Genomic DNA, 56,519 nt, shown 5'->3' on the forward strand with positions numbered 1-56,519 from the left:
CCCTGGCCTCCAACGTGCTCGCCACGCTCGTGGCCACCCCGCTGCTCGCGGTGGGGCACTACGCCTTGGTGGAAGCCCTCAGCGCGGCGATCTGCGCGGCCACGGCCGGGGCGGCGCTGTATCTGCCGGAGGCGCGCGATGCACGGCGCGGCCGTCCCGCCGCCGAGGGGCGCCCCGGCGCCGATGGCCGGGCAGTCACCGGCGGCCGTTCAGTCGAACCAGTCGAATCAGTCGAACCCGCCGTCGCGCGCTACCTCGCGATGCTCCGCGCAGGGCTGGCCGAGGTCCGCGGCGACCCGGCGGTGCGCCGGGCGGCCGCGGTGGCCGCCGTCCTCCCCGCGGTACTCGTCATCGACGAGTACCTCCCCCTGCTGGTGCGTTCGACGGGCATCTCCACGGCCTTCGTACCGCTGCTGGTGATCCTCGCCGTGGTGGGCAAGGCGCTGGGCGGCTGGCTCGCCGGACCGCTGGCCGGGCTGCGCGCCTCGCGCCTGGCCGCCGCCCTCGCGGCGGCCGCGGTGCTGCTCGCGGCGGGCTCCCTGGGGCGGCACCCGCTGGGCATCCTGCCCGTGGCCCTGTGCCTGGGAACCGTCCAGCTGGCCATCGTGCTGTCGCAGGCCCGCCTCCAGGACGCGGTCCGCTCCGGCGCGCGCGCCACGGTCACGTCGCTGGCGGGGCTGGGCACCGACGCCGTGGCCATCGCCTTCTACGTCGCCTACGGCGTGGGCTCGTTGTGGGGGAACGTCTCCGTGGTCATCGCCGGTTTCGCCGCCGTGCCGCTGCTCCTCGCCCTGGTCGTGCCGCGCTGGCTCCCCGGGCCGGGTACCGCCACGGGCCCGGGCCGGCGGTCTCCCGCCGCGGTGGGAGCGGGGGCGGAGGCAGAGGCGGGGGCGGCGGACCCGGGCTGAGCCGCCCGGGGCTTCCCAATGGTCTATTTAGACCATAGTCTTCGATCATGCCGCGCCGCGTCCTCGACAACCCGATCGTGCTCGCCGTGCTGGGACTCCTGCTGGAGCAGCCCTCGCACCCGTACCAGATGCTCGCCGAGCTGCGCACGCGCAGCGACAACCACGCTGCCGCGGTCAACCGGGGCTCGCTCTACAACGTCGTCGCCGCCCTGACCGAAGCCGGCTGGGCGACGGTGCAGGGGCAGCAACGGTCCGGCAACCGCCCGGAGAAGACCGTCTACGCCCTCACCCGGGCCGGCCACGAGGAACTCGTACGGCGCCTGGACTCCCACATCCGCCGCCCGGAACGGGAGTTCTCCCGGTTCCTGGGCGCGGTCGCCTACCTCGGCGCCCTCGGCCCGGCCGGCGCGGTGGACGCCCTCTCGGAGCGGGCCCGGCGCCTGCGCGAGCGCACGACGGCCGACGAGGAGCGTCTCGCGGAAGCCCGCAAGGCCGGCGTGCCCCGCCTGCACGTCATCGAAGCCGAATACGCGATCGGCCTCGCCCGCTCCGAGACGGCGTGGATCGAGGCCGTCATCGACGACATCCGCACCGGCGCCCTGACATGGCCCGCCCAGAGCGAAGGGAACCCCACCACCGATGCCCACGAAAACGCGTGACGGACTCGTCTTCGGGATCTACCCCGGCGGAGCCGCCGGTGACGACACCGGACACCTGGCCGACGGCCCGCCCGACGACCCGGCCCGCATAGCGACCGCACTCGACCTCCTCCAAGGCCGCCCCGACCGCCCCTTCCTGGTGCGCGCCTACACCGCCTTCGACGACACCACCCGCCCCGGCGGGCCGCACGCGACGGCGGCACCGGCCGCCGCCGAGCAGTACGCGGTACGCGGACGCCGCCTCGACCTGGTGGCGCAGTACCGGTCCGCAGCCGGAAACGTCGACGGCTACTGCGCGTTCCTGCGCGAACTGGTCGGCCAGTACGGCGCGATCACGGACACCCTGCAGGTGACGGAGGAGCCGAACGTCACCACGATCCCCACGCTCGACGGCTTCTACCCCCGGGTGAACGAGGCGATCGCCCGCGGAGTCTCCGCCGCCAAGGCGCGGGCACGGGAACTGGGCCACACCCACCTGCGCGTCGGCTTCAACACCACCCCCCTCTTCGGCCCCGCCGCCTCCTTCGTCACCGACCTGACCGACCACGGGAAGGCGGACTTCGTCGGCGACCTGGACTACGTGGGCCTGGACTTCTTCCCCGACGTCTTCCGGCCCGTCGCCGCCGCCGACCTCGCCGCCGCCACCGAGGGACTGCTGCGCCACCACCGGGACGCCGTCATGGCACCCGCCGGCCTGGCGCACCTGCCCCTGCACATCACCGAGCACGGCTGGCCCACCGGGCCCGACCGCCCCGGGCACCGTCAGGCCGACGTGGTCGAGACCGTCGTACGGACCGTCGCGGCCCACGCGGACGAGCTGCGGATCCGCGGCTACGCCCACTTCGCGCTGCGCGACGCCGACAGCGCCGAACCCGGCCTGTTCCATCAATTCGGCCTCACCGCCGACGACTACACCCCCAAGCCGGCCTTCGAAGCGATGCGGGCGCTCGTCGCCGAGCTGAGCGCACTTGCATAGGCATCGCACCTGGTCACGGGACGTATGACGGTTGTAGCCGCAATCGGATCAGCGTGCCATCGTGGGTCACATGGACGGGAACCGGCACCTTCACGGGCACGGGCACGGGCACCGACCTGGGCACGGGGAAGGCCACGGGGAGGGGCATGGGCATGGGCTCGGCCACTTCCTCACCCCGCACCGCCATGAGCCCGTGGACAAGGTCGACGCGGCGATGGAGGCCTCCCGGGAGGGCATGCGCACGCTGTGGCTGTCGCTCGGGATCCTGGGCGCGACGACGGTCGTCCAAGCGGTGATCACTGCGCTCTCCGGGTCGGTGGCGCTGCTCGGCGACACCCTTCACAACGCGGCCGACGCCCTGACCGCCGTACCGCTGGGCATCGCCTTCGTGCTCGGGCGGCGGGCCGCCAACCGCCGCTACACCTACGGGTACGGCCGCGCCGAGGACCTCGCAGGCGTGGCGGTCCTCGCGACCATGGCGGCCTCGTGCGCCCTCGCGGCGTACGAGGCCGTCGACCGGCTCCTGCACCCCCGCGACGTCACGCACCTGTGGGCCGTGGCTCTGGCCGCGCTGGCCGGCTTCGCCGGCAACGAGTGCGTGGCCCGCTACCGCATCCGCACCGGCCGGCGGATCGGCTCCGCGGCCCTGGTCGCCGACGGCCTGCACGCCCGCACCGACGGCTTCACCTCCCTGGCCGTCCTCCTCGGCGCAGGCGGCGCCGCCCTCGGCTGGCGCCTCGCCGACCCCGTCGTCGGCCTGCTCATCACCACCGCGATCCTCCTCGTCCTCAAGGACGCCGCCCGGGAGGTCGGCCGCCGTCTGATGGACTCCGTCGAGCCGGAACTCGTCGACAGCGCCGAGCGCGCCCTGCGCGGAGTGGACGGCGTGCGCGACCTCGGGCAGGTGCGCATCCGCTGGGTCGGCCACTCCCTGCGCGCCGAGGCCGACATCGTCGTCGACCCGCACCTGACCGTCGTCCAGGCCCACCGTCTGGCCGTCGCGGCCGAGCACGCCCTGATCCATGCCGTTCCCCGGCTGACCGCCGTGACCGTGCACACCGACCACACCCCCGTCGGCAGCGACCCGCACGCGCCGCTCGCCCACCACGGTGTCTGACAGGGACCACGGTGTCTGACAGGGTTTGTCGACAGGAGCGATGACCGACGGCGGCGGCGATCGACGGGCGATCCGTCACCGCCGGCATGGCAAGTGATTGCCGCTCACAAGGTGATCAGCCGGGTGACGTTCTCGTCGAGGATCGCCGTCACCTGGGCGTCCGGCAGGCCCGAGTGCCGGATGTAGCCGGTGGCGGCCAGGAACTGCTCGTCGGCCTGGTAGGGGAAATCGGTGCCCAGGACCAGCCGGTCGGCTCCCAGCGACTCCACGGCCGCCCACAGCGCCGGCACGTGTCCGTGCCCCACCGTGTCGTACCACATGCGGCGCGCCGCGAGGCTCGGCCTCTCCGGGGTGTCCGGTGCCTCCCAGAGGTACTGGTGGTCCGCCCGGGCCAGCACCATGGGAAGCGCTCCGCCCAGGTGCGAGATCACGATTTTCATCCGGGGGTAGCGGCTGGGGACGCCGGCCAGGATCAGGTGCATCGCCGCGACGGTGTCCTCGACGGGGGCGCCGATCGTCCACGTCAGACGGTGGCCTGCGATCAGCGGCGACTCGGCTCCTGTCCCCGCGGGGTGTACGTACAGGACGCTGCCGCGCCGGTCCAGTTCCGCGAAGACCGGCTCGAACGCCGGGTCCGCCACCGAGCGGCCCAGGACCGACGTCGTCGTGCACGCCCCCGCCATGTCCAGCTCGTCGAGCGCTCGCGCCAGCTCCTCCAGCGCGGCGTCCGTGTGCGGGAACGGCAGCGCGGCGAACGCTCGGAACCGGTCCGGCCAGCGCCGCACCACGTCCGCGTAGAGGTCGTTGGCCGTACGGGCGGCGCGTACCGCGTGCTCACGGTCGGTGAAGTGCGGTGACTGAGGCGTGACGGACAGCGCCTGGAGCGTGATGCCCGCCGCGTCCATCAGCTCGAAGCGCGCCTCCATGTCCGCGTCCGAGACGCCCGCACCGAGGCCCCGCTGCGTTGCGGTGTCGGTCTTGCCGTACCCCTGGAGCAGATCGAGGTAGGCATCCGTCCACGCGTGCGCGTGGATGTCGATCGCCATGGCGGCCCTCTCATGAAACTCAAGAAGCCCCTGGCCCCACCCGACCACCGTAGGCGCATTTCGCGTGAACGGCGATCGGTGGCGATCGGTCTCGATCGGGGGGAGAGAGCCGCGAGCCGGTGGCCGGGGTCGGCCACCGGCTCCGTCGTTCCGGGCGGTCGGCGTGCGGGGTTGGTTCTACTGGGCCTTGAAGGAACGGATCTGGTAGCTGCCCTGCAGGTTGCCGCCGGAGCCGGCATTCGTGGATCCGACGTGCTTGTTGTGGTTGGTGCCGGTGTAGTACTGCACCCGGTGCCCCGTTCCGTTCCATACGGAGCGCACGTTCTGGCCCCGCTGGATGAAGGAACAGTCGTCGGCGGTGTTCGCCTTGCTGCCCTGCGACCACTCGCAGCGGGTGCCCCCGCCGTTCCAGTCGCTGTAGATGCAGAAGTGTCCGGGGGTGCAGTTGAAGGCTGCGGCCAGCGGGGCGGGTGCAGCGGGGGCGGTGGCGGATGCGGTGGGTACGGCGCCGAAGGCGGCCACCAGGGCGGCCGCTGCGACGGCGAACGAGTGGATGCGACGCATGGCAGGAGCTCCTCTTCGTCGTCGGCTGTCCGGAACACCGAGCCGTACCGGACAGCCCCGAAAGAACGGGGATGAGTGAGTGGCCGGGCCACCGGTCAGTCCAACGAGGCATCCGTGGACGGGAAACGGGTCGGCCGGACGGCCGGCTTCCGGACCTGCCCCGGCATGCCGCCGTCGCGGGGCCGCAGCTTCCCCCGCAGGGCGAGCACGGCGCAGACGACGGCCATCGGCGCGGTCATCAGGAGGGTGACCGGTGTGACCTCCAGGCCCGCGCCCTCGGACAGGAGGATGCCCGAGACGAGGGAGAGGACCATGTTGTTCCCCGCGTGGGCGAGGCTGACGACCCAGACGCTCTCGCTGCGCACGTACAGCCAGACCAGGAGCGCCTCCTGGAACTGGAAGGAAACCGTCCAGGCCAGCAGGCCGACGAGGACGCCGGGGAATTCGATGTAGCCGGCGAACGCCAGCGGGTAGTGCCAGGACGCCCAGATGAGACCCGTGAGGACGGTCGCTTTCGCGGACCGGCCGGGGGAGAGGCGGGGGCGCAGATAACTGGTCCAGCCGAATTCCTCGCCGCCGTAGATCGGCGTCAGCAGCGGCAGGACGAGCATGAGCACCACGACGAATGCCCACGCGGGCATGCCGCCCGCGAAGTCCCGGAGCGGGGTGAAGTCCGGGGTCCACAGCCCCAGTGCCGCCGCCAGCCCCATGGTGGCGGCCGTCAGCACCAAGGGGCCGAGCCAGGCCACGAGGTAATAGGGCCAGGCGCTCCGCAGCCGCAGGCGCAGGCCGGAATCGGCGAAGCCTTCCTTGGTGACCCAGCGGCGCACCACGGTCGCCGCTATGGCCGGCATGAAGCCGAAAGGCAGCTGCACCAGCGGATTCTCCAGCGACAGGCCGCATGCGAAACGAACCGTGAAGACGTAGGCCCAGCTGGCCCCGAAGCAGATGACGAGGAACGCCGCCACCCCTTTCCTTCTCGTCCTGCCGTATTCCGGCAGCAACGCTTTCGATGCCATGAATGCACCCCCGCTTTCCCGATGTTGCGATGTCGTCCGCAGTGCCCGGCAACCTTCGCCGGACAGGGGCGGCCGGCACATCCCGGTAGCGGGGGAATCCGCATCTGGCTCCTGCGGGGGAGGTTTCCGGCGGGACGCCGGTGCGATACTCCGCGGCGTGCGCACGCTCATACCTCCGCGTTTCGCCGCGGATTCCCGAAAAGGCCGGCTCTCCAGCCGCCTCTCCAGCGGTCTCACCGGCTGCCTCACCGACTGGCTCCACGCGTTTCTCGGCGCCGCAGTCGTCGGCCTGCCGCCGCTCACGGTGGCGGCACCGGTGGTCGCGGCGACGCCGGCCGCCTGGCCGGGACCCGTACGCGCGGTTCTCCTCCTGGTGCTCTGGGCGGCGCTGTGCGCAGCCGCGGGCCGCTCGCGCCTCGCCCGGTCCGCGTCCGTCCGGCTCGCCAACCGCCTGCTGGGTACGGCTCTTCCGGCACCAGGCTCCGAAAGCTCCGGTCGGCCGCACCGCCTGCGTACGGGAGCGTGGCTCGTCCTGCACGCGCTGCTGGGCGGGGCGTCCGTCGCCGCCTCCGGCCTGCTCCTGATGGCGGCCGTCGCCCTGCCCGCCGTCTGGCTCGGGGGCGGGGACCGGATCATCTTGCTCCAGCCCGTGGACGTGGCCGGGGGCCGGGCAGGGGCGTGGACGCTGCCGGGCGCCGCCCTGCTCCTGGCCCTCGCCTGCTGCGTGGCCAAGGGCACGAGCGCCCTCTTCAAGCGCCTGGCCCCACCCCTGCTCGGTCCGCTTCCCGCCGAACGGCTCGCCGCGCTCGAAGGGCAGGTGCGCGTCCTGGCACAGCGGAACAGGCTCGCCCAGGAGTTGCACGACTCCATCGGTCACACCCTGACCGCCTCCACCATCCAGGCCGCGGTGGCAAAGGAGCTCGTGGACACCGACCCGGCCGCCGCCCGCCGCGCCCTCACCGGCCTGGAGGAGGCTTCCCGCGCGGCCATGGACGACCTCGACCACGTCCTCGGCATCCTGCGCGAGGGCCGGGCCCCGACGTCGCCGCCGTTCTCCCTGACCGACCTGCACGCGCTGGTGGACCGGGTGCGCCGGACCGGGACGGACGTCGACACCGACATCACCGGCGACCTGGCGGGCGTACCGGCGACCGTGTCCCGGGAGGCGTACCGGATCGTCCAGGAAGGCCTCACCAACGCGCTGCGCCACGGCGGGCGGTCGGCGCCGATCGGCCTGCGGGTGGCGGCCACGGGAGCGTGGCTGGAGATGGAGGTGGCCAACCGGATCAACCGGGCCGCCCGTCCGATGACCCACCCGCTCGCCGACCGCGCCCGCCGCCGCAGGAAGGGACAGGGCGTCACCGGCATCACCGACCGCGTGCACCTGCTCCGCGGGGAGGTCTCCGTAGGCCCCGACGCCTCCGGGACCGGCTGGCTGCTCGCAGTCCGCATCCCACTACGGTCGACGCCATGACTACGCCTCCGCCTGCAACTAAGGCCGCGACCACCGCCACCACCGCCGTCACCGTCCTCGTCGCCGACGACGAGGAACTCACCCGCACCGGCCTGCGTGCCCTGCTGTCCGCCCGGCCGGGCCTCGACGTGATCGGCGAGGCCGCCGACGGCACCCGGGCCGTGTCCCTCGCCACCGAACTCCGGCCCGACGTCGTGCTGATGGACGTACGCATGCCCGGCATCGACGGAATCGAGGCGACCCGCCGGCTGCAGGCCGCCCTCCCCGAGCCGCCCAAGGTCGTGGTGATCACCACCTTCGAGAACGACGAGTACGTCTACGACGCCCTGCGCGCCGGTGCGAGCGGCTTCGTCCTCAAGCGGGCGCCCTCGGAGCAGATCGCCCACGCCATACGCCTGGTCGCCACGACGGACTCCGTCCTCTTCCCGGACGCCGTCCGCAGACTCGTCGCGGCGCGGCCCGCGCCACCGGTCCGCCCCGCGCGCGGCGTCCCCGCGCTCACGGGCCGCGAGGTCGAGATTCTCCGCCTCATGGCGACCGGCCTGTCCAACCCGGACATCGCCGGCCGCCTCGTCGTCAGCCTGGAGACCGTCAAGACCCACGTGAGCAACCTGCTGGCCAAGCTGGGCGCACGCAACCGCACGCAGGCCGTGATCCTCGCCTACGAGTACGGGTTCGTGGTCCCCGGTGCGGGAATCCCCCTGGGCGTCACGGCCTGCTAGGGCTTGTCCGGCTCACACCAGCTCGGGCTGCGCTTGCGGTTCCGGTTCCGATTGCCGCGTCGGTGCGCCCTTCGGCTCCCGTTCCCACCGCCCGGTGGTCCGCACGTAGCCGTGGATCACCGAGGCCATCGCCAGAATGAGGAGCGGTCCGAACACCCACGGATGCCCGGCCATCTCCATCGGCAGACAGCGATAGGTCGCCAGGAGCGCGGCGAAGACCGTTGCGCCGTAGGCGACCAGCTGGATTCCCGACCGGTCCCAGCCGCGTTCCTGCGCGCGCAGCGCCGCCTCGATCGTGAGCGCGAACACCACGCCGGCAACGAGATCCACGCCGTAGTGGTAGCCGAATCCCAGCGTCGCGCTGAGCGTGGCGATCAGCCAGAACGCGCCTGCGCATCGCAGGATCAGCGGGCCCTTGCGGGAATGAATGAAGATCGCGGTAGCCCACGCCGTGTGGAGGCTGGGCATGCAGTTGCGAGGGGTGATCGCGTCGTACGGCACGGGGTGCGGCGTACTGATCGACACCGGCGTGTGCGGCCACAGGTCGGCCACCGCCCACTCCACGCCGCCGGTGCCGGAGGTGCCCGGGCCGTAGGCGAAGATCGGTCCGACCACCGGGAAGATCATGTAGATGGCGGGCCCGAGGAGGCCGATCACCAGAAAGGTGCGCACGAGGTGGTGGCGCGGGAAGCGGCGCTCGGCCGCCACGTTGCGCAGCTGGTACAGCGCGACGACGATCGCCGCCACCGCGAGCTGCGCGTAGACCAGGTCGAGGAGATGGGTGGGGATCGGGCCGATGGCCTCGAGGATCCGGCCCGCCACCCACGACGGGTTGCCCAGTGCGTGATCGGCGGTCGCCAGGTACGGGTCGAGCACTTCCTGGCGGGTCTTCGCGGTGATGAGCAGCCAGGTGTCGCCGGTCTTACGGCCGGCCACCAGCAGCAGGCCCAGGCCGACGGCCTGCAGCAGCAGGACGCGCTCCCGGCCGGTGCGGCGGGTGACGGCGATGACCGCACAGCCCAGCATCACCCACAATGCGCCGTTGCCGAAGAAGTGGCCCTCGGGCGTCTCGGCGTCGGCCGCCCACCGCGCCAGCACGAAGAGGATGTCGATGCCGATCGCGGCGCCGGCCGCGATGAACCGTTCCCGCCAGGTGAGCGCCACCATCATCAACGCCAGACCGCCGTACAGCGGCCCCGGTTTGGGGGCGAATATCACCTCTCTCGCCTGGGCGGTCAGCGGCCCCGGCCGGCCGGTGTAGTGACGCGCGGCGATCTCCAGCGTGATGAGGAATCCAAGGGTCACCACACCCGCCGTGGCCCACAGGATCGCCCGTGGCTGACGCCACGCGGCGAACGGAATTCTGCAGCTTATTCGCGAAAACACCCCGCGATACTATAGGTGTCGATCGTTTGAGTGATTTGGCGGGTTTTGCTAAAGAGGTCGCGTCACTCTTCGTGCCGGGTGGTGAAACTCGATTGCCGCTCCGAATCCGCCGTGGGTAGCGTCACCGCCCGTGACACGCATGCCGACGCCGCCACCGGCCACGACACCGACTCTGCGCACCGAGCGCCTCCTCCTGACCCCCTATACGCCCGAGGACGAAGAGGTTTTCCTCGCCCTCTTCCAGGACACGCGGGTGTCGCGCTGGATGGGTGACGGCCCCTCCAGCGAGGAGGACGACCGCGCCCTCTTCGGGCGGATTTTCACCAAGGTCTACGCCCGGAGCCTGTTCGACGTCTGGGCCGTGCGCCGTCCGGACGGCCGCTTGATCGGGCACGCGGAGATCAAGCCGACCGAAGCGGTCCGGGGCCACGAGATCATTTACGCCCTCGCGCCCGAGGCCTGGGGTTCCGGCCTCGGGACCGAGCTGGCGGAGGCGATCGTCGCCTACGGCTTCGGCATGCTCGGGCTGACCGAGGTCCATGCCACGGTCGCCGAACCGAACAGGGCCTCGCTGGCCGTACTGGAGCGGCTCGGCTTCGAACACGTCCGGGACATCGCGGAGGACGACGGCAGCACCACGTGCGTGCTGACGCGGTGCTCCAGCGGGGCGACGATGCGCGCCGGACGGTGATCGTCGGCCGACCCTGACCAGCGCGTTGCCGACCCGGGTCCCCTGCACGGTGGTGTCCAAGGCCGGGGGCGGGGCGGGCCCGCCGGGCTCGGCCGTTGCCCGTTACTCGACGACGAGCTCGACGGGGATGTTGCCGCGGGTGGCCTTGGAGTACGGGCAGACCTGGTGGGCCTGCTCGACCAGGCGGGTGCCCGTCTCGCCGGCGAGGCTGTCCGGGAGCTCGACGCGGAGGACGACGGAGAGGCCGAAGCCGGAGTCGTCCTTGCCGATGGAGACCTCGGCGGCGACCGAGACGTCCTTCGTGTCGACCTTCGCCTCGCGGCCGACCAGGCCGAGGGCGCTGGAGAAGCAGGCCGCGTAGCCGGCGGCGAAGAGCTGCTCGGGGTTGGTGCCGTTGCCGTTGCCGCCGAGCGGGGCCGGCATGGCCAGCGCGAGGTCGAGCTGCCCGTCCGAGCTCACGGCACGGCCTTCGCGGCCGTTGGCGGTGGCGACGGCGGTGTACAGCGCATTCATGAAAGGTCCCCTCGATCGGTTCGGACGGCGGGGCGGTGCCGGGTTCCGGCTGCCGCACACGAGTAATGGTTGCACACGATTAAGTTGTGCGCAATTTAATGAGGGTGCGGGATACCCTGAGGTCATGACCACTCCGCCGCCCTTCCCCCTCCCGGACGACGCGGAGCTGCTCCGCCTCGATCACCAGATCTGCTTCTCGCTGAACGCCGCGGCGCGCGCCTTCGGCGGCGTCTACCGCGACGCCCTCAAGGACCTCGGCCTGACCTATCCGCAGTACCTGGCCATGCTCGTCCTCTGGGAGGAGCCCGACGCCCAGCCGGTCAAGGCCATCGGCGAGCGGCTGCGGCTCGACTCCGGCACGCTCTCCCCGCTGCTCAAGCGGCTGGAGGCGGCCGGCCTGGTGGCGCGCGAGCGCAGCGCGGAGGACGAGCGCTCGGTCGTGGTCCGGCTCACGGAGGCGGGCGAAGCGCTACGCGAGCGCGCGCTGCCCGTGCCCCGCCGGATCGTCACCGCGACGGGGCTGTCGCTGGAGGAGGCCCTCACCCTGCGGGCGCTGCTGGAACGGCTCACGGGGAACCTCGACGCGGCGCAGGGCGGGGGCCGGTAGCGCGGGGCCGGCGACGAGTGGGCCGGCTCAGCTCGTGTAGAAGCGCTTCACCGCCTTCAGGAACTCCTTGGGGCTGAGCCGCCCGCTGCCGTCGGCGTCGAGCTCTGCGAAGTACCCGCGGGCCTCCGCTTCCGACATGCACAGGAAGTCCGCGGCCCGGAGGAACTCGTCCTCGTCCAGCGAGCCGTCGTCGTCGCGATCGAGCAGGTCGAAGAGCGTCCGGCACACGTCCCCCTTGCCGGGGCGGTCCGCGGAGCGGAAGCCGGGGGAGGTGCGCGCGGCGATGTACTCGTCGGCCGTCAGGACGCCGTCACCGTCGGCGTCACCGAGGGACAGCAGGAACTTCCACTGGGTCTCGTTGGCGTCCAGGAGAGCCCGCCCCTTTGCTGACTCCTCCGGGATGCCGAGCTCGGCGAGCAGCCTGTGAGGCGCCCGCAGGAAGTCGCTCCGGTCGACGGCTCCGTCGCCGTCCGCGTCCATGCGCTGGAACTCCTGGGCGGGGGCGAGCTGGGCGTTCTTGATGATGTCGGTCATGCTCCGAGAGCGTGCCAGTGCGGCCTGCACGGACCGGCGAGCCTGAGGCGGCGTTCCCTCTCACGGGTGAAAGCGTCCGCCGACTGCGGCCGTCCGCCTTCCCATCAGCGCGGCATGAATCCAGGGGGTGACCGCTCCTCACATCACAGGCATCCGTCAGGAGGCCGTAGCTCCAGGCAGGATGAGGGCATGGGCCGCGCTGGGAGGTCTGCTGTTCAACGCATGGGACTGATGGGCGGCGGCGACGCGCCGTCTGCCCCCGGTGCGCCGGGCGGCAAAGGCTCGACGCCCTTCACGCGGTGAATGCGGGACGGCTCGATCAGGACGACGACGCGCTGTTCGCCCGGGACGCCCCACTCGAATCGCTCGGTGCCCGCATAACGACGCGCCAGCCGGTCCATGTTCCGGTCCGCTTCCGGGCCCTCCACGAAGCGGACGGCGCGGCCGCGGATCTGTACGCGGTCGTAGGGGTCCGCCGGGTCCGCGTGGGAGAGGCACACGCGCGGCTCGCGGCGGAGGTTGCGTTCCTTGATGCGCCCGATGGACGTGTTGAACAGCAGCAAGTCCCCTTCGAGCCCCAGCCACATGGGGCTCACGTGCGGCGAGCCGTCGGGGTTGACCGTGGCGACGTACCAGATGTGCGGCGCTTCGATCCTCGTGCGGATGTCGTGCGGTATCGCGACCATGGGGTGGTAGTGCCCCTGCGTGAGGCAGGTGATGCTGCCCCGGCGACGATATCGGGGCGGCTCAGGCGTAAATCCTCGCGACGAGATACACAAGAAGGATCAGGACGGCCAGGATCAGCGACGGGACGGCGATGAATTTGGCCGTCCGCGTGAGCACCCTGGTGGCGTGGGCCGGGCCTTCCGCGTAGTTCGTCTGCGACGCTGCCGACGAGCCGAGGCTGTTCCGGGCGATCGATACGACGACCAGCGCCAGTATTGCCGTGATCAGGGAGATGATGAGCGGTTTCATCATCCCGGCACGGACGACTCCCTCCTCAAGGGACGCCCCGGGGATGTACACCCGGGTCTCCACGGCATCGATCGCCGCCACCGCGCCCAGGAGGAGCGTGATCAGCGAGGCGACGGACAGGCCCAGGGAGGCGGCCGCCAGGGCGGGGGCGCGTTGGGGGCGGGCGGGGGTCGGAGGAGGGTGGTGTGAGCGCGGTGGTGGTGCGTGGGTTGTTCGTGGGGCGGGGCGCTGCGTGGGGCGTTGTGTTGCTCGTGGGGCGGGGCCTGCAGCGGCGGCTGCTGTTGCTGCGGGTCCGGCCGCGGGGGGCGGCTTGCGGGTCGGCGCGGGCGTGCTCGGTTTGTGCGTGCTGGGTTTGTGGGCGACCGGCTCCTGACTGCTCGGCTCCCGCCTGTCCGGCTTCTGTGCGACCGGAGTGCGCGTCGGTACCGGCCGGTGGGCCGCAGGCGGTGGCGGGGCCGGCGGCCGCGCGTGGGCGGGTGGCGGCTTGCCCGCCGCCGGTACCACCGCTGTCGGGCCGTCCGGGGGCACCGGCGCCCGCCCCTCGGCCGCCGGCGTCGGCAGCACCTCCGCCTCCACGTGGACCAGCCCTTCCCCGACGGCGCCCTTCAGCACGATGTCACCGCTGAGGCGTCCCGGCCCCGCGGAGGTGTCGACGCTGATGTCGAGCCCGTCGGGGGTCTCCGCGGCCCGTAGCCAGTCCGCCTTGGGGTGCGCGGCGCAACTACGGGCCAGCGGCGGGCCGAGGAGCCGCACCTGCTGGTGCGGCGGCGGCGCGCCCTGCGGCACCGGGCCGAAGTCCAGCCGGGTCGGGTACGGGTTGACGGCAACCTCGCTCAGGGCGCGGCCGGCCTCGTCGGCCACGGCCCGGATGTCCTTGCGCGCCATCTCGGCCAGGGCCTCGCGTGCGCCCACGGCGACGGACAGGTCGGCGTTCTCCATACGGGCCCGCAGTTCGGCGATGGCTCCGCGGCGGGTGTAGATGTCGGGGCTGCGCATCGCCGCGCGCAGGTCGTCCGGAACGGGGGAGGGGGCGATCCGCCGCCGGGGGCTGCGCGCCAGGTACAGGTCACCCTGCATGTCGACGCTGCGGCTCGGGGTCTGGTTCGGGTTCTCCTGCCGTACGCGGTCGAAGACGTACTCGTACAGCTCGTCGAGGGAGATCCGGCCGTCCTCGTCCAGGTCGGCCTCTCCGGTGGCGAGGCCGGAGACGAGCGCGCTGGTGAACACCGAGGGCCGCGGGCCCGCTGCAGTCCGCGTGAGCTCGGAGCCCTCGAAGGCGTACTCCATGGAGTTGGAGGCGGTGATGACGGCCCAGCCGCGCCCGCCGCCGAGCTTCTCGCCCACGAAGGACTCCAGGACGTTGACGTCGCCGGCGGCGCGGGCGACCGCGCCCTGGGGGAAGGCGCCGCCGTAGCAGCAGTCCAGGAAGAGGGCGATGCTGCGGGCGCGGGTGCAGGACATGCAGCGGCGTACGAAGTCGGCCGGTACGGCGGTGGAGGCCAGGCGCCGGGGCAGCGTGTTGCTGGCGGCGAAGTACAGTTCGCCGGACTCGCTCTTGAGTCCGTGGCAGGAGAAGTGGACCACGAGGGTGTCGCCCGGCCGCCGGTCGGCGAAGAAGTCGTCGAGCCGCATGCTGATGGCGTGCGAGGGCTCGTTCCGCACGATCTGGACGTCGAATCCGCCGATCTGCGGGTCGCCCAGGACGCCCGCGAGCGCCTCGGCGTCCTGCGCCGGCGACATCAGCTGTCGGAGTCCTCGGTCCTGGTAGCTGTCGTTGGCGATGATCAGCGCGTACCGGGACTCGGTCATGGCGGCACCTCACCGGGCGACGCTTTCCCGGGCGGCACCGCACCGGGGGAGTGCCGACGGACGAAGAGGTCGAAGGCCTCGGTGACCTGCTCGGGTGTCGCCTCGGAGATCTCCAGGACGTCGTCGCCGAGCGTCAGCCGCATCGACGGCCGGGAATCCCGGCAGCGGCCCCACCACTCCCTCACGGCGCCGACGACCTCGCGCAGCGCCGTGGCGGACGTTCCCAAAGTCACCAGCAGGGCTCCCACCTGGGCGACGTCCACCGCCCGGGCGCCCGGCGGCACCTCTGCGTCAGCCGGGAGGGACGTCACGTCGTCCACGTCGAGCTGGAGCAACTCCTGGCGGAGGTAGCCGGTCAGCTTCTCGACGTGCTCGGCTTCCGTCGCTTCCGGCCCCTCCTCGGACAGGAGGATTTGCAGTCGGTTTTCCACCGTATTCGCCCCTTCGCGCCCGCCCGGTCACGACCAGTCACGTCCGGTCACGCTTCCTCGCGCTCACGGCTCACAGGGGCGACGCGGAGTCGGACCGCGGTGGCTCCACGTGCCTCACTCCCAGTCTGTGATCCCTCCTACCCCGCCGCAACCAGGGTCCGTGTCCGTGGCCGGGGCACACGACGAGCGCCGGCGTAGCCCTCACGCGCTGATCCGTGGCCCCATTTCCCGTGCCAGCGCCCGTGCCAGCGCGCGGAAGATCTGCACCTCGGGGTTGCGGTCCCGGGCCCGGACGGCCAGGTAGCTGCTCTCGTGCGGAGCGTCGAGCACCGGGACGAAGACCGCGCCCGGCCACGCGTAATAGCGGGCGAACGACTTCAGGCCGGAGCCGGCCGCGCGCCCGGTGACCACGCCGGTGAGGACTTCCTGCGGCGTCAGCGCCACGTGCGGGCTGCGGCGCCGGGCCGCGCAGTCGAAGTACAGGTAGTCGGTGAAGGTGCGGGGCGTGTGCCCGGGGACCGTGAAGAACGGCAGGTCGGCGACGTCCGCGAGCAGGGCGCCGGTGTCGCGGGCGTCCGCCAGCGGCGACGACTCCGGTACCGCCACGATGCGCTGCTCGGTCGTCATGGCGTCCGCGGTGATCCGTTCGTCCGCCGGGGTGGGCCGGACGAAGGCGACGTCCACGCGGTCCTCGACGAGTGCGGAGACGTGTTCGGTGAAGTCGAGCTGGCGCAGCTCGACGGGCACGTGGGGACGGGCCCGCCGGAAGGCGTTGACCGACGCGGGGGTCAGCTCCGCCGAGCCGTGGCCCATGATGCCTACGCGGAGCGGCCGTTCGGCGGAGGGCGGGGCCTGGGCGGCCCCGGCCACGTCGTCGAGTGCGGCGTTCGCGGCGGCGAGCAGCGTACGGGCGTGGCCGGCCAGCCGCTCGCCGGCGGGCGTGGGGGAGACGGGGTTGCGGTGGAGCAGGCGGGTGCCGAGGTCGCTCTCCAGCCGCCGGACGTGCTGGGTCACGGCGGGCGGGGAGAGGAAGAGCCGTGCGGCTGCCCGCGCGAAGTGTCCTTCCTCGACCACCGCCAGGAAGGACGCCAGCAGACGGAGATCCATGACGGCCACGATAGACACCTCGGCCGTCCGGTTCGCATGTGCATTCACAAATCGTGAATGCGGGCGGCGGGGGTGGGGCGGAGGCCCGTAGGACTGGCGGACGTGAGTATTCCTGTCAAGCACACCGCCCCTGGTACCTCCGGCACCTCCGGCGACCCCGGTGGGACGCGCACCGGCCGGATGCGGTCCGGTTGGATGCGGACGGGCTGGATGATGACGGCCTCCGGCTGGAGCGCCAACCAGTTCTCCGCCCTGCTGGGCGCCTACCGCTCCGAGCTCGGGCTGTCCGAGTCCACGGTCACCGGCCTGTTCGCGCTGTACGTCGTCGGCCTGGTCCCGGGCCTGCTGATCGGCGGACCGCTGGCCGACCGGCGCGGCCGCCGGCCGGTGGCGCTGACCGCCCTCGCCGTCAACCTGCTCTCCACCTGCCTCCTGATGGCCGGCTCGGCCACCACGGCGTGGCTGCTGCCCGGCCGCTTCCTGACCGGCGTCAGCGCCGGTGCCCTGCTGGCCGCCGGCAGCGCCTGGGTCAAGGAGCTCTCCTGCCCGCCCCACGCTCCGGACGGGGCACCTGGGGCGGCGGCCCGCCGCCCGGGCCTGTTCGTCTCGGCGGGCTTCGCCTCGGGCGGCCTGGTGGCCGCGCTGATCGCCCAGTGGCTGCCGCACCCGATGGCGACGGCCTACGTTCCCCATGTCATCCTGGTGGCACTCGCTTGGGTGGTCGCGTACCGGGCCCCGGAGACCCGGCGCCCGGCCGCGCGGGAGGGGCGGGATGCACGGGCTGCGGCGGGCGGTGACGGGGCTGCTGTTGCAGCTGCTGGTGCCGCCGATGCCGCGGGGACCGCGGTCGGCGCCGCCGCTGACGCCGCCGTCGACTGGTCCCGCTTCCGCCGCGCCGTACTGCCCCTGGCCCCCTGGGTCTTCGCCGCCCCGGCCATCGGCTTCGCCACCCTGCCCGGGCTGGTCGACGGCGGATTGACGGGCTGGCGCACCGTTTTCGCGGGCATCGCGACCGCCGTGGTCCCCGGCTGCGGCCTGCTCGTCCAGCCCTTGGCCCGCCGGCTGGCCGCACGGCACCGCTTCGCCAACGCGTCGGCCGGCCTCGGCGCGATCACCGTGGGGCTCGCCCTCGCCGTCCCCGCCGCGGCGGCAGCGCAGCCGGCGCTCGCCCTCGTCGCGGCGGCCGTCCTGGGAGCCGGTTACGGCTTCGCGCTGTCCTTCGGCCTGACCGAGGCGGCCGCGTCCGCACCGCCGGCGCGGCTGGCCATGGTGACCTCGCTGTTCTGGACGGCGGCCTACCTCGGCATGTTCGTGCCGTACGCCCTCGCCCTGGTCTCCCGCTGGTGGAGCATGCCCGTACTCCTCGCTGCGGCAGCCGTACTGGCGGCGCTGACCTGTGGCGGGTTCGCCGCCCTCGGCGGGCGCCGCAACGTGCCTGCCGCACTCCACCGCACGGCGGAGCCGGACCGTCCTCGCGCATGATCCTTACGCGGCGAGCAGCCGCAAGAGTGATCGCATGGCAACGAGCGCGAGCGCAACTCCCCCAAAGGGCACAGCACATGCAAGGACGGTGGACACGGGGACCGAGCGGCCCGTGCCGCTGTGGGCGGAGCGGGTCGTCCGCCTGCTCCCCCTGCTCGCCCTCCCGGTGTGTCTGTGGCGGCTGCCCATCGGCTTCGACCACCTGATGGGCATGGACGCCGAGCCCATGTCGTGGACGCGCTGGGCCAACGTGGCGTACGTCTGTGCACTCAGCTTGCTGACCGAGTCGGCCGCATTGCTGTGCCGCGGCCTGGTCCGGCCCTGGGGCGAGGTCGTGCCCCGGTGGGTGCCGGGGATCGGCGGCCGGCGCATCCCGCCCCTGGTGGCGGTCGTCCCTGCCGCTCTCGGCGGTCTGGTCCTCACGGGGCTGCTCATCGACTGGGTGCTGCGCGTCTTCCACATCGCCGGCTTCGCCGAGGCCCCGTACACGAGCGTGTGGTGGAAGGTGCTGGGAGACGTGGTCAGCGGCCTGTTCGTCCTGTGGGGGCCGTTGGTGCTGGCCGTGACGTACGCCTACCACCGGCGCCGCAGGACCGCCTCCTGAGCGGCGCCCCGGCCTGCCCGGCGTCAAGCCAAGGTGACGTGCATCCCGCCCCCGGCCAGGGAGTTCAGGACTTCGGCGAACAGGTCGTAGGGCCGGCCGTCCGGCGAGAGGGCGTGGGACAGGTGCTCGCGCGCGGTCGCGGCGTCGCGCCAGAGCAGGGTCGCGGGGGCCGTGTGGCCGAAGGTGCCGCGGAGGCAGTCGTCGAGGGCGCCCAGGCAGCCGCCGAAGCAGCCGCCCGGCCCGTTCACCGCCTCGCCCAGCGCGAGGTGGAGGCCCGGGACGTCGGTGACGTGCCGGCCGTCGAGCTCGTAGGCGTGGTGGGCCGGCCGGTCCCGGCGCTCGAGCCGGCAGCCCCGCTCCCGGACGATGTCCAGCCACGCAAGCCGGTGCCGGCTGTCGAGGCCGACCCAGAGGCCGGGCCTGTCCGGCGGCCCGGCGAGCCATCTCTCCAGGAGCGGCCGGGCGTATTCCCGGACGGCCGGGTAGAGGTTGCTGCCGTCCAGCTCCAGGTCGATCAGATCCGTTCCGGGGGGCGGACGGCTGCCAAGCGCGGACGGTGGTCCACAGCAGCCGGTCGGGCTTCGCCGCCGACCGCGGCCCACCCCTGCCGGCGAGCGTGTCGCGGTGCCGTCAACCCCGCCCCACTACCCCCGTCACCCCCGCCGCCGCGGACGCGTCCGCCGGGTGGACGGTCTCGGCGGGCGGGTCGGCGGTGTGCCGGGCCCAGGGAAGGTAGACGGCCGCGGTGAAGACCAGTCCGACGATCCAGGAGATGTCCGCACCGCCGAGCCGGTCCGTCAGCGGACCGGTGTAGAGGTTCTGGGCCAGGAAGGGGATCTGGGCGAGTATGCCGAGGACGTAGCTGCTCAGCGCGGGGACGTTCCACCGCCCGTAGCGGCCGTCCGGGTCGTACAGCGCGGGAATGTCGACGCGCTCGCGCGAAACCAGGTAGTAGTCGGTCAGGTTGATGGCGCTCCAGGGCGTGAACACCATGAGCAGCAGCAGGACGAAGTTCTTGAAGTTGTCGAGGAAGTCCGCGCTGGCCGCGACCGCCACGACGGTGGCCGCCGCCGTGAACGCGGTGATGTACAGCGCTCGGGCGGCCGGCGTGATCCTGGTCCGGCCGTCGAATGCGGTCACCGTCGTCAGGATCGACATGAAACCGCCGTACGCGTTGAGGCAGTTGACGGTGAGCTTGCCCACCAGCACCACCAGGTGGATCAGGAAGCCGACGGCCGCCGGTCCCGCCAGCTCGCCGACGAACCCGACCTGGTCGGACAGGAAGGACCCACCGGCCACGGCGGCGATCAGGGCTCCCAGGCTCATGGCCCACTGCGCTCCGAGGACGCTGCCCGAGAAGGTTGACCAGAAGGCCGCGCGGGCGCTGGTGCTACGGGGCAGGTAGCGCGAATAGTCGGCCACGTAGGGACCGAAGGTGAGCTGCCAGCCGGCGCCGAGGGAGACGGCGAGCAGAAACGTCGCCGCGTCGAAGGGCTGCCGGCCGACGTGCGCGCCGACGTCGTACCGGGCGAACACGGCGACGAGGAGATAGCCGAGGCCGATGCTGCCGACGACGGTCGCCACCCGGCCCGCCAGGTGGATGAGGCGGTATCCGGCCAGGGCGACGACGGCGGTCAGCACGCCGAAGACGAGTATCCCGGGGGTCGTGCCGGGCAGGTGCAGGATCCTGCGGACGGCCTGCCCGGCCAGTACGGAGCCCGTCGCCGCGAAGCCCAGGTACATGAGGATCACCATCACGAGCGGGACCACCGCGCCGAAGACGCCGAACTGTGCGCGGCTCGAAACCATCTGGGGAACCCCGAGCCGCGGACCCTGGGCCGAGTGCAGGGCCATCACCGCCCCGCCGAGGAGGTTGCCCACGAGCAGCGCCGGGATCGCCCACAGTGCGTCGGCGCCGAAGACGACCGCCAGAGCGCCGTCGACGACGGCGGTGATCTGCATGCTCGCGCCGAACCAGAGGGTGAACTGGTTGTGCGGGGCGCCGTGCCGCTCGGCGTCCGGGATCACCTCGATCGTCCGTCGTTCCAGGGCGAGGGGGGACCGGGACGGGGACGGGGCCGGGGGTCGGGACGACGGCTGCTCGGACGACGTCATGGGCGCCACACCCCCGGCTCGGCTCGGTTCGGCTCCTGCTCGCGCGATGGTGCGCCGAATCTGGCACGGGGCGAAAACAGGAGTCAACGGGTCGGTCGCCGTCGTGTAATATTGCCGATGTCGCCGGGGAAACCGGGCGAAAGCGGAACAGCAAGACAGGTAGTGCAGCAGGACAGGCAGTACAGCGGAACAGCTGAACAAGGGGCTATAGCTCAGTTGGTAGAGCGCCTGCATGGCATGCAGGAGGTCAGGAGTTCAATTCTCCTTAGCTCCACAGTGAACGAGATGGAGGCCACCCGGGTCGGGTGGCCTCCATCTCGTTGTGCGCTCCCCGATGGGGGGAGTTTGCGCACCCGTCCGGGTGACGGGCGTTTCTCGGATCATCGGACGGCGAAGATCCTTCATGACAGCGGCACGCTGCCCTTGCCCAGTCCTACCAGCCGCGGACTGGGCAAGGGCGAGGACGGCCGGCCGGGGCGACGGACGTGAAATCTCCTGCAAATGGGACATCGTCGCCAATCTGCGAAGCTTTCCGTATGAACTCTCGGCTCCACTTCCTCGCTGCGCGCTGGCCGGCCCTCGTGCCGGCGCTCGCCGCCGTCGTCCTGGCCCTGACCTGGGGGCGGTCACTGTCCGCCGGAGCGGTGGCCCTGGTGAGCTGCTGCCTGGCCGGCGCCGTGCTCTCCGCCGTGCACCACGCGGAGGTGATCGCGCACCGGGTCGGCGAACCCTTCGGATCGCTCGTCCTCGCCGTCGCGGTGACGGTCATCGAAGTGGCCCTCATCGTCACGCTCATGGCCGACGGCGGCGACAAGAGCGCCTCCCTGGCCCGCGACACCGTCTTCGCCGCCGTCATGATCACCTGTAACGGCATCGTCGGGCTGTCCCTCCTCGTGGGCGCCCTCCGGCGCCGCGTGGCCGTCTTCAACGCGGAAGGCACCGGCGCCGCCTTCGCCACCGTGGCGACGCTCGCCGGGCTGAGCCTGGCCCTGCCGACCTTCACCACCAGCACCCCCGGCCCGCAGTTCTCCCCGGCCCAGCTCGTCTTCGCCGCCGTCGCCTCGCTCCTCCTCTACGGCCTGTTCGTGGCGACCCAGACCGTACGGCACCGCGACTACTTCCTCCCGGTGACCGCCCAGGGCGAAGTCATCGACACCGACGACCACGCCGACCCGCCCACGGCCCGGACCGCCCTGACCAGTCTCGGCCTGCTCGCCGTCGCCCTGGTCTCGGTCGTCGGCCTGGCCAAGGGGGTCTCCCCGGCCATCGAGTCCGGCGTGGCCGCCGCCGGCCTCCCCGCCTCCGTCGTCGGCGTCGTCATCGCCCTGCTGGTACTGCTCCCCGAGACCATCGCCGCCCTGCGCGCCGCCCGCCGCGACCGCGTCCAGACCAGCCTCAACCTCGGCCTCGGCTCGGCCATGGCCAGCATCGGCCTCACCATCCCCGCCGTCGCCGTGGCCTCGATCTGGCTGGACGGCCCCCTCCTCCTCGGCCTCGGCGCGACGCACATGGTGCTGCTCGCCCTCACCGTCGCCGTCGGCACCCTGACGGTGATCCCGGGCCGCGCCACCCCGCTCCAGGGCGGCGTACACCTCTCACTCCTGGCGGCTTATGTGGTGCTGGCGGTGAGTCCCTGAGGGACGCGGGCGGGAACGGGGACGGGGGCGGGGATACGGGCGGGGACGCGGTGCGCATCGGCCATCCAGGCGGCGGTGTGCCGGCTGGCAGGCCGGGGACGCTCCTCGTAGCGCGGCGAGATGAGGTGGTACTCGATGTTGCCGCTCAGCCAGGAGCGCAGCCCGCGGGTCAGGTGACCGATGCACTCGCGTTCTTCGGGGGTGACGTCGAGGTGGGCGCAGAGGTCGGGCAGCGCGCGCTCGAGGGCCAGGAAGGAGTGCATGCGCTGGTCGGCCATCGTGACGGCCCGGGCGATGGCCTCCCCCTGGGTGCACCGGTACTGGCGCTGGATGAGGGGAACGACGTTGATGTGGTCGTTCCAGGAGGCCTCGCGGTGGACGCCGGTGATGTCGTTGACGAGGGCGATGTGGTCGCCCGTGGCGCGCTGCATGGCGTGGAGGACGGGGTGCATGACGATGTCGTCGCTGAGCTCGCAGCGGTGTTCGAGGTCGTTGAAGCACATGTTGGCCAGGGAAGCGGTCGACCAGATCCGGTCGTCCAGGTAGTGCTCGACCGTGGGCCATACGTCGTCACGGCGGTAGACCGCGTCGCGGAGGTACGAATCCAGGAAGCGGCTGAACCGGTTCGCGGTGCGGCGCTGCCAGCGCACTGACATGCCGTGGGCCTGGGTGCGCCGCCACAGGTCGGACAGGGCCACGGTGAACGGCCCGGCGCCGGCACCCGGCGCGTCGGGGTCATTGGTGTCGAAGATCTGCTTCATTTCGTCGACGGTGTCGCGGATGAGCTCGGGATCGTGGACCTCCAGGACGTCGTCGAGCATGACGCCCCACGTCCCCCAGTCGGTGACGAGATCCAGCAGGTCGCCGGTGCAGTACCACCAGACGCACGAGCCCCAGAGGTCCAGCCGGTAGGCGTCCCAGAGGGCTGCCGCTTCCGGAGAGGCCGCCATGCCCGTCTCCTGGCACCATTCCCAGGTATGGGCGCGGGCGCGCTCGGCATCGGGGCTGATCCGCAGGGGAAGCGGGCAGAAGAACAGATTCCGTCGTCGCATCTCCGTGCCTCCGTTCCGGGCGATCGATCAGGGGCTCGGCTCGCTGTAGAACTGACCGGCCCAGCGGCGGTATTCCATGATGGGGCCGTCCCCCTTGGTCAGTTTGGGATGGGCTACGTACGCCTTGTTCTGCCACACGGGGAAGTCCTTCGCCATATCGAGACCGATCAGCGGGGCGAGCACTTTGCCGATCAACCGGGTCGCGCGGCCCGGGGAGGTGAGTCCCAGGCATTCCTCCACGTTCACCGCGAGCCTGATCTCCACGTGCAGCGGATCGACGGGAACCGGCAGGACCCAGAAATGGACGTGGGTGCGGAGCCGCGGAACGCGAGCGTCGACGAACAGCCAGCCGAGCCCCTGAAGACGCAGACTGTAGTGGACTTGATGAGATACCAGGAATCCCCCGGAAGAGCCATCGGCCGGAGTCGTGGCCAGATCGGCTTCCATCACGGTCCCCGAAAAGCGGATGCCCTTGATGTCGATGGCCATGCCGTGAATGGGAGGGCCGTGTGCGGTGTCGACGGAGTTCTCCATGACGTCCTGCGGGTGGTCGACCAGCGTGTAGGAGACGTGTCCCGCCGGGCAGAACTCCGCGGGCTTGGAGGAGTGCACTTCCCATGCGGCCGGGTGGCCGCGGGAATGGTGCCAGACCAGCACGATGCCGTCCACTTCGCGCACCTCCAGCAGCCTGAGACGGGCTTTGGGCGGCGGTGAGCCGCACCCCGTTCGGACGCAGTCGCCGGAGGGCGAGAAGGCGAAATGGTGAAACGGGCAGACGATGTCCTCCCCGTCCACCCGTCCGCCGTGGCCGAGATGGGCCCCCAGGTGCGGGCAGAACGGGCGCGCCGCTCGTACCAGGCCGGACCGGGTCCGGTACAGCACGACGTCCTCGCCGGTGAGGCGCCGGGTCAGCACCCGGCCGGCAGGCAATTCGTCGCGGAATGCCACGGCGTACCAGCCGTCGGGATAGGGAAGCCGGGGAGTTGCCCTGTTACCCGTCACCAATGGGGTTTCACCCGTGCTGCGCGCGAGGTGAAACCTGAAGGCGGAGGGTATTTTCATGAGCGATACCGTCCTCGTCGACAGGGGTCAACTGCCGTTGGTCGATCTACCGCACCATGGTGGGACCTGCAGGATGACGTTCCGCGCCGAAGCCGGCAACCTTTCGGTTCGCCCAGCGGACCACTCTCTTGAGCGGAAGGCAGGATGCCGCGTAAAAGAGGGGGCCATGTGCTCCGATCAGCCGGGCGAGAACTCTCCTGTGCCAACCGGTATGACGACCGGATCGACGACCGGATCGACGACTGATGCAATGACCCGTGCAACCACCCGGGCGACGGACGGTGGAGCGAGTGGCCCGGGACGGCCGACCGCGCGCCGTATCCGGGAGGCGGTGGGCCGGCTCATGGCCGGGCTCGGGGACGCGGGGACCTGTTCGGACAGTTACAACACGGCATTCGTCTCCCGGGTCCGTGACCCCGACGGATCCCCGCGCTACCCCCGCGCGCTCCAATGGCTGCGGGAGCGCCAGCACCCGGACGGTTCCTGGGGAGGCCGGATAGCCCTGCCCGCCGACCGGCTCACGTCCACACTGGCGGCCGTGCGCGCACTCGTGGACTACGCGGAGACCACGCCGCCCGGGCCGTACGACTGGGTGGCCGGAGCGCTGAGGAGGGGAACCGACCACCTGAAGTCACTGGCCCGCGAATGGCGGGCCGGGCCGCACGAGCCGATCGGATTCGAATTCGTCGTGCCGGAGCTGACCCGCCGGCTCCGTGCCCATGGCGTGGACCTCCCACCGCAGGCATGGCCGGACATCCACGCCCTGCGCCGGGACAAGCTCGCCAGGATGGCAGCCGCTTCGGCGGGCTCGCCCTCCCCCTCGCTCTCCCCTTCACTGCGGTACTGCATGGAGGTCGCTCCGGACGAGGCCTTCGTGGGCGCGGCACCGACACTGCAGTCACCCGGAGGGTCGGTGGGCTGCTCCCCTGCGGCTACGGCTGCCCTGTGGCAGAGCACGGGTGATGCGCGGGCACTCGCCTACCTCGACCACCTCGCCCACCGCTCGCGCGACGGCGGGGCGCCCGAGGTGCACCCGGTGGAGGCCTTCGAGACCGGCTGGTCCCTCTACCACCTCGGACGTGCGGGCCTGTTGCCTCCCGGTGGCGCGCAGCACCTCGATGCGCTGGCGGGTGAGCTCGACCGCCGCGGCTGGGTCGGTTTCAGCAGGGAGTTCCCCGCGCCCGAGGCCGACACCACTGCGATGACCATCAACCTGCTGTCCCACCTCGGTGTGGATGCCGCATCCCGGCTCGGCCTCCTCCTGCGCTACGAAGCAGACGATCACTTCTTCCACTACCCGGGCGAGCGGGGCGCGTCGGTGAGTGTGAACGCCCGGCTCCTGGAAGCCTTCAACCACGCGCCCGGCACGTACGGCCCGCAGCGCCGTAAGATCGTCCGCTTCCTTCTCGAGAGCCGTGCGGCGGACGGCTCCTGGCTGGACAAGTGGCACATGTCGCCCTACTACGCGACTGCCCACGTCTGCTTCGCGCTCGGCCGGTCCGCATCCGCTGAGGGCCACGGGAGCCACGAGGATCGTGTGGGTTGCGGGGGCCATGAGGGCCTCTTGACCCGCACCCACGAGTGGCTCCTCGACACCCAGCATCCGAACGGCTCTTGGGGAGCGGGCGGCGGACAGCCGGAGGAGACCGCCTACGCGATCCTGGCGCTGGACGCACTCGCCGGAAGCGATCTCCCCCTCCCGGCTCGTACGTCACACCTGGCGCACCGCTACCTCGTGCCCTATCTCGATGCCGGGCCCGACGCCTTCGCCGAACTGTGGCTCGGCAAGTCCCTCTACACGCCGACCGCGGTCGTGCAGTCAGCCGTCATCGCCGCCGCCCATCTCACGCGGCCCCGCCTCACCACGCCGTGGGCGCGCGGCGACTGACTCCGCCGGCGACGGCAGGGAGTCGGTGTTCAGCCGGCGCAGGGCGATGGTGAGGGCGAACGCCGTGCGCCGGAGCTCACCGACGGCCCGCTTCAGCGCGGTGCGGCCCGTGGTGTCACCGATGACCACACCGGCCAGGACGCGACGGTCCGGCCCCAGGACGGGCGCGGCCACCGTCAGCATCCCGGACGCGTACTCCTGACGCTCGACGGCGATGCCGGTGTGGCGGATGACCGCGAGTTCGTCCTCCAGTTCCTCGTGGGGCGGCCAGTCCGCTGCCTGCGCATCGTGTTCGAAGGCGAGCAGCAGCTTGCCGATGGCGGTCGAGGACGCCGGCACCGTTTCGCCGGTGCGGGAGAGCAGAGGCTGCAGGCGCCGGCCGTGGATGCGTTCCACGTAGCGGACCTGCCGGCCTTCGTGGACTCCCAGGCCCACGAAGCCGCCCAGGGAGTTGTACAGGTCGAGGAGGAACGGCATCGCCGTGGCTCTCAGGACGCCGAGCTGGTTGCGGCGGGTGACGCGTTTCGACGCCAGCTCGGCCAGCCGCTCGCCCGCCACGTACTTGTCGTCCCAGCGGCCGATCATTCCGTGTGCGCAGAGCGCCGTCAGGATCCGGTACGTCGTGGCCTTCGGCACGCCCGTCTCCCGGGCGATCTCACTGAGCCCGCGCGGCCTGGCGTCCTGGCAGACCATCTCCAGCACGCGCAGCGCGCGGCCGACCGCGCCGCGTTCGAGAATCGCCTCCGGGACCGTCCTGACCTCCGCGGGGGTTTGCGGGTCCCCCCTTGTCTGCGTCATTCCGGATAACCCCTGCTGGTCAGGCACGGCGGGCGATGACGCGCATCCGTAGTCCCCGGGGGCCCAGGGTGACTTTGACGGAGGGCCGTACGGGGCGGCCGGAGAGCGGGACGAGACGCCAGCGGGAGTTGATGGCGGTGAGGGCCAAGGTGGCCTCGGCCACGGCGAAGCGGGCGCCGATGCACTTGCGGGCACCGGCTCCGAAAGGGAGGTAGACGGTGCGGTCGGGCTGCGGCCCGCGCCACCGGTCGGGGTCGAAGCGGTCGGGGTCCTCGTACAGGTCGGGCCGGCGGTGGATGAGGTAGGGGCTGAAGGCGATCAGGGTTCCGGCCGGGAGCGTGACCCCGCCGAGCTCGGTGTCCTCCACCACCGTGCGCGTGAGCAGCCACGCGGGCGGATACAGCCGGAGGGCCTCGTGGACGACGTGCCCCGCCTCCTGCAGGGCGGACAGGTCGGCGAAGGCCGGCGAGGCGCCGCCCAGGACCCTGTCGGACTCCGCGTGCAGGCGTTCTCCCACCTCCGGGTGTTCGGCGAGCAGATACAGGGCCCAGGCCATCGCGTTGGAGGTCGTCTCCGCTCCGGCGAGGAAGAACGTGAGGACCTGGTCGGCCAGTTCGGCATCGGTCAGCGCCCGGGCGCCGTCGGCTAGGCCGTCGGGGTCGGTGGCCCTCTGCAGGGACGACAGGAGGTCCCGGTGGTCGGTGGAATCGGCGCGGCGGCGGCCGGCGACGCCGCAGGCGGTGTGCTGCAGCCGGTCGCGTGCCCGGAGGTAGCGCCGGTTGCCCGGACTCGGCAGCCGGTTGAGGAGCGCAGGCCTGATCATCCGCCGGAACGCGCCGTTCACCACGGTGTTGATGTCGCCGACCGTCTGCTGCGCGGCCCCGGGCGGCAGGGCGGCGGTGAACATCGTCTCCACCGCGACCCGCGTGGCCAGCTTCGCCATCTCGGTCGTCACGTCGACGACCTGGCCGTCGTGCCAGGAGCGCGCCACATCCTCGGCCGCGGCGACGAACACCGCGGAATAGTGGGGGAACCTCTCGGGGTGGAAGGACGGCTGGCACAGCCGCCGCTGGCGCCTGTGCCGGCTGTGCGGGCACGAGATGAGGCCGTCGCCGACCACCTCGCGCACCCGCTCGTACATGGGCCCTCCCTTGTCGAACGCGTGGTCGTCCAGGAGGACCTGCCGGGTCAGGACCGGGTCGCACACCATCACGACCGAACGCGGCCCCATGCGGATCCGCACCAGGTCTCCGCGGGCGGGCAGGGACGACAGGAACGCCAGCGGATCGCGGACGAGGGGCAGCACGTGCCCCAGGAGCGGCACGGCATTCGGTGCCAGTGGAATCGACGCAGCCGTATCCATGCCCACCCCTTCCGGGACGAGTCGCCGGGACGCCGGGACGCGTAGGGACGCCACCAGCATGTTGTCCACCCTGCACGGCTCGTCAATCCCCGGTCGTGCGGTGCACGGGAGCACATCCGGCGGACTGAAAAGGCGGAGGTGCGCCGCGCACTTCATGTGCGCGGCGCCGTAGCGAAACGAAGGAGGAAACGGGGCGGTGGTGACAACCGGCAGCGTTCAGGCCCTGGGTTTGGTCCAGACCTATTGACGGTTCAACGGGGCGGTTCTAGCGTTCGACACCTTCAGTGACCGGTGGCGGCAGCCGCGGCCCGAAGGGAGCCGAGCATGATCGGTCGGACGGCGCGTCTGATGGCGGGGGCGGCCGGGGTCTGCCTGGGGATGGTCCTTGCGGGGCCTGTGCCCCTGCAGGCGGAGGCCCGGGCGGTGTACGGGACCGCTGCCGTGGCGAGCGGGCCGGGAGCGGACACCTGTCCCGTGCAGTCGAAGCCGCCCGGCAAGGTGCTCCAGGGCTACTGGGAGAACTGGGACGGTGCGGCGAACGGCGTGCACCCTCCGTTCGGGTGGGTGCCGATCACCGACGCGCGCATCGGTGAGCACGGCTACAACGTGATCAACGCGGCGTTCCCCGTCATCCGCTCGGACGGCACGGTCCTGTGGGAGGACGGGATGGACGCGACCGTGAAGGTCGCGACGCCGGCCGAGATGTGCCGGGCCAAGGCGGCCGGGGCCACGATCCTGATGTCGATCGGTGGCGCGGCGGCGGGCATCGACCTCAGCTCCAGCACGGTCGCCGACCGGTTCGTCGAGACGGTCGTGCCGATCCTCAAGACGTACAACTTCGACGGTATGGACATCGACATCGAGACCGGCCTCACCGGCAGCGGCAACATCAACACGCTGTCCGCCTCGCAGTCCAACCTCATCCGCATCATCGACGGCGTGCTCGCCCGGATGCCCTCGAACTTCGGCCTCACGATGGCGCCCGAGACGGCCTACGTCACGGGCGGCAGCGTCACGTACGGCTCGATCTGGGGCGCGTACCTGCCGATCGTGAAGAAGTACGCCGACAATGGCCGGCTGTGGTGGCTGAACATGCAGTACTACAACGGGAACATGTACGGCTGCTCCGGGGACTCGTACTCCGCGGGGACGGTGAAGGGGTTCACCGCGCAGACGGACTGCCTGAACAAGGGGCTCGTCGTCCAGGGCACGACCATCCGCGTCCCCTACGACAAGCAGGTGCCGGGGCTGCCGGCGCAGCCGGGTGCCGGTGGCGGCTACATGTCGCCCGGGCTCGTGGCGCAGGCGTGGAACACCTACGGCGGTGGGCTCAAGGGCCTCATGACCTGGTCCCTCAACTGGGACGGGTCGAAGGGGTGGACCTTCGGGAACAACGTGAAGGCACTGCAAGGGCGTTGAGCCGGCGCGCGACCTGCCCGCGGCCCTGCCGGGTGAGTCTGCCTCCTGGCGCCGCGGTCTCCATAGCGTTCACCTTCAATTCATTGCAACGGGTGGCTGACCTTTGTTGCGTTAACCGCTAGAGACGTTGCAACGATTTCCTTGCTCTGACCTGCAGTGATATTGATTTCGCGCAACGAACCCGTTGATGACTCCTTGAATGCAACGTAGCGTTTGCGTCATCGGAAACAACGAGTTGCAGGAGAACGCAATGCGGAAGTTCACCGCCCCCGCCCCCGTCGCCGCCGTCCTCGACATCCCCGCCACCACCGCCTACAGCAACATCACCGCCCGCAGCCACTGACCCCCGCACCCGCCAACCCGCACGACAACACCGATGAAGGACAAGAAAAATGAGCACCACTCAGGACTACCAGGCCGCCGAACAGCTCCTCCGTCGTCCCGCCCGCCCCGGCGAGCTCGTCATCGGCGACAAGGTCAGGCCGCAGTGGATCGACGGAGGCGCGCGCTTCCGGTACGCGGTGAGCAATGGTGTCGGCAGGCGGTTCGTGCTGGTCGACCCGGTGGCGGGCACCCGTGAGCCGGCCTTCGACCACGCCCTGCTCGCCGCCGGGCTGGCCGCCGCCTCCGGGCAGCGGGTCGACCCCGAGGCGCTGCCGTTCATAGCCGTCGAAATGGCCGGGAACGCAGTGGAGTTCCACGCGTTCGGCGAGTACTGGCGCTGCCGCCTGGACGGCTACGTCTGCGAGCGGGCCGACTTCACGTCGCCGGGCAACCCGCTGGACGTGCCGTCACCCGACAAGAAGGTCGCGGTGTCCCAGCGGGGGCACGACCTGTGGGCGCGCTCGCTGTCCGACGGCCGCGAGTGGGCGCTGACCACCGACGGTGAGCCCGACCACCGGTACGGCTCCGGCCCGGACTCCACGAGCAACGGCACCCTGCTGCGCAAGTTCGGCCTGCCGCACCTGCCGCCCGCGGTGGCCTGGTCGCCCGACTCGACGAAGGTGCTGGCGCACCGGACCGACGAGCGCGGCGTCCGGCGGACCCACCTCGTGGAGGCCGGGCCCGCCGACGGTGGCGCGCCCCGCCTGCACACCCAGCGGTACGCGTACCCCGGGGACGAGAAGGTGCCCCACGCCGAGCTGGTCGTGCTGGACGTGCAGGCGGGCACCGTGGTCCGCGCGCAGGCCGAGCCGCTGCTCATGCCGCAGCTGTCGCCGATCGCGACCAAGTGGGCGTGGTGGGCTCCGGACGGCTCGGCGGTGTACTACCTCGGCCGGCCGCGCGACCTGCGCACGCTCACCCTGCACCGGATGGATCCGGCCACCGGCGAGGTCACCACCGTGCTCAGCGAGACCGGGTCCACCCGTGTGGAGCCCAACCAGTGGATGTACGAGGCGCCGATCGTGCGTGTGCTGGCCGGCGAGGTGCTGTGGTACTCGCAGCGGGACGGCTGGGGCCACCTGTACCGGTACGACCTGCGCACCGGCGCGCTGCTCGGGCAGGTCACCTCCGGGCCGTGGACGGTGCGGCAGATCCTGCACGTCGACGAGGCCGAGCGGGTGGTGTACTTCACCGCCACCGGGCTGGTCGACGAGGATCCGTACCGGCGTACGGTGTGCCGCGCCGGCCTGGACGGCTCCGGCTTCGCGAAGGTCACGGACGACGAGCTGGACCACGTCGTCACCGTGCCGGACCACCCGGACTACTTCATCGACTCCGCGTCCACGGTCGGCACCCCGCCGGTGACGACGGTCCGTGACTGGACCGGGCGGGTCCTGGTCGAGCTGGAGCGCGCCGACATCAGCAAGCTCGCGGCCACCGGCTGGACGCCGCCGGAGCGGTTCCGCGTCAAGGCGGCCGACGGGGTGACGGACATCTACGGGGTGCTGTACCGGCCGCGGGGGTTCGACCCCGCCCGGCGCTACCCGGTGGTGGACAACCTCTACCCCGGCCCGCAGGTCAACCGGGTCGCCCCGTGCTTCGACCCCGGCGGGATGGGCCTCGACGCGGAACCCCTCGCGGCGCTGGGCTTCGTGGTGGTGGCGCTGGACGGGCGGGGCACCCCGGGGCGGAGCAAGTCCTTCCACGACGCCTCCTACGGGCGCTTGGCCGACGCGGGCTGCCTGGCCGACCACGTCGCGGCGCTGCGGCAGCTGGCCGGGACGCGGCCATGGATGGACCTGGACCGGGTGGGCGCGTTCGGCCACTCCGGAGGCGGGTTCGCGGCAGCGCGGGCGATGCTGGACTTCCCCGAGGTGTACAAGGCCGGAGTCGCCCTCTCCGGATCGCACGACGCCCGCTGCTTCAACGTGGGCTTCGTGGAGACCTACGACGGCGCGGACGACCCCGGGGCGTGGGCCCGTTCCTCCAACGTGGAGCTCGCGGACCGGCTGGCGGGCAAGCTGCTGCTCGTCCACGGCGAAATGGACGACCAGGTCCACCCCGGCCACACGCTGCGGCTGGCCGACCGGCTCGTCGCCGCCGACAAGGACTTCGAGCTGCTCATCGTGCCCGGCGCCGAGCACACGTTCATCGACTGCCTGGCCTACGTCCGCAAGCGCTGCTGGGACTTCCTGGTGCGCGAGCTGATGGGCACGCAGCCGCCCGCCTACCGCCCCGCCGCCATCGCCATCGGCCCCGAGCTGCTCAGTGAGCTGTTCGCCTGAGCGCGACACCCGCCGGGCGTGGCGTGCCCGAGGTCTCCCACCGGGTGGTCCCAGAATTTCGGTGTTCGTCCTCCGGGGCCCGGGGCCCGGGACTGAATCTCATGAGTCCACCATGGTCCTGTTAAGGGGTGAGTACGTGATGAGCACGGCAGGCGAGGGCGTTCTGGCCCGGGCGCACGTGGCGACACGGCTTCCGGCCCAGGACCTGGACCGGGCGCGGCGCTTCTACTCCGAGCAACTCGGGCTGGAGCCCGTCGACGAGCGGCCCGGTGGGCTGCTGTACCGGTGCGGAGGCGTGGACTTCGCCGTGTTCCTGTCGACGGGGGCCTCGTCCGGCACGTTCACCCAGATGGCCTGGGAGGTCGACGACATCGAGGAAGCCGTGGCGGAGCTGAAGCGGCGCGGCGTGGTGTTCGAAGACGTCGGCCTGCCGGGGCTGCCAGGGCGGCCGGCCGGCGGGCGGACGGCGGACGACATCGTCGAGATCGACGGGAACTACCCGAGCAAGGGCGCGCGGGGCGAGCGCGGGGCCTGGTTCCGCGACAGTGAAGGGAACATGCTGGGCATCGGCCAGCCGGTCGTCTGAGGAGGACGGCCGCCCCCGCCGACGGCGGCCCGCCCCCCGCCGTGGCGCGAAACCGTAAGCGGAAGATCTCACCCCGCGCAGCGCCTATGGTTGTCGGATTCGCCGATGTTCGAATCTTGCACAGCTGAAGGGCGGTCATGCGGTGGTGCTCGCGCGTGTCGAGTTCAAGGTGCTGGGGCCTCTCGCAGCCGTCGCCGACGGCCGCGTTCTCCCGCTCGGGGGGCCGAAGCAGCGGACCCTGCTCGCCATGCTGCTCGTCAACGCCAACACCGCCGTCTCCGCGGACCGGCTGTGCGACGCCGTCTGGGGCGAGGCCCCTCCCGCCTCGGCCCAGGCCAACCTCCGCAGCTACGCCGCCGTCCTGCGCAAGGTGCTCAGCCCCGCCTCCGGACCGGAGAACGGCCGGGACCCCGGCGGCCCCGCGCCCGGCGGCGGCGAGGACCGGCTGAGCCAGGGCAACGGCGGCTACTGCCTGCGCGTGTTCCCCGGCGAGGTGGACCTGCACCGGTTCGAGGTCCTCGTCGCCCGCGGCCGCGCCGCCCTCGGAGCGGACGAGCACCGGCCGGCGGCCGACGCCCTGCAGGAGGCGCTGGACCTGTGGCGCGGCAGTCCCTTCGAAGGGGTGGCGCACCACGACGTCCTGCTCGGCGAGGTCGCCCGGCTCGAGGAGTCGCGGCTGGCCGCCTTCGAGGACTACGCCGAAGCCCGCCTCGCACTGGGCGAGCCCCGCGAGGTGGTCGGCCTCCTGAAGGCGGAGACGGCCCGTCACCCGCTGCGCGAGTCGCTGTGGGCCAAGCTGATGACCGCGCAGTACCGCTCCCAGCACCCGGGCGACGCGCTGCAGTCCTACGCCCTCGCCCGCTCCGCCCTGCGCGACGAACTCGGCATCGAACCCGGCGACGAACTCCGCAGACTGCACCACGCGGTCCTCACCAGGGACCCGCAACTGGGCGCGCCCCGGCCCCCCGCCGCCCCCGCGCAGCCCGCCCGCCCCGCGGACCTCTGGCAGCCGACCGTCCAAGTACCCTCCGACGACTCCGACTTCGTAGGACGGAGCCGGCTGGTCGACCACGTGGCGGGGCTGCTCAGACCCGGCCCCGAACGGCCCCGCACCACACCCTGCGCCGTGCCCGTCGCGATCCTCACCGGCCTCCCCGGCGTCGGCAAGACCGCTCTGGCCACCCGCCTGGCCCACCACCTGCGCAACGAGTTCCCCGACGGCCGGCTGTTCCTGCACCTCGACGGCACCCGCGGCCCCCAGCGCCCGCCCGGCGTCATCCTCGCGGACCTGCTCCTCAGCCTGGGCGTCGCCGGGTCCTCCATCCCCGAGGCCACGGAGGACCGGGCGGCGCTGTACCGCTCGCTGCTGGCCGACCGCAAGGTGCTCGTCCTGCTCGACGACGCGCGCGACGAGGCCCAGATCCGCATGCTGCTCCCCGGCACCCCGGGCAGCGCGGCCCTCGTCACCAGCCGGGCACGGCTGGCCGGGCTGACGGACGCGCGCCTGATCGACGTCGACCCCTTCGACGACGAGGAGTCGCAGGACCTGCTGCGGCGCATCGTCGGCCCGCGGCGGCTCGCTGCCGAGCCGGAGGCCACCGGGCGGATCCTCGCCGCCTGCGCCGGCCTGCCCCTGGCGCTGCGCGTCGCGGCGGCGCGGCTCGCCAGCCGCCCGGACTGGCAGGTCCGCAGGCTCGCCGACCGCCTCGCCGACGAGCGGGGCGTGCTGGCCGAGCTCACCGTCGGGGACCTCGCCGTCCGCACCTGCGTCGCCGCCAGCTACCACGGCCTGGCGCCCGACGCCGCCCGCGCCTTCCGCGCCGTCGGGCTGCTCCCCTCACCCGAGTTCCCCGGCTGGGCGCTCTCCGCCCTGCTCGACGCCGACGGATCCGCGGCAGCCGGCTCTGCAGGCGGCCCCGAGGACGGCTCCGCGGCGGGCTCCTGCCCCTCCGCCGTCGTGGCGGCCGACCGCGCCACCGACGCGCTCATCGACGCCAACCTCGTACAGATCGAGTCGGTCGGCGCGCACGGACAGCCGCGCTACCGCATGCACGACCTCCTGCACGCCTACGCGGCCGAGCGCGCCGGCGCCGACGAGCCCCGCTCGTGGCGCAGGGCCGCGGTCGCCCGGGTCCTGGACGGCTGGCTCGCGCGCGTGCGCACGGCAGGGGAGCAGGTCATCCGCAGAGGCACCGGCGGGCACCGGCCCGGCGAGGCCGGCGACCTCGTCGGATGGCTGGAGAGCGAGCGGACGAACCTCGTCACCGCCGTCGGGTTCGCCGCGGGCGCAGGATACGGCCCGCAGACCGCCGGGCTCGCCGCCGCGCTGGAGGACGTGTGCCACCTGCGGAACTGGTGGGACGAGTGGGAGCAGGTCGCCCGCGTCGCACTCGACCGTGCCACGGCCGACGGCGACCCCGTCGCGGCTGCCGTCGCTCAGGGCTCCCTCGCCCGGGCCTGCGCCGTACGGGGCCGGGTCGACGACGCGATGACCCGCTACGCCTCCGCCGTCGAACAGCTCGACGCGCTGGGCGAGGAGCACCACGCCGCCCGCCTGCGGATCCACCGCAGCTTCGCGATCGCCGACCGGGGCATGGCCGGACTCGCCCACGACGACGCCGCGTCCGCCGCGGCCGTGATGAACCGGCTGGGCGACAAGCACGGCCACGTCATGGCCCTGCGCAGCCTGGCCTTCGCGCTCGTCTGCCAGGAGCGCGAAGCCGAAGCCGTCGACGCCCTCGAACCGGCCGTCGCGACCGCCGAGCGCCTCGGGCACCCGCTCGCCCTCGCCGACGTCCTGCAGCTGCTCGCCTGGGCGGAGATCGGTCACGGCCGCGCCGAACGGGCCGCCCGCCACCTGCACCGGGCCCTGGCCGAGTACCGGGCGGTGCGCCACCGCCCCGGCGAGGCATACGCACTGCTGGCCCTGGGCCGGATGCACACCGAGCTCGGCGGCCCCGGCCAGGCCGCGTGGGCGCTCGCCCCGCTCGACGAGGCTGCGGCTGTCTTCACCGAACTCGGCGAACGCCGCGGCGAGGCGCTCACCGCCCTGTGGCTGGGCAGCACCCACGCCGCACTGGGGGACCCCGGGCGGGCCGTGAGCCACCTCACCGCCGCGCTGACCGGATTCCGCAGCCTGCGCATGCCGTCCTGGGCCGAACGCGCCCAGCAGGAGCTCGCCGGCCTCACACGGGATGCGGGCCCCGCCGAACGGTGACCTGAGCCCGCCCTGAAGGCCCGCGCCGCAACTTGAAGGCCACGACGCGGGCGGACCGGCCCCCCAGCCCGCGCCGCTGTTCGCAAAGACCTGTGCCGCCGCCTCCGGGCCTGCACCCGCGCCACCCCTGCACGTGTGCACTGCCGCTGCACGCCCACGCCCACGTACGCAGGCAGGGCAGCATCACGGCCGAAGGCACCGTCTGCCTCCCTTGTGCGCTTCTCATGCGCTTCTCATGCGCCCGCCCATCACGGTGGTGCGCAGTCCACGAAGGGAGGCGCGGTGTCCGAACCGGCCGCACCCGATATCGAACTGGCCGCCGTAGAAGTCATCCGGGAGGTCCTGTCCCACCAGCGCAGAATGCGGGAGGGCGGCTGCACCGGGCGGGTCTGCCTGCGGTGCGTCAGGCACCACCTGGACGCGGTGCGCAGCGCCATGGAAGCCGGCCGGCGCATCGAATTCGTTCTCCCGGCCTTCCCCACGAAGTCCCCGAACCCGGCCAAGGTGCTCGGCCCGCTGCCGGACCTGGCCGAGGAACTCGCCCTGCGCTTCCTGAACGAGCTGTGCGAGCGCATCGGCGAGGTCCACCCGCCGGGAGCCGCCATCCTCATCTGCTCCGACGGGCGGGTCTTCAACGACCTGCTCGGCGTGAGCGACGAGAACGTCACCGCCTACGCACGCGCACTCGACGCGATGATCAAGAGGATCGGCGCCACCCACCTCGAACAGTTCAGCCTCGACGACGTCTACCGCGGCGCCGGGCACGAGGACATGCGCAGCATGCTCTCCGCCGGCCACGCGCCGACGCCGGACGAACTGCGCGAGGAGGTGCGGGCCGGGGGCGCCCCGCTCGCCATGTACCGGGGCATCACCCGCTTCATGCTGGAGGACCTGTCCGGCCCCGGCTACACGGGAACCCGCTCCGCCCTGCAGCGCAAGTGCCGCGACCTCGCGTACCACGTCATCCAGCGCAGCCGGGCGTGGGGAAACCTGCTGGATCAGCTCTTCCCCATGGCGATCCGCCTGTCCATCCACCCGCAGCCGTGCAGCACGGGGAAGGTCGGCATCCTGCTCGCCGACACCCCCGACACCTGGCTGACGCCCTGGCACAGCGTCGCGGTCGCGTCCGGCGGGCGCTTCACGCTCATGAAGCGCGCGGAGGCCGAGGAGGCCGGCGCGGAGCTGGTCCTCGCGGACGGAAGCCCCAGCCACTACGTGCTGGAGCCGGCCGTCGAGCCCGCCGTCCCCCGGTCCGCCGCCGTTCCCGGGCCTGCGCCCGCGCACCACCGCGACCCCTGGAACCAGGCCTGCGCGTAACCGCCCGGCGCACCTCCGGCGCATCCCCCCTCATTCCTCTCACCCCCACAGGAGAGCTCCCATGACCGCTGAGCACGTGACAGCCGAGCACGACGCGGACACCCCCCGCACGGCCGCGGTCGACGCGGCCACAGCCGTGGACGACGTCCTCACCGACCTGCGCTACGGCGTCGCGCCGATCGAACCCTTCGGCCTGGCGATACAGGCGCTGGAGCCGGGCCTGCACGTCCGCGACCTGCCCGTTGCACCGCTGCGCTCCCTCGTCCGCGAGCATCACCTCGTACTGCTGCGCGACTTCGACTCCTTCGACGGTCCGGACGAGCTCTCCGCCTACTGCGAGCGCTGGGGCGAGCCCAGCGTGTGGCCCTTCGGCACCGTCCTCGAACTCGTCGAGCAGGAGAAGCCCGAGGACCACATCTTCGACTCCAGCTACATGCCGATGCACTGGGACGGCATGTACCGCGAACAGATCCCGGAGTTCCAGGTCTTCCAGTGCGTGAACGCCCCCGGAGCGGAGAACGGCGGCGAGACGACCTTCTCCCACACCACCGCCGTGCTGGAGCGCACCGACCCGCGGACCGTCGACCGGTGGTCGCGGGTGACCGGCACCTACCACCGCGCGATGGAGTTCTACAACAGCGTCACCGTCTCGCCGATCGTGACCACGCACCCCGTCCACGGCGCCCCGGTCATCCGCTACAACGAGCCCACGGCCGCCGACGATGCCGGGTTCGTCAACCACCCCGACCTGCAGTTCACGGGCCTGCCGGACGAAGGCATCGCCGAGACGCACCGCACCCTGCGGGCCGCGCTGTACGACCCGGCGCACTTCTACGCCCACAGCTGGCGGACGGGCGACATGGTCTTCGCCGACAACTACACGCTGCTGCACGGCCGGAACGCCTTCACCAGCGGCGCCCCCCGGCACCTGCGCCGCGTCCAGGTGCTCGGCACCCCGGCGCTCGACAACCCGGGGCTGGTCCGATGACCACCACCGGCAGCCTGATGACGGGTGACGAGTACCTGGAGAGCCTGCGCGACGGCCGCCAGGTGTACCTGGACGGGGACCGCGTCAAGGACGTCACCCGCCACCCCGCCTTCCGCAACTCCGCCCTGTCGGTGGCCCGCCTCTACGACGCCCTGCACGACCCGGCCACCTCCGGCGTCCTCACCGGCGTCGACGAGGCCACGGGGATCCGTACGCACAAGTTCTTCAAGCCCAGCCGCTCGGCGGCCGATCTGGTGGAGGCCCGCGAGGCCATCGCCACGTGGGCGAGGATGAGCTACGGATTCCTCGGGCGCACCCCCGAGTACAAGGCCTCCTTCATGGCCGGCCTCGGCGTCAACGCCGGCTACTACGGCCAGTTCGCCCCCAACGCCGCCGCCTGGTACACCGAGTTCGCCCGCAAGGCGCTCTACCTCAACCACGTCATCATCAACCCGCCCGTGGACCGCAAGCGGGCGATCCACGACATGGAGGACGTGTTCGTGCGCGCCGTGCGCGAGACGGACGCGGGCGTCGTGGTCAGCGGGGCGAAGATGCTGGCGACGGGGTCGGCCATCACCAACGCGGGCTTCGTCGCCCCCGTCGGATCGGCGGCCCTCGCGCCCGGCAAGGCGGAGGCCTTCGCGCTGGTCTTCTTCGTCCGCATGGACAACCCGGGCGTGAAGCTCGTCTGCCGCACCCCCTACGCGCAGCACGCCGCGAGCCCCTTCGACGCCCCGCTCAGCAGCCGCTTCGACGAGAACGACAGCGTGCTCCTGCTCGACGAGGCGCTGATCCCCTGGGAGGACGTCCTCGTTTACCGGGACGTCAAGCGCGCCACCGGCTTCTACGCCACGTCCGGCTTCCCGAATCTGTACAACTTCCAGTCCGGCGTCCGGCTGAGCGTGAAGCTGGAGCTCATGGCCGGGCTGCTCGCCCGCGGCACCCGGGCCAACGGCACCGACGAGTTCCGCGGCGTCCAGGCGGCCGTGGGCGAGGTCGTCACCATGCGGGACATGGTGTGGGCGCTGACGTCGGCCATGGCCCACGACCCCGAGCCGGGCAGCGGCGGCACGGTCGTGCCCCGCCTGGAGCACGCCTCCGCGATGCGGATGTACAACGCCCAGGTGTGGGACCGCGTCCACGAGCTGTTCGAGACCACGCTGGGCGGGGCGCCCCTCGCCGTGCCCTCCAGCGCCCGCGACCTGGCCAACCCCGAACTGCGGCCGCTCATCGACCGCTTCTACCGCGGCGCGGACACCTCGGCCCTCGACCGGATCAAGCTCCTCAAGCTGGTGTGGGACGCGATCGGCACCGAGTTCGGCGGCCGGCACGAGCTGTACGAGCGCAACTACTCGGGCAACGGGGAACAGGTCCGCCTCGACGCGCTCCGCTGGGCGACCGGGCGCGGCAGCCTCGCCCGCTACGAGGCGCTCGTCCAGGACTGCCTCGACGACTACGACATCGACGGCTGGCGCCGCGGCCCCTGGCGCGACCCCGCCCACACCGACTGAGACCCGCCCACACCGACCGAGAACGGAGCACGACCATGTGCGGCATCACCGGCTGGGTCGCCTTCGGCCGCGACCTCACGGCCGAACAGCGGACCGTGGACGCCATGACCGACACCCTGGCCCCGCGCGGGCCGGACGCCCGCGGCGTGTGGCTGGACACCCACGCCGCCCTGGGACACCGGCGGCTCGCCGTCATCGACCTCGAACACGGTACGCAGCCCATGCGCACCCCGGAGCCCGGCCCCGGCGGCGACCGGCCCCGCGCCGTGATCTCCTACGGCGGCGAGATCTACAACTTCCGCGAGCTGCGCGAGGAACTCGTCCTCCTCGGGCACCGGTTCACCACCCGCAGCGACACGGAAGTGGCCCTGCGCGCCTACCTGCAGTGGGGCACGGACTTCGCCCGCCGCCTCAACGGCATGTACTCCATCGCCATCTGGGACACCGCCCGCGAGGAGCTGCTCCTGGTGCGGGACCGGCTGGGCGTCAAGCCGCTCTTCTACCACCCCACGGCCGACGGCCTGCTCTTCGGCTCCGAGCCCAAGGCCGTCCTCGCCAACCCCCTGGCCGACGCCTCAGCCGGGGCGGAGGAGCTGTGCGACGCGCTGCTGTTCCTGCGCACCCCCGGACGCGTGCCCTTCCGCGGCATGCGCGAACTGAAGCCCGGCCACCTGCTGCGGGCCGGCCGTGACGGGATCACCGAGGAGCGCTACTGGGCCCTGGAGGCCCGCCCGCACACCGACGACCTGCGGACCACCGTGGCCACCGTCCGCGAGCTGCTCGACGACATCGTCCCCCGGCAGATGGTCGCGGACGTGCCCCTGGTCTCCCTGCTGTCCGGAGGGCTCGACTCCAGCACCGTCACCGCCCTCGCGGCCCGGGCGCGCGCCGCCGACGGCGACCGCCTGTCCACCTTCTCCGTCGACTTCACCGGCCACACCGAGAACTTCCGGGCCGACGCCATCCGCCCCACCCCCGACGGGCCGTACGCCCTCGAAGTCGCCCGGCACGTCGGCAGCGACCACCACGAGATCGTCCTCGACCGCACCCGCCTGCTCGCCCCGGCCGTCCGCCGCACCGTCCTCGGCGCCTGGGACCTGCCGTTCAACTTCGCCGACCTCGACGTCTCGCTGTACCTGCTCTTCGCCGCCGTCCGGCAGCACGCCACCGTGGCGCTCTCCGGAGAGGGCGCGGACGAGGTCTTCGGCGGCTACCTGTGGTTCTCCGACCCCGAGGCGCGCAAGGCCGAGACCTTCCCCTGGCTCAAGCTGGGCGCCCACCGCGGCCTCGACCCGCGGTCGCTGTTCCACCCCTGGTTCGTCGACGGGATCGACCTGGCGGAGTACGAGGCCGACCTCCACCGCACGGCGCTGGCCGAGGTCCCCGTCCTCGACGGTGAGAGTGCCGAGGACCGGCGCACCCGCGAACTGGGCCACCTGACCCTGACCCGCTGGCTGCCCATCCTGCTCGACAAGAAGGACCGCATGGGCATGGCCAGCGGCCTGGAAGGGCGGGTGCCGTTCTGCGACCACCGCCTCGTCGAGTACGTCTTCAACATCCCCTGGGAGATGAAGACCTTCAGCGGCCAGGAGAAGGCGCTGCTGCGGGAAGCCGCCTCCGGCCTCCTGCCGCAGTCGGTGCTGCGCCGCAGGAAGGCCGCCTACCCCTCCATCCAGGACCCCGCCTACGACCGGTCCCTCATCACCGGGCTCGCCGCCGCGGCGGGCGACGGGGACGCGCCGCTCAGCCCGTTCCTCGACGGCGACGCGGTACGGCGGATGACCGCCAGGACGGCCACCGGCAGCCTGTCCGAGTTCGAACGGATCCTCGTGGAGTCCACGGTCCGGATGGACGACTGGCTGCGTACGTACGACATCGAACTGACCGATGTGGCCGGGCCGACCGGTGTGGCCGGGCCGACCGACGCGAAGGGAACGCACTGATGCACGCGATCGAGATCCGCGAGACCGGCGGTCCCGAGGTCCAGCTCTACGTGGAGAGGCCCGATCCCGGGCAGCCCGGCGAAGGGCAGATCCTCGTCGGACTCGCCGCGGCCGGAGTCAACTTCATCGACCTCTACCGGCGCGAGGGCCGCTATCCGCTGCCCGTCCCCTGCGTGCCCGGCGAGGAGGGCTCCGGCACCGTCCTGGCCGTCGGCCCCGGAGTCACCCGCTTCGTGCCCGGCGACCGCGTCGCCTGGACGACCGTGCTCGGCAGCTACGCCGAACGCGTCCTCGTACCCGAGGACAAGGCCATCGCCGTGCCCGACGCCATCGACCTGCGAACGGCCGGCGGCGTGCTCGTCCACGGCATGACCGCCCACTTCCTCGCCCACGACTCCTACCCGGCCCGGGAGGGCGAGACGGTCCTCGTCCACGCCGCCGCCGGCGGTGTCGGCCTGCTGCTCACCCAGATGCTCAAGCGGCGCGGCGTCCGCGTCATCGGCACCGTCTCCACGCAGGAGAAGGAACGCACCGCCCGCGCCAACGGCGCCGACGAGGTCATCCGCTACACCGGGACCGACGACCTGGCCGCCGGAGTCCGCGCGCTCACCGGCGGGGAGGGCGTCCACGCGGTCTACGACGGCGTCGGCGCCGCCACCTTCGACGCGAGCCTCGCCTCGCTGCGCACCCGTGGCACGCTGGTCCTCTTCGGGGGTGCCAGCGGCGCCGTGCCGCCCGTCGACGTGATGCGGCTGCTGTGGGGCGGCTCGCTGACCCTGACCCGGCCCTACCTGGAGCACTTCCGGGCCACCGTCGAGGAGTTCGAACGGCGGGCGGGCGAGGTGTTCCGGGGCATCGCCGACGGCACGCTGACGTTCACCGTCGCGGGCACCTACCCCCTCGCCGAGGCGCACCGCGCACACACCGACCTCGCCTCCCGCCGCACCTCCGGAAAGCTCCTCCTCATCCCGTAAAGGAGACCGCCCATGGGCGACATCGCCGGTGCGGGCCTGCTCTCGCACGCGCCCGTCATCATGTTCCCCGAGCCCGCCCGGACCGAGGCCAACGGCGGCAGCGACTTCACGCTCGCCACCGGCCTGGAGCAGCTCCGGCGCGAGGTGACCGATCCGGCGGAGAACCCGCTGGAGTACGACACCGTCGTGGTCTTCGACTCCCACTGGGCGACGACGACCGAGGCCGTCATCACCGCCCACCCGCGCCGTACGGGCCTGTTCACCTCCGACGAGATGCCGGGCGCGATCAGCCGGCTCCCGTACGACCTCCCCGGCGACCCGGAACTGGCCCACGCGGTCGCCGCGCTGGCGGAGGAGAGGAAGGTGTGGATCGCCGCCAACGACGACCCCCACCTGCCGATCCACTACGCGACGCTCAACCTCTGGACGTACCTCGGGCAGGGCGCCGGCGCGGGAACGGCGGGCGGCAAGCCCTGGGTTTCCGTCTCCGTCTGCCAGACGGCGACCACCGAGGACTTCCTGACGATCGGCCGGATCGTGGGGGAGGCCGTGGGCGGCCTCGACCGCAAGGTGCTGCTGCTCGCCTCGGGCGGCCTCTCCCACCGCTTCTGGCCGCTCGCCGAGCTGCGCAACCGCATGGCCGCGGACCCCGCCAACATCGTCACCGCCGAGGCACGGGCGGCGGACGAACAGCGGATCGCCTGGCTGGAGGCGGGCCGGCACGACCAGGTGATCCGGACGATGCCGGAGTACCTGCGGTACGCGCCCGAGGCGCGGTTCGGCCACTACCTGATGCTGGCGGGCACGCTGGGCGGCGAGGCGTGCACGGCGCGCGGCCGCCGGTTCGGCGCGTACGAGAACGGGATCGGGACCGGCCAGGTCCACCTCTGGTTCGACCTGCCGGCCGGCGGCGGGGGAAGGTGACGGACCGGTGCTCACCGACGAACGGCTGCTGCGGACCTGCCTGGGGCACTTCGCCACCGGCGTCACGGTGGTGACGTGCGACGTCGACGGCGCCCCGCACGGGGCCACCGTCAACGCCTTCACGGCGGTCTCGCTGGACCCCGCGCCGGTGCTGGTCTCCCTCCACCGCCGCAGCAAGGCCGGCCGGCACCTCGCCGGCCGGCCCGAGGGCAGGCCGTTCACGGTGAACGTGCTCGGCGAGGACCAGAAGGACCTCGCCGAGCACTTCGCGGGCCGGCGGGCGGAGGCACCGCCCCGGTCGGCACCCCGGTCGGCACCCCGGTGGGCGCCCCGGTGGGCGCCCCGCCCGCCCACCGGCCTCGCGCCCCGCCTCGCGGGCTCGCTCGCGACGCTCGCCTGCACGCCGTGGGCCGCGTACGACGGGGGAGACCACGTGCTCGTCGTGGGACGGGTCGAGGAGGCCGAGTACCGGGAGGGCGGGCGGCCGCTGGTCTTCTACGAAGGGCAGCTCAGGGGGCTGTAGCAGGGGGCGCAGGGGCGCGGCTTCAGGGTGATGTCAGACCCCCTTGGCACACTGAACGAAAGATCCACCGCGATGTGCCGAGAGGTCCGATGCTCACTACTGTCGCCGTCGAGAACTACCGATCCCTGCGCCGGCTGATCGTTCCCCTGGGCCGGCTCAACGTGATCACCGGGGCGAACGCCACCGGAAAGTCCAGCCTCTACCGGGCCCTGCGGCTGCTCGCCGACTCGGCGCGCGGGGGTGCGGTCGCGGCGCTGGCGCGTGAGGGCGGGCTGGCCTCGACGCTGTGGGCGGGGGAGCGGAAGGGCAGCGGGCGCTCCCCGGCCGCGAGCCTCCGGCTCGGGTTCGCCGGGGACGAATTCGGCTACGCGGTGGACTTCGGGCACCCGATACCGACCTCCGGCAGCACGGGCGCGCCGTCCATGTTCAACCTGGACCCCGAGATCAAGCGGGAGTGCACCTGGGCCGGCCCCGTGCTGCGCCCGGCCGCGCTGCTCTCCGACCGCTCCGGGCCCGCCGTGCGCACCCGCACGGCGAGCGGCGGCTGGCACGACTCGGTGAACGCCGTCCGCCCCTACGACAGCATGCTCAGCGAGCTCGCCGACCCGCAGCTCGCCCCCGACCTGCTGCGGCTGCGCGAGCACATGCGCTCCTGGCGGTTCTACGACCACGTGCGCACCGACGCGCAGGCCCCGGCCCGCAGCGCACAGATCGGCACCCGCACCCCGGTGCTCGGCCACGACGGATCGGACGTGGCGGCCGCCCTGCAGACCATCCGTGAGACCGGCGACCACGAGGCCCTGGACGCCGCCGTGGACGCGGCGTTCCCCGGCAGCAGGGTGGAGATCGTCAGCGAGGGCGGCCGGTTCGAGCTCAAGCTGCACCAGCGCGGCCTGCTGCGCCCGCTCGGCGCGGCCGAGCTCTCCGACGGCACGCTGCGCTATCTGCTGTGGACCGCGGCGCTGCTCACCCCGCGCCCGCCCGCGCTGCTCGTCCTCAACGAGCCGGAGTCCAGCCTCCACCCCGACCTGCTGCCCCCGCTGGCCGACCTGATCCTCACCGCCACCCGCGACACCCAGATCGTGGTCGTCACGCACGCCCCGGAGCTGGCCGACGCCCTCCGCGCCGGCGCCCCGCGCCACCGGCTGGACGTCAACTCGATCGCCCTGGTCAAGGACGCCCTCGGCCAGACGGACGTCGCGGGCCGCGAAAGCCTCCTCGACGAGCCCCTGTGGCACTGGCCCAAGCGCTGACGCCCCGCCAGGCCCCGTAAGGCGCCCGGCAGGGAGCCCTGGGCGGGGGACGGTCGATGTCAGTCCCCGCAGCTAGAATGCGGCGTTTGTTCGATCGGATGGGCCGCGCCGTGCAGCGGGCCCTGAGGCGTGGGGGGAACCACATGAGGGCGAGACTGAGAGAGACCGCGGAAGAACTGGCCGGGCTGCTGTGGCGGGAGTACATCGTCTACCGCGACCGGTCGGGGGAGGTGGTGATCCGGGGCGAGCACGTCCAGCGCTGGATCAGCCTCGCCCCCGCGGCCGGCGCGGACGAGATACTCGTCCGCGCGGGCCGCATCCTGGACGGCGGCACCACCGCCCCGGCGCGCTCGGAGGCGGTCGTGGCGCTGTCGGCGGGCACGGGTGAACTCGCCGCCGCCTGCCGCCGCCTCCTCGCCGACACCGCCGCCGCGCCCGCGCCCCCGGAGCCGGGCAAGGCGAAGGGCAGCCGCCCCGCGAAGGCCCGGTCCGGCCGCGGGAGCCGCCGCCACACGGGCCTCGGCTCCTGGGTGGTGATCGTCTGCGTGCTCGGCGTCCTCGGGCTCTGCGCCTACCGGGTCGTGGTGCCGTAACCTCATATCCCCGTAATCCCATAGCTCCGTAACCCCGTGGGATGTCTGTGATCGCGCTCGCAGCCGTCGTCGTCGCAGCCCGGCCGGGGCGAGGGCGGCGGCCGGGCCCGTCGCGGCGGGTGCGGACGTCGCCCGCGCGGCCCGCGCCGTACGCGTAGGCGCCACGAGGAACCCGCAGGCACTCTGGCGTCGCTGCTGCCCCCGGCTCTACCGTGGCCCCGGTAGGCACACTCGAAACAGCGCTTGCCATGAGTGCTTGTCATGAACTTGCCAATTCAAGAGGTGAGCCGTGTTCCTGCGCCGCAGACGCGTCCGTCGACTGCGCCGACTCAGCGTCGTCGCCCTCCTCCTCGGTGTCGTCGCCGCCGTCGCCGCGGGCCCCGCCCGGGCGACGCCCGATGCCGCATCCCGGAAGCCGCACCCCCTCGTCCAGCCGATCGATCCGCAGCACTGGCGCAACCCCGACGACATGACCTGGGCCGAATACCGGTCGGTCCCCGGCACGAACTGGGCCGACCCGGACCGCAAGCCCACGCAGCGCAAGTTCAAGGGGGCCCTGGTCCTCCTGGACTACCCCGACGAGGAGTTCTCCGTCAGCAAGCCGCCCGGCGCCGCGCGGTTCGGCAACCCGCTGCCCGCCGCGTCCGGCATTCCCCGCGCGCAGGTCCCGAAGTTCTACGAGGACTTCCTCAACAAGCCCGGTGCGCTCAACCACGGCCACACCATCAACGAGTACTGGATGGAGGACTCCGGCGGCCGCATGGGCGTCGGGCTGACCTCCTTCGGCGTGTACCGCATGCCGTGGAAGTCGTACCAGTACGGCATCGAGCCCGGCATGAACCCCGGCGCGTGCCCCGTGGGCGACACCTGCGGCAAGGACATCCGCGCCGACGGCAAGCGGGCCTGGGTCGACGAGGTGGGCGCCGACAAGGCCGGCGAGTTCGACTTCGTCTTCTACCTCACCGCGGGCGTGGACGAGTCCTCCGCCTGGCAGGAGTTCGGGCAGATGAAGTTCCGCTCCGAACGGGACGTGCCGGCCGCCTGGGGGCCGCCGTCGCCCATCGCCTCCGGCCTCAACTCCGCCAGGACCCGCTACGTGCCCTGGACGTCCTGGCAGGCGGCCGCCCGCATCTGGCCCAACGCGGCGAACGGCTCCTCCACCCAGGCCGAGAGCTCCGGCATGGCCACGTTCGCCCACGAACTCAGCCACATCCTGGGCATCGGCGACAACTACAACAACCCCTACGGGACCCCGCTCAGCCGCGCCTACACCGGCATCTGGGGCATGCTCTCCCGCGGTTCGTTCAACGGCCCCGGCGGACCGCACACCCGCTGGCAGATACCCGCCACCGCCGGCGGCTCCATGGGCGCCCAGCACGTCCTGCGGGACAAGATGAAGCTCGGCATCGTCGACGAGAAGAACGTCCTGCGCCTGGACCGCGACGCCCTCAAGAACTCCGGGCTCGTCGTCGCCCGAGTCACCGCACGCTCGGCCCCGCCCGGCGAGAAGGGCCTCACCGGCGTCAACATCACCATGGGCCGCGACCTGTCCCCGGCCTGCGACCGCACCACCGACCCCCTGTGCGACGGCGGCGGCTACGACAACTACACCGTCGAGGTCGTCGACCGCATGGGCATGGACTCCTTCACCCCGGACAGCGGCGTGCTGCTCAGCAAGACCAAGAACGCGGACCGGGCCCCGTTCGCCTGGGTCGTCGACGCGCACCCGGAGGACATCGGCCTGCTGGACTTCACCCGTCCCGACGGCACCCCGCAGAAGATCACCATCGGGGACTACCGGCAGCTCAGCGACGCGCTCTTCCACGCGGGCGCCGACTCCGGCAGCTCCTACGAGTACGTCGATGCGGCCAACCGGCTGCACTTCTACGTCCTGAACGTGCAGCGCGACGCCACCGGCGTGCTCTCCTACGACATCGGCGTCAAGTCCCTGGACGGCGCGGGGCCGCAGACCCGCGGGCTCGCGCTCGGCCGCGGCACGGTGAAGAGCGACCCCGCCGGGGGACGGGCCGTGTGCACCTTCGACCTCGCCAACACCGGCAAGGCCGCCCCGCAGGGCGATCCCACGCTGTCCTCCGACGTCTACCGGCTGTCCGCCGCCGCCACCGGGCGCGGCTGGTCCGCCTGGCTCCCCAACCGCCTGACCGCCGCGGCCTCCGGCTCCTCGGTCCCCGTCGACGTCGCCGTCACGGCCGGGTCGGGCGCGGACCGGAAGGGCACCGTCGTCCTCACCGCGCGCTCGGAGAGCGACCCGAAGAAGACGGCCAGGGCCACGTGCTCGCTGACGAAGCCGGGCAGGTCCACCTGATCAGGCGAAATCTCCCCTGAAAGGGGACCTGCCTGCCGGGCGCCCGGTCTACTGAGGCCGATCAACCGCACACGAGCGTGCGGTGACTTCGGCAAGGGGAAGTGATGAGGAAGATTGCGACCGTGTTCGCCGCCCTGGCCTTCGGGTTCGTCGCGGCGTCGCCCGCGAACGCGGCGGTGCACAGCCAGTGCGGCAAATACATCTGTGTGATGACGGCACATCACAACCGCTTCGTCCAGGACATCACGGTGCGCACCAAGGACGGCCTGCCCGGGACGCTGCGGTCCTACTGGGGCAACTTCCACTCGCCGAAGGTCAACGCGGCCTCCCACCGGTGGGAAGTGGGCTACGAGCAGGCGCAGTCGAAGCTCGTGTGCGGCGGGCTGGAGCGCGACGGCCGCAGCATCGAGGACGGCATCTGCGTGACGATCTGACCCCGGCCCCGGCCCCGGCCCTGACTCCGACTCCGACCCTGCTCTGACGTAGACAACGGTGGCCCACCCGGTCCGGTTCACGGACCCCGGGCGGGCCACTGGCGCGTGCAGCGGCGGCGGGGCCGTTCGGCCGGGTGGCCGGGGACCGTTGGGCCCGTGCGAGGGAGGCGCTCGCGGGGAGACGGTGGGTACGCGCCGCGGACAGCACGACGGTGGCGCCGGCCGATCCCGTACTCACCCGGAGGAAGCACGCCATGCCCCGTACCGTCATCGCCGGACTGGACGGCTCGCCCGAATCGCTCGCCGCCGCCGAGTGGGCCGCACGCGAGGCCCGGCTGCGCGGGCTGCCGCTGACGCTGCTGCACGCGCTGGAGGACTGGTCGCCCACCTACGGCCTGGCGGCGCTGAGCGGAGCGGAGTTCGAGCCCGCGAGCTGGGCGGGCTCCCTCCTCGCGGAGGTGTCCGGGCAGCTGGGCGAGGAGCACCCCGGCCTGGAGATCCGCACGGAGCAGCTGGAGGGGCGTCCCGTCGAGCGGCTGGTGACCGCCGCGAAGGAGGCCGAGGTGCTGGTGCTCGGCTCCCGGGGGCTCGGCACCCTGAGCGGCTTCCTGACGGGGTCGGTGTCGATGTCGGTCCTCGCCCGCGCCGAGCGGCCGGTCGTGCTCGTCCGGGCGGGGGAGCGGGCCGGGGAGGAACAGGAGGCGCACGGCCGGGGGACGTACGGCGGGGAGGCGTACGGCGACGTGGTCCTCGGCATGGACCTCGCCCGCCCGTGCGACGAGCTGTTCGCCTACGCCTTCGAGGCGGCCGCGGCCCGCGGTACCCGCCTGCGGGTCGTGCACGGCTGGAGCCTGCCGCCCCTGTTCGGCTACGACCCGGCCGCGGTCGACCCGGGGCACATCGCCGGCCTGGCCACGCGCGAGTCGACGGCGCTCACCGACGCACTGCGGCCCTGGTGCGGCAAGTACCCTGGCGTGCCGGTCGACGAGCAGTGCGTGGTGGGCCGCCCCGGCGAACACCTCACCGAAGCCTCCGCCACGGCCTGCCTGGTGGTCGTGGGCCGCCGCGCGCGCCGCTCGGTGATCGGCGCGCGCCTCGGGCCCGTCACGCACGCCGTGCTGCACCACGCCACCGCCCCCGTCGCGGTCGTGCCGCACAACTGACGTGCGGGGATCCGCACAGGGCCGTGCTGTCCAGACGGAGTCACTCGTCCGTGTGGCCGCGGCCTCCGGTCCCTGCCACAGTGGCGGACAGGCCGGACAGTGGCCACAACGAGAAACCGTCGCCCGCCCCATGGAGGCCTTGTGTCCGGCGTGATCACCGTTGGCGTGGACGGAAGCGAGCACGGCAGAGCCGCCGCGGACTGGGCCGCCGCCGAGGCGGAGCGCCGGGGCATGGAGCTGCGCCTCGTCCACGCCTGGGTGTGGCAGCCGCTGGACCTGCCCGTCACCGCGGACACCGAGGTGCAGCAGCGCTGGGCCGAGACGCTGCTGCGCGAGGCCCGGGCCCGGGTGACCGCCCGGAGCCCCGGGGTGCCGGTGACGGCCCGGCTGCTGCCCGCCGACCCGGTTCCCGCCCTGGTCGCGGAGGCGACCGAGGCCGACATGCTCGTGCTCGGCTCGCGCGGGCACGGAGCGCTGATCGGCTATCTGATCGGCTCCATCGCCCTGCACGTGCTGCGGCAGGCACGGGGGCCGGTGGTGCTCGTGCGCAGCCAGGGCGACCCGGCCGGCGACCGGGGAGAGCCGCTCGCCGGCCCCGGAGGGGCGGCCGCCGGGCCCGTTCCCGATGCGGACGAGGTCGTGGTGGGCGTGCCCGGGGCGGAGGAGGAGGCCGGAGCCGTCCTGGAGTTCGCCTTCGAGGCCGCGGCGGCGCGGGGAGCGAGCCTGCGCACCGTACGCGCCTGGTCGATTCCCCCGGTGTTCGCCTGGAGCCCGGCGTCCATGCGGCTGGCCGACGAGGCCGGCGGCCTCGAACCACTTGAGAGGAAGCGGCTGGCCGACGCCCTCCAGCCGTGGCGCGAACGCCATCCGCAGGTCCAGGTCGTCGAGCACGTCGAACTGGGGAGCGCGGCGCAGGTGCTGCTCTCCGCCTGCGAACGCGCCGCCCTCCTGGTCGTCGGGCGGCACGCCTCCGGGCCGCACGTCCCCCAGCGGATCGGCCATGTGGCCCATGCGGCCCTGCACCACGCCCCGTGCCCGGTGGCGGTGGTCCCGCAGCCCTGAGGCGGGTGCGGGACCACCCGGCCGGCCGTCAGGCGAGGACGGGAGCCAGGAGCTCGGCGGCCTTGCGGACGAGCGCGTCGTCCCCCGCCGCCTTGGGGTCGTGCTTGGTCGTGAGGACGGAGACGACGACCGGCGACCCCTTCGGGGCCCGGACGATGCCCACGTCGTTGCTGGTGCCGTAGCTCCCGGAGCCGGTCTTGTCCGCGACGGTCCAGCCCTTGAAGCCGGCGCGGAACTTCTGGTCGCTGGTGGTGTTGTCGAGCAGCCAGCCGGTCAGCCGCTTGCGGTCCGCCGCGTCCAGGGCGTTGCCGAGGACGAGCTGCGCGTAGGTCCTTCCGATGGCGCGGGGGGTCGTGGTGTCGGTGATCCGGCCCGGCTCCGCCGAGTTCAGGTCGGGCTCCCACCGGTCGAGCCGGGTGGTGCCGTCGCCGACGGAGCGGCAGAAGCGGGTGACGGCGGTCGGGCCTCCCAGCTCGGTGAGCAGGAGGTTCGCCGCGGCGTTGTCGCTGTAGGAGATGGCGGCGCCGCAGAGTTCCTCGACGGTCATGCCGTTGGCGACGTTCTTCGCCTCGCCGGTGATCTTGTCGTAGCCGGAGGCCTTGGCGTACTCGGCGGTGTAGTGGATGCGCTTGGCGAGGAACGTGCCGTCGTGGTCGAGGTCCCGCAGGACCGCCGCGACGGCGAGCGTCTTGAACGTCGAGCACATGGGGAAGCGCTCGTCGGCGCGGTGGACGACGGTCTTGCCGGTGACCGTGTTGCGGGCGAACACCCCGAGGCGGGCGGAGTGCTCGCGCTCCAGCGCGCGCAGCTGACGGGAGATCCGGTCCCCGGCGGGCGTCGATGCGTAGGCCGTCCCGCCCGTGGACATGGCGGCGGCCAGCGCGGTGCCGGCGCCGAGGGTGAGAACCGTGCGGCGGGAGGGCAGTGCACCTATGCTCTTCAAGATCGTATTCTCCTTGTGTCCTGCATGGCGTGACTTGCACGGCCTGGTCGACAGTCAATACGCCACGGGTGGTGCGGTTGGTTCCACTTCCGTGTGATCCAGCCTCATTGGTACTCGCTTGTACGCACTTGTACGCATGGAGGAGCGCCCGGTGCAGCAGCCTTGGACCCGCGGGTCACGCGGTCTGCCCGTCGTCGCGGCGGCGCTGCTCGTCGCCGCCGGATCGTCGTCCGCGACCGGCGCCGCGGCCTGACGGTGGGCTCCAAGGGCTTCGACCGTTACGCCCCCGTGTGGGAGACCGGCGGCGTCAGGTGGTTCGTGGAGCAGCTGCCCGGCGGCGGTGTCCGCTGCATAGCCGACCACCGCGCCGCCTTCGTGGAGGTGTTCGTGCCGAAGGAGTACGGCGGTGACGGGACCGGGCAGACGCTCCTCGCCGAACTGACCGCGATCATCGGTGCGACCATCCCCGAGGGGTATGTCTGACCCTGGACCTGACGTTGAGGGTCATGGGGCGGGCCGGCCCTCAGAACCAGGGAGCCGCCGCCTCCCGCAGCGCCCTGACGCCCTCCGTCAGCGACGCCGCCGAGGCCAGGGCACCGGCCACCGCGTACACCGCCCGCTGGATCCGCCCCCGCGCCGGCTCGTCGGCCGTCGGCAGCGCGTCGTCCACCTCGTCCAGCGCGGACCGCGCCGCTTGAAGGGCGGGCGACGGCAGGGGCGTGCTGCCGGCGGACAGGGACGCGAGCTGGGCGCGCAGGGCCTCCACGGCCTGCCGCAGCTCCCGTACCTCGGCCGGCTCCGCATCCCGGCCAGACGCCCCCGCCGCGTGGTGGACGTACTCCGCCCTGGCGCGGTCGCCGGTCTGCGCGTTGCCGCTGAAGGTGCCGTGGACGACGATGCCGCGCGTGTGGTCCCGGGGCGCGTCGCCGTTCCCGTCCCGCTGAGTGGAGGTCATCGCGTCAACTCCCTGAAGAAGCGCCGCCGGAGCTCGGGCCGACGTGGGGCTGGGGTGTGGTGACGGTCTGGTGCGAGGCGTTCGCGCCGTCGCCCGTCTGGACGTTCCCGGAGACCGTCCCGTGCACGTGCACCGAGCGGTCGAAGACGACGTTGGCGCGCGCGTCGTACTCGTCCGTGCGGTACCCCGCGTCCCGCAGGCTGCCGCGCACCGCCGTCAGCGTGCGGGTCTTGATGCTCTTGAGGAACCGCTGGGCGTCCATCTCCTGGAACAGCTGCTGGTACTCGGGCTCCGCGGCCAGCTCCCGGACCGAGTACCGGGGCCCGTGGTCGACCACGCGGTCGGTGCGGCACATCCGCCCGTACCAGGCCCGGTTCCGCGCGGTGCGCACGGCCGTCCGCGGAACGGCGACGAGGTCGCGCGGCGCTTCCCCGGCCAGCCGGAAGGCGGCTACCAGGGCGTCGCCCGCAAGCGAGAGCCAGTCCGAGGCGTCGGACGGCGGCATCACCTTGTCGATGCCGTGGTACGTGCGGGCGATCGGCGGCAGCAGGAAGGCCCGCGACTCCAGGAACAGCAGACCGCCCTGCAGCTGCACCCGGCTGAAGACGGTGAGGACGACCTCGTCCTCCCAGCTGCCCACCCGGGTCGTCAGGTAGTGCCGCAGCCGTTCCTCGGCGGCCAGGTCCAGGCTGTCCGGCCACCACGTCGGGGGAGCCGGCACGCCGGGCGCGAGCCGCAGCCGTTCGGCGGCCTGGCGCCGGGCGAACGGCGCCATGCGCGCGAACGCCGTGCCGGGCCCCGTGCCGCTCCAGTCCGCGGCCGGGCCCAGTCTCAGACCGCCCTTCATCACGTAGTCGTCCACGTGGATGCCGTGCAGCCGGTCGCCCGGGTACTCCCCGCCCGCGCCGAGCCGCAGGAGTTCGGCCCGTATGCGCGCGTGCACCGCGGGGACGGTGAAGCCGGCGGCGCCCGGGGCGGCACCAGGGCCCGCCGGGGCGGCGCCGGGCTGCGGGAGGCGGAGCGTGGGCACGGCCGCGCCGGTCCGGGGGATCAGCTCGATCGCGAAGGACCAGGAGTCCACCTCGACCCCCGCCCCCACGAAGGGCGCGTAGTCGCTGTAGATGACGTCGGGGTCGGCCTGCTGGCGCCGCAGCTGTGCGATGCGGGTCGCGGTGGAGCCCTGGCCGTCGGGGTGTTCCGGTGCCCGGCCGGTGGCGAGGAGGTGCAGCAGGGACGTCCGGAGGTACGCGTCCACTGCCGCGATCGCCGTCCAGAGGGCGTAGACGAACAGTACGGCCGGGAGATGGGGCCGCACGACTTCGGACAGCAGAGGGCCGATCCCGCTCAGGAGCCGGGCGCCGAGGAAGGCGACGACCGCCAGCACGACGAGCCCGGTCAGCAGACGGGTGACGGGGCCGGAGCGGGCGCGCCCCGCCGTGCCTGCGCCGCGCTCCGTGCCACTCGCCATCGCGCGTGCCGCGAGCCGGAAGACGCCTGCGACCAGCACCAGGCCCACGCACAGGAACACGCCCGCCGCGTCGACCGGAAGCAGCAGCACCGGAACGGCGAGCATCAGCGCCCCGCGGAGCGTGGCCCGGCGCCGCGCCACGAAGCACTCCTTGAGCACGGCCACGAGGTCCACCCCGTAGGCGGGCGGAGGGACGCGGTACGGGTTCTCGGCGAGCTCCGCGATCACCGCGTCGCGGAAGTCACGGTCGAGGTGGGCCGCGCCCCGCAGGTAGGCGGTGGCGTCACCGGGGCGGCTGCCCGCCTGCGCCTCGATGAGCTGGCGGAGGGGGCTCTGGGGATCCTGGCTCATCGTCGGAAGAACCTTCCGTCAGGGCGGACAGTGAGGGAGAGAAGGGGCGGACGGACGCGGGCTGCCGGGCCGTCAGATACGGGTGTGGTCGCGCACCGGCAGCCCGTAACGGCCGGCGATCGGCGCCCACCTCCGCAGGAACTCCTGCTTGGCCTGCGTCGCGAGGCCGCTGCTCGCCACCCCGCGGTCGTACGCGGAGCCGTGGGGAACGCTGCCGGAGGAACAGCCCGCGGCGTCCCGCGCCCAGCGGGCGAACGCCCGGTCGGCCTCCGCCGAGCGCCGCCAGGCCGTCCGCAGCTCCTGCGCCGCGGCCCGGCCGCCCTCGATCCCGTCCACGGCGATCCGGGACAGGTCCCCGACCAGCCCGTCACGCCGGACCGCCGCCGCGTCCAGATCGGCTCCGGCCGCCGCGACGGCCGCACCGGAGGCACACGATTCGACGGCGTTCACCGCGTCGGTGACCTTCTCGCGGTCCGCCGCGCTCTTCGTCAGCAGCGCGTCCAGGGCCGCTGCCTGGGCCCGCCCCGTGACGGGCGGTTCCGCTGAGAGGGACGAGGCCTGCGGATCCTCGGGCTGTGCCGCACTCCGCGTCGCGCTGTGCGCCGCCGACGAGGCCGACGGACCGCCGGGCGACGGCTCCTGGCCGGCCGGCGAGCCCGAGACGAAGACCTTGACCACGACCAGGACGACCACCGCCGAGGTCACCGCCCCGACGGCCGCCAGCAGGACGAATCTCCGTGACGCGGTCGACCCGCGGGCACCCGGCGGCGCAGGACCGCCGCCGTTCGCCGTGCTTCCGGCCCGAGCGGAACCCCCGGACACCGGTACCCAACCGCCCGCGCCCCGGCGGGCCTCGCTGTCCCAGCGCATCGGTGCGCCGTCGTCGTCCTCGGCCATACCGTTCCCCCGTCGCTCTTCCGCACTGTCGTGCGGTCGGCGCACACTGTCAACTCCCGGGGAAATACGGCAGACCGGCCTCCTGTTGTCGTCCCGTCACCGCCGGCGCAGCACCGTTCCCAGGACGCGCTCCAGCGGGAAGTAGCCGACCTCCCGCGAATCGAGGCTCACCCTGCCGTTGTCGCCGAGCAGGACCACCTTGCCGGGCGGTACGCGCTCCTCGGGTGCCGTGGCCAGGGCGGGGACGCAGTCGGGCGGGACGAGGTCACCGGGGAGCGCGGCCACGCGTTTGATCAGCCAGTCGCGGCCGTGCACACCGGCCGCGCCCGCCTCGGCGCGCACCGGCGGGCGGGGCCACCTGCCGCCGCTCGCCGGCCGCTCGGCCACCACGACCTGGCCCACGGCCGGCCGCGGGCCGCGCCGGACCAGGACGCGGTCGCCGTCCCGGAAGGCCGGCGCCATGC

General features: G+C 72.6%; 50 protein-coding genes, 1 tRNA gene and 1 pseudogene (2 of these 52 cut by a window edge). 31 read left to right on the plus strand and 21 right to left on the minus strand.

Going from position 1 to position 56,519, the window contains the following annotated elements; genetic code table 11:
* The 4 genes from ACFPP6_RS26840 to ACFPP6_RS26855 all read left to right on the plus strand — a co-directional run.
* Window positions 1-908, plus strand: the 3' portion of a protein-coding gene (locus ACFPP6_RS26840) for an MFS transporter (protein ID WP_382047378.1). The gene continues 469 nt to the left of window position 1, outside the view; only the last 908 of its 1,377 coding nucleotides appear in the window; its start codon lies off the left edge, out of view; the stop codon is at window positions 906-908.
* A 47-nt stretch (window positions 909-955) separates the two neighbouring features.
* On the plus strand, window positions 956-1,567 hold the full coding sequence (locus ACFPP6_RS26845) for a PadR family transcriptional regulator (RefSeq protein ID WP_382047381.1): 612 nt from the start codon (window positions 956-958) through the stop codon (window positions 1,565-1,567).
* A complete protein-coding gene (locus ACFPP6_RS26850) occupies window positions 1,548-2,543 on the plus strand; it encodes a glycoside hydrolase family protein (RefSeq protein ID WP_382047384.1) in 996 nt (331 codons plus the stop codon). Before ACFPP6_RS26845 ends, ACFPP6_RS26850 begins: the two co-directional genes overlap by 20 nt.
* Before the next feature lie 70 nt (window positions 2,544-2,613).
* Window positions 2,614-3,660, plus strand: coding sequence for a cation diffusion facilitator family transporter (locus ACFPP6_RS26855; protein WP_382047387.1), 1,047 nt, complete (start codon window positions 2,614-2,616; stop codon window positions 3,658-3,660).
* Window positions 3,661-3,764: 104 nt separating this feature from the next.
* Here the strand turns inward: ACFPP6_RS26855 and ACFPP6_RS26860 are convergent, their stop codons facing one another.
* The 3 genes from ACFPP6_RS26860 to ACFPP6_RS26870 form a co-directional block, all read right to left on the minus strand.
* Complete coding sequence (locus ACFPP6_RS26860; protein ID WP_382047389.1) at window positions 3,765-4,706, minus strand: amidohydrolase family protein; 942 nt, start codon at window positions 4,704-4,706, stop codon at window positions 3,765-3,767.
* 177 nt (window positions 4,707-4,883) lie between these two features.
* Complete coding sequence (locus ACFPP6_RS26865) at window positions 4,884-5,270, minus strand: peptidase inhibitor family I36 protein (protein ID WP_382047392.1); 387 nt, start codon at window positions 5,268-5,270, stop codon at window positions 4,884-4,886.
* Between the two features lie 95 nt (window positions 5,271-5,365).
* Window positions 5,366-6,238, minus strand: coding sequence for a CPBP family intramembrane glutamic endopeptidase (locus ACFPP6_RS26870; RefSeq protein ID WP_382047395.1), 873 nt, complete (start codon window positions 6,236-6,238; stop codon window positions 5,366-5,368).
* A 208-nt stretch (window positions 6,239-6,446) separates the two neighbouring features.
* Between ACFPP6_RS26870 and ACFPP6_RS26875 the strand changes: the two genes are divergently transcribed.
* Window positions 6,447-7,763: a sensor histidine kinase gene (locus tag ACFPP6_RS26875; RefSeq protein WP_382047398.1), complete on the plus strand. Its 1,317-nt coding sequence runs from the start codon at window positions 6,447-6,449 to the stop codon at window positions 7,761-7,763.
* Window positions 7,760-8,485 carry a response regulator gene (locus tag ACFPP6_RS26880; protein ID WP_382047401.1) on the plus strand — a complete coding sequence of 242 codons (726 nt, stop codon included), beginning with the start codon at window positions 7,760-7,762 and terminating at the stop codon, window positions 8,483-8,485. Before ACFPP6_RS26875 ends, ACFPP6_RS26880 begins: the two co-directional genes overlap by 4 nt.
* 12 nt (window positions 8,486-8,497) lie before the next feature.
* Here ACFPP6_RS26880 and ACFPP6_RS26885 read toward each other — a convergent pair whose 3' ends face one another.
* Window positions 8,498-9,814, minus strand: coding sequence for a phosphatase PAP2 family protein (locus tag ACFPP6_RS26885; RefSeq protein WP_382047527.1), 1,317 nt, complete (start codon window positions 9,812-9,814; stop codon window positions 8,498-8,500).
* A 196-nt stretch (window positions 9,815-10,010) separates the two neighbouring features.
* Between ACFPP6_RS26885 and ACFPP6_RS26890 the strand changes: the two genes are divergently transcribed.
* Entirely contained in the window at window positions 10,011-10,562 is a 552-nt protein-coding gene (locus ACFPP6_RS26890; RefSeq protein WP_382047530.1) for a GNAT family N-acetyltransferase, read from the plus strand.
* A gap of 102 nt (window positions 10,563-10,664) precedes the next feature.
* Here the strand turns inward: ACFPP6_RS26890 and ACFPP6_RS26895 are convergent, their stop codons facing one another.
* Window positions 10,665-11,075 carry an organic hydroperoxide resistance protein gene (locus ACFPP6_RS26895; RefSeq protein WP_382047404.1) on the minus strand — a complete coding sequence of 137 codons (411 nt, stop codon included), beginning with the start codon at window positions 11,073-11,075 and terminating at the stop codon, window positions 10,665-10,667.
* A 124-nt stretch (window positions 11,076-11,199) separates the two neighbouring features.
* Between ACFPP6_RS26895 and ACFPP6_RS26900 the strand changes: the two genes are divergently transcribed.
* Entirely contained in the window at window positions 11,200-11,682 is a 483-nt protein-coding gene (locus tag ACFPP6_RS26900) for a MarR family winged helix-turn-helix transcriptional regulator (protein WP_382047406.1), read from the plus strand.
* Between the two features lie 27 nt (window positions 11,683-11,709).
* On the opposite strand, the gene ACFPP6_RS26905 is transcribed toward ACFPP6_RS26900, so the two are convergent.
* From ACFPP6_RS26905 to ACFPP6_RS26925, 5 genes are all read right to left on the minus strand, one after another.
* The gene (locus ACFPP6_RS26905) at window positions 11,710-12,216 is read right to left on the minus strand and encodes an EF-hand domain-containing protein (protein ID WP_382047409.1); all 507 of its coding nucleotides are present in this window, start codon (window positions 12,214-12,216) and stop codon (window positions 11,710-11,712) included.
* A gap of 215 nt (window positions 12,217-12,431) precedes the next feature.
* A complete protein-coding gene (locus tag ACFPP6_RS26910; RefSeq protein ID WP_382047411.1) occupies window positions 12,432-12,902 on the minus strand; it encodes a PPOX class F420-dependent oxidoreductase in 471 nt (156 codons plus the stop codon).
* Window positions 12,903-12,963: 61 nt separating this feature from the next.
* Window positions 12,964-15,000 carry a caspase, EACC1-associated type gene (locus ACFPP6_RS26915; protein WP_382047414.1) on the minus strand — a complete coding sequence of 679 codons (2,037 nt, stop codon included), beginning with the start codon at window positions 14,998-15,000 and terminating at the stop codon, window positions 12,964-12,966.
* On the minus strand, window positions 14,997-15,431 hold the full coding sequence (locus ACFPP6_RS26920) for a hypothetical protein (RefSeq protein WP_382047416.1): 435 nt from the start codon (window positions 15,429-15,431) through the stop codon (window positions 14,997-14,999). The genes ACFPP6_RS26915 and ACFPP6_RS26920 overlap by 4 nt, the downstream gene beginning before the upstream one ends.
* Window positions 15,432-15,632: 201 nt before the next feature.
* On the minus strand, window positions 15,633-16,538 hold the full coding sequence (locus tag ACFPP6_RS26925) for a LysR family transcriptional regulator (RefSeq protein WP_382047419.1): 906 nt from the start codon (window positions 16,536-16,538) through the stop codon (window positions 15,633-15,635).
* A gap of 102 nt (window positions 16,539-16,640) precedes the next feature.
* Here ACFPP6_RS26925 and ACFPP6_RS26930 point away from each other — a divergent pair, with 102 nt between their 5' ends.
* The gene (locus ACFPP6_RS26930) at window positions 16,641-18,020 is read left to right on the plus strand and encodes an MFS transporter (protein ID WP_382047422.1); all 1,380 of its coding nucleotides are present in this window, start codon (window positions 16,641-16,643) and stop codon (window positions 18,018-18,020) included.
* 88 nt (window positions 18,021-18,108) lie between these two features.
* On the plus strand, window positions 18,109-18,624 hold the full coding sequence (locus ACFPP6_RS26935) for a hypothetical protein (protein ID WP_382047425.1): 516 nt from the start codon (window positions 18,109-18,111) through the stop codon (window positions 18,622-18,624).
* Window positions 18,625-18,647: 23 nt separating this feature from the next.
* Here ACFPP6_RS26935 and ACFPP6_RS26940 read toward each other — a convergent pair.
* Together ACFPP6_RS26940 and ACFPP6_RS26945 are read right to left on the minus strand one after the other, a co-directional pair.
* Window positions 18,648-19,200 (minus strand): annotated as a pseudogene (locus ACFPP6_RS26940) (barstar family protein); the annotation flags it as partial.
* Window positions 19,201-19,254: 54 nt separating this feature from the next.
* Window positions 19,255-20,739: a purine-cytosine permease family protein gene (locus tag ACFPP6_RS26945; protein ID WP_382047428.1), complete on the minus strand. Its 1,485-nt coding sequence runs from the start codon at window positions 20,737-20,739 to the stop codon at window positions 19,255-19,257.
* 201 nt (window positions 20,740-20,940) lie between these two features.
* Here ACFPP6_RS26945 and ACFPP6_RS26950 point away from each other — a divergent pair.
* Together ACFPP6_RS26950 and ACFPP6_RS26955 are read left to right on the plus strand one after the other, a co-directional pair.
* Window positions 20,941-21,013, plus strand: a tRNA-Ala gene (locus ACFPP6_RS26950).
* A 262-nt stretch (window positions 21,014-21,275) separates the two neighbouring features.
* On the plus strand, window positions 21,276-22,376 hold the full coding sequence (locus ACFPP6_RS26955) for a calcium:cation antiporter (protein WP_382047430.1): 1,101 nt from the start codon (window positions 21,276-21,278) through the stop codon (window positions 22,374-22,376).
* Here ACFPP6_RS26955 and ACFPP6_RS26960 read toward each other — a convergent pair.
* A complete protein-coding gene (locus ACFPP6_RS26960) occupies window positions 22,349-23,428 on the minus strand; it encodes a terpene synthase family protein (protein WP_382047433.1) in 1,080 nt (359 codons plus the stop codon). The two genes, ACFPP6_RS26955 and ACFPP6_RS26960, sit on opposite strands and share 28 nt — an antisense overlap.
* A 27-nt stretch (window positions 23,429-23,455) precedes the next feature.
* Window positions 23,456-24,490, minus strand: a complete 1,035-nt coding sequence (locus tag ACFPP6_RS26965; RefSeq protein ID WP_382047435.1) for a Rieske 2Fe-2S domain-containing protein — start codon at window positions 24,488-24,490, stop codon at window positions 23,456-23,458.
* Between the two features lie 343 nt (window positions 24,491-24,833).
* Between ACFPP6_RS26965 and ACFPP6_RS26970 the strand changes: the two genes are divergently transcribed.
* The gene (locus ACFPP6_RS26970; RefSeq protein WP_382047438.1) at window positions 24,834-26,378 is read left to right on the plus strand and encodes a prenyltransferase/squalene oxidase repeat-containing protein; all 1,545 of its coding nucleotides are present in this window, start codon (window positions 24,834-24,836) and stop codon (window positions 26,376-26,378) included.
* Here the strand turns inward: ACFPP6_RS26970 and ACFPP6_RS26975 are convergent.
* A complete protein-coding gene (locus ACFPP6_RS26975; protein WP_382047440.1) occupies window positions 26,310-27,176 on the minus strand; it encodes an IclR family transcriptional regulator in 867 nt (288 codons plus the stop codon). The genes ACFPP6_RS26970 and ACFPP6_RS26975 overlap by 69 nt on opposite strands.
* 19 nt (window positions 27,177-27,195) lie before the next feature.
* Window positions 27,196-28,539, minus strand: coding sequence for a cytochrome P450 (locus ACFPP6_RS26980; RefSeq protein WP_382047443.1), 1,344 nt, complete (start codon window positions 28,537-28,539; stop codon window positions 27,196-27,198).
* A gap of 327 nt (window positions 28,540-28,866) precedes the next feature.
* Between ACFPP6_RS26980 and ACFPP6_RS26985 the strand changes: the two genes are divergently transcribed.
* The 17 genes from ACFPP6_RS26985 (at window position 28,867) to ACFPP6_RS27065 (ending at window position 51,441) form a co-directional block, all read left to right on the plus strand.
* Window positions 28,867-29,958 carry a chitinase gene (locus tag ACFPP6_RS26985; protein WP_382047533.1) on the plus strand — a complete coding sequence of 364 codons (1,092 nt, stop codon included), beginning with the start codon at window positions 28,867-28,869 and terminating at the stop codon, window positions 29,956-29,958.
* A 392-nt stretch (window positions 29,959-30,350) separates the two neighbouring features.
* The gene (locus ACFPP6_RS26990) at window positions 30,351-32,627 is read left to right on the plus strand and encodes a S9 family peptidase (protein WP_382047445.1); all 2,277 of its coding nucleotides are present in this window, start codon (window positions 30,351-30,353) and stop codon (window positions 32,625-32,627) included.
* Window positions 32,628-32,766: 139 nt separating this feature from the next.
* Entirely contained in the window at window positions 32,767-33,213 is a 447-nt protein-coding gene (locus ACFPP6_RS26995) for a VOC family protein (RefSeq protein WP_382047448.1), read from the plus strand.
* A 142-nt stretch (window positions 33,214-33,355) separates the two neighbouring features.
* Complete coding sequence (locus tag ACFPP6_RS27000) at window positions 33,356-36,430, plus strand: AfsR/SARP family transcriptional regulator (protein ID WP_382047451.1); 3,075 nt, start codon at window positions 33,356-33,358, stop codon at window positions 36,428-36,430.
* A 282-nt stretch (window positions 36,431-36,712) separates the two neighbouring features.
* Window positions 36,713-37,747: an L-tyrosine/L-tryptophan isonitrile synthase family protein gene (locus ACFPP6_RS27005; protein ID WP_382047453.1), complete on the plus strand. Its 1,035-nt coding sequence runs from the start codon at window positions 36,713-36,715 to the stop codon at window positions 37,745-37,747.
* A gap of 61 nt (window positions 37,748-37,808) precedes the next feature.
* Window positions 37,809-38,735: a TauD/TfdA dioxygenase family protein gene (locus ACFPP6_RS27010; protein ID WP_382047456.1), complete on the plus strand. Its 927-nt coding sequence runs from the start codon at window positions 37,809-37,811 to the stop codon at window positions 38,733-38,735.
* Window positions 38,732-40,246 (plus strand): 4-hydroxyphenylacetate 3-hydroxylase family protein, encoded by a 1,515-nt coding sequence (locus ACFPP6_RS27015; protein ID WP_382047458.1) that lies wholly within the window; start codon window positions 38,732-38,734, stop codon window positions 40,244-40,246. The genes ACFPP6_RS27010 and ACFPP6_RS27015 overlap by 4 nt, the downstream gene beginning before the upstream one ends.
* A 35-nt stretch (window positions 40,247-40,281) precedes the next feature.
* Window positions 40,282-42,189: an asparagine synthase (glutamine-hydrolyzing) gene (gene asnB, locus ACFPP6_RS27020; protein ID WP_382047461.1), complete on the plus strand. Its 1,908-nt coding sequence runs from the start codon at window positions 40,282-40,284 to the stop codon at window positions 42,187-42,189.
* Window positions 42,189-43,163 carry a quinone oxidoreductase family protein gene (locus ACFPP6_RS27025; protein ID WP_382047464.1) on the plus strand — a complete coding sequence of 325 codons (975 nt, stop codon included), beginning with the start codon at window positions 42,189-42,191 and terminating at the stop codon, window positions 43,161-43,163. The genes asnB and ACFPP6_RS27025 overlap by 1 nt, the downstream gene beginning before the upstream one ends.
* Window positions 43,164-43,175: 12 nt before the next feature.
* A complete protein-coding gene (locus ACFPP6_RS27030) occupies window positions 43,176-44,087 on the plus strand; it encodes a DODA-type extradiol aromatic ring-opening family dioxygenase (RefSeq protein WP_382047466.1) in 912 nt (303 codons plus the stop codon).
* 7 nt (window positions 44,088-44,094) lie between these two features.
* Window positions 44,095-44,610: a flavin reductase family protein gene (locus tag ACFPP6_RS27035; protein WP_382047468.1), complete on the plus strand. Its 516-nt coding sequence runs from the start codon at window positions 44,095-44,097 to the stop codon at window positions 44,608-44,610.
* An 89-nt stretch (window positions 44,611-44,699) separates the two neighbouring features.
* Complete coding sequence (locus ACFPP6_RS27040; protein ID WP_382047471.1) at window positions 44,700-45,863, plus strand: AAA family ATPase; 1,164 nt, start codon at window positions 44,700-44,702, stop codon at window positions 45,861-45,863.
* A 143-nt stretch (window positions 45,864-46,006) separates the two neighbouring features.
* Window positions 46,007-46,456, plus strand: coding sequence for a hypothetical protein (locus tag ACFPP6_RS27045; protein WP_382047473.1), 450 nt, complete (start codon window positions 46,007-46,009; stop codon window positions 46,454-46,456).
* Window positions 46,457-46,745: 289 nt separating this feature from the next.
* Window positions 46,746-48,782, plus strand: a complete 2,037-nt coding sequence (locus ACFPP6_RS27050; protein ID WP_382047476.1) for a M6 family metalloprotease domain-containing protein — start codon at window positions 46,746-46,748, stop codon at window positions 48,780-48,782.
* Between the two features lie 104 nt (window positions 48,783-48,886).
* On the plus strand, window positions 48,887-49,216 hold the full coding sequence (locus ACFPP6_RS27055; protein WP_382047479.1) for a hypothetical protein: 330 nt from the start codon (window positions 48,887-48,889) through the stop codon (window positions 49,214-49,216).
* A 254-nt stretch (window positions 49,217-49,470) separates the two neighbouring features.
* On the plus strand, window positions 49,471-50,379 hold the full coding sequence (locus ACFPP6_RS27060; protein ID WP_382047481.1) for a universal stress protein: 909 nt from the start codon (window positions 49,471-49,473) through the stop codon (window positions 50,377-50,379).
* A gap of 165 nt (window positions 50,380-50,544) precedes the next feature.
* Window positions 50,545-51,441: a universal stress protein gene (locus tag ACFPP6_RS27065; protein WP_382047484.1), complete on the plus strand. Its 897-nt coding sequence runs from the start codon at window positions 50,545-50,547 to the stop codon at window positions 51,439-51,441.
* Between the two features lie 28 nt (window positions 51,442-51,469).
* On the opposite strand, the gene bla is transcribed toward ACFPP6_RS27065, so the two are convergent.
* Entirely contained in the window at window positions 51,470-52,384 is a 915-nt protein-coding gene (gene bla / locus ACFPP6_RS27070; RefSeq protein ID WP_382047487.1) for a class A beta-lactamase, read from the minus strand.
* Between the two features lie 255 nt (window positions 52,385-52,639).
* On the opposite strand from bla, the gene ACFPP6_RS27075 reads away from it, so the two are divergent.
* A complete protein-coding gene (locus ACFPP6_RS27075; protein ID WP_382047489.1) occupies window positions 52,640-52,867 on the plus strand; it encodes a hypothetical protein in 228 nt (75 codons plus the stop codon).
* A gap of 40 nt (window positions 52,868-52,907) precedes the next feature.
* Here the strand turns inward: ACFPP6_RS27075 and ACFPP6_RS27080 are convergent, their stop codons facing one another.
* The 4 genes from ACFPP6_RS27080 to ACFPP6_RS27095 form a co-directional block, all read right to left on the minus strand.
* The gene (locus ACFPP6_RS27080; RefSeq protein ID WP_382047492.1) at window positions 52,908-53,339 is read right to left on the minus strand and encodes a DUF5955 family protein; all 432 of its coding nucleotides are present in this window, start codon (window positions 53,337-53,339) and stop codon (window positions 52,908-52,910) included.
* A gap of 4 nt (window positions 53,340-53,343) precedes the next feature.
* Complete coding sequence (locus ACFPP6_RS27085; RefSeq protein ID WP_382047494.1) at window positions 53,344-55,158, minus strand: hypothetical protein; 1,815 nt, start codon at window positions 55,156-55,158, stop codon at window positions 53,344-53,346.
* A gap of 72 nt (window positions 55,159-55,230) precedes the next feature.
* Window positions 55,231-56,055 carry a hypothetical protein gene (locus ACFPP6_RS27090; protein ID WP_382047497.1) on the minus strand — a complete coding sequence of 275 codons (825 nt, stop codon included), beginning with the start codon at window positions 56,053-56,055 and terminating at the stop codon, window positions 55,231-55,233.
* A gap of 96 nt (window positions 56,056-56,151) precedes the next feature.
* Window positions 56,152-56,519: the 3' portion of a S26 family signal peptidase gene (locus ACFPP6_RS27095; RefSeq protein ID WP_382047500.1), read on the minus strand. 124 nt of this gene lie beyond the right edge of the window; the window shows 368 of its 492 coding nt (coding positions 125-492); the start codon falls outside the window, past its right edge; it ends in the stop codon at window positions 56,152-56,154.

The organism is Streptomyces aureoversilis, from assembly GCF_042657885.1.
Classification (GTDB): domain Bacteria; phylum Actinomycetota; class Actinomycetes; order Streptomycetales; family Streptomycetaceae; genus Streptomyces; species Streptomyces aureoversilis.

What these genes read in the sequence shown, in the direction of transcription:
- ACFPP6_RS26845 (WP_382047381.1), top strand. Translation starts at nt 956, where the DNA reads ATGCCGCGCCGCGTCCTCGACAACCCGATCGTGCTCGCCGTGCTGGGA.
- ACFPP6_RS26850 (WP_382047384.1), top strand. Translation starts at nt 1,548, where the DNA reads ATGCCCACGAAAACGCGTGACGGACTCGTCTTCGGGATCTACCCCGGC.
- ACFPP6_RS26855 (WP_382047387.1), top strand. Translation starts at nt 2,614, where the DNA reads ATGGACGGGAACCGGCACCTTCACGGGCACGGGCACGGGCACCGACCT.
- ACFPP6_RS26860 (WP_382047389.1), bottom strand. Translation starts at nt 4,706, where the DNA reads ATGGCGATCGACATCCACGCGCACGCGTGGACGGATGCCTACCTCGAT.
- ACFPP6_RS26865 (WP_382047392.1), bottom strand. Translation starts at nt 5,270, where the DNA reads ATGCGTCGCATCCACTCGTTCGCCGTCGCAGCGGCCGCCCTGGTGGCC.
- ACFPP6_RS26880 (WP_382047401.1), top strand. Translation starts at nt 7,760, where the DNA reads ATGACTACGCCTCCGCCTGCAACTAAGGCCGCGACCACCGCCACCACC.
- ACFPP6_RS26890 (WP_382047530.1), top strand. Translation starts at nt 10,011, where the DNA reads ATGCCGACGCCGCCACCGGCCACGACACCGACTCTGCGCACCGAGCGC.
- ACFPP6_RS26895 (WP_382047404.1), bottom strand. Translation starts at nt 11,075, where the DNA reads ATGAATGCGCTGTACACCGCCGTCGCCACCGCCAACGGCCGCGAAGGC.
- ACFPP6_RS26900 (WP_382047406.1), top strand. Translation starts at nt 11,200, where the DNA reads ATGACCACTCCGCCGCCCTTCCCCCTCCCGGACGACGCGGAGCTGCTC.
- ACFPP6_RS26905 (WP_382047409.1), bottom strand. Translation starts at nt 12,216, where the DNA reads ATGACCGACATCATCAAGAACGCCCAGCTCGCCCCCGCCCAGGAGTTC.
- ACFPP6_RS26910 (WP_382047411.1), bottom strand. Translation starts at nt 12,902, where the DNA reads ATGGTCGCGATACCGCACGACATCCGCACGAGGATCGAAGCGCCGCAC.
- ACFPP6_RS26915 (WP_382047414.1), bottom strand. Translation starts at nt 15,000, where the DNA reads ATGACCGAGTCCCGGTACGCGCTGATCATCGCCAACGACAGCTACCAG.
- ACFPP6_RS26925 (WP_382047419.1), bottom strand. Translation starts at nt 16,538, where the DNA reads ATGGATCTCCGTCTGCTGGCGTCCTTCCTGGCGGTGGTCGAGGAAGGA.
- ACFPP6_RS26945 (WP_382047428.1), bottom strand. Translation starts at nt 20,739, where the DNA reads ATGACGTCGTCCGAGCAGCCGTCGTCCCGACCCCCGGCCCCGTCCCCG.
- ACFPP6_RS26955 (WP_382047430.1), top strand. Translation starts at nt 21,276, where the DNA reads ATGAACTCTCGGCTCCACTTCCTCGCTGCGCGCTGGCCGGCCCTCGTG.
- ACFPP6_RS26960 (WP_382047433.1), bottom strand. Translation starts at nt 23,428, where the DNA reads ATGCGACGACGGAATCTGTTCTTCTGCCCGCTTCCCCTGCGGATCAGC.
- ACFPP6_RS26965 (WP_382047435.1), bottom strand. Translation starts at nt 24,490, where the DNA reads ATGAAAATACCCTCCGCCTTCAGGTTTCACCTCGCGCGCAGCACGGGT.
- ACFPP6_RS26970 (WP_382047438.1), top strand. Translation starts at nt 24,834, where the DNA reads ATGGCCGGGCTCGGGGACGCGGGGACCTGTTCGGACAGTTACAACACG.
- ACFPP6_RS26975 (WP_382047440.1), bottom strand. Translation starts at nt 27,176, where the DNA reads ATGACGCAGACAAGGGGGGACCCGCAAACCCCCGCGGAGGTCAGGACG.
- ACFPP6_RS26980 (WP_382047443.1), bottom strand. Translation starts at nt 28,539, where the DNA reads ATGGATACGGCTGCGTCGATTCCACTGGCACCGAATGCCGTGCCGCTC.
- ACFPP6_RS26990 (WP_382047445.1), top strand. Translation starts at nt 30,351, where the DNA reads ATGAGCACCACTCAGGACTACCAGGCCGCCGAACAGCTCCTCCGTCGT.
- ACFPP6_RS26995 (WP_382047448.1), top strand. Translation starts at nt 32,767, where the DNA reads ATGAGCACGGCAGGCGAGGGCGTTCTGGCCCGGGCGCACGTGGCGACA.
- ACFPP6_RS27010 (WP_382047456.1), top strand. Translation starts at nt 37,809, where the DNA reads ATGACCGCTGAGCACGTGACAGCCGAGCACGACGCGGACACCCCCCGC.
- ACFPP6_RS27015 (WP_382047458.1), top strand. Translation starts at nt 38,732, where the DNA reads ATGACCACCACCGGCAGCCTGATGACGGGTGACGAGTACCTGGAGAGC.
- asnB (WP_382047461.1), top strand. Translation starts at nt 40,282, where the DNA reads ATGTGCGGCATCACCGGCTGGGTCGCCTTCGGCCGCGACCTCACGGCC.
- ACFPP6_RS27025 (WP_382047464.1), top strand. Translation starts at nt 42,189, where the DNA reads ATGCACGCGATCGAGATCCGCGAGACCGGCGGTCCCGAGGTCCAGCTC.
- ACFPP6_RS27030 (WP_382047466.1), top strand. Translation starts at nt 43,176, where the DNA reads ATGGGCGACATCGCCGGTGCGGGCCTGCTCTCGCACGCGCCCGTCATC.
- ACFPP6_RS27040 (WP_382047471.1), top strand. Translation starts at nt 44,700, where the DNA reads ATGCTCACTACTGTCGCCGTCGAGAACTACCGATCCCTGCGCCGGCTG.
- ACFPP6_RS27045 (WP_382047473.1), top strand. Translation starts at nt 46,007, where the DNA reads ATGAGGGCGAGACTGAGAGAGACCGCGGAAGAACTGGCCGGGCTGCTG.
- ACFPP6_RS27055 (WP_382047479.1), top strand. Translation starts at nt 48,887, where the DNA reads ATGAGGAAGATTGCGACCGTGTTCGCCGCCCTGGCCTTCGGGTTCGTC.
- ACFPP6_RS27060 (WP_382047481.1), top strand. Translation starts at nt 49,471, where the DNA reads ATGCCCCGTACCGTCATCGCCGGACTGGACGGCTCGCCCGAATCGCTC.
- ACFPP6_RS27080 (WP_382047492.1), bottom strand. Translation starts at nt 53,339, where the DNA reads ATGACCTCCACTCAGCGGGACGGGAACGGCGACGCGCCCCGGGACCAC.
- ACFPP6_RS27085 (WP_382047494.1), bottom strand. Translation starts at nt 55,158, where the DNA reads ATGAGCCAGGATCCCCAGAGCCCCCTCCGCCAGCTCATCGAGGCGCAG.
- ACFPP6_RS27090 (WP_382047497.1), bottom strand. Translation starts at nt 56,055, where the DNA reads ATGGCCGAGGACGACGACGGCGCACCGATGCGCTGGGACAGCGAGGCC.